The organism is Stutzerimonas stutzeri (assembly GCF_002890915.1).
In the GTDB taxonomy this organism is placed as follows: domain Bacteria; phylum Pseudomonadota; class Gammaproteobacteria; order Pseudomonadales; family Pseudomonadaceae; genus Stutzerimonas; species Stutzerimonas stutzeri_AF.
Genome location: NZ_POUT01000009.1, coordinates 54854 through 110889, shown reverse-complemented (window position 1 = coordinate 110889; position 56036 = coordinate 54854). Strand labels below are relative to the sequence as shown.

Sequence of the window (56036 nt, the reverse complement as noted above, 5' to 3'; positions counted from 1 at the left end):
CGATCAAGTAAAGGCCATGAAGATGACCACTCATCCACAACGCAGCATCTGGCACTGGCTGATCTCCCCGCTCGCGATCGGCTTCGGCCTGCTCACTCTTCGGGAGGGCGGCGCCGTTCTGTTTGTCGACGGCGCGGCGCGCCAAGCCGCCGGCCACTATGTGCCTTTCGTGCTCTGGTTCAATTTTCTGGCCGGGTTCGCCTACATCGTCGCCGGCGTCGGCTTGTGGATGCGCCGGCGCTGGGCCGCGTGGTTGGCGATTGTCATCACGGTGGCGACCGCACTCGTGTTCCTCGCTTTCGGAGTGCATGTGGCTCTGGGTGGCGCCTGGGAGCGACGCACGGTGGTCGCCATGACGCTGCGCACGTTGGTGTGGGCTGGCATAGCGGCCATCGCCTGGCGCCGGTCAGCGGCGAATGCGCCGGTCGCACGCGAGCACTGAGCACCTTTATCCAGCGGAAACCCATCGATGAAAACTCCAAACCTCCTCTTCAAGAAAACCCGTTGGGTCGTGATCGCCGTCGTCGTGCTCGCTCTTGGCGGCGCACTGGCGTTCTGGCTGTCGCGCGACCATGGACAACAAGATGCATTGCGCCTCTACGGCAACGTCGACATCCGCGAGGTGCAACTGGCCTTCCGTCAGCCCGGGCGCGTGATGCAAATGGCTTTCGATGAGGGCGATGCCGTCAGCGCGGGCGCGCGCCTGGCGGCGCTTGACGCGCAACCCTATCGGGAAGCACTTGCGGCAGCACAGGCCCAGGTGCAGGTGGCGCAGGCGGAACTGGCCAAGCTGCGCCGCGGCCTGCGACCGCAGGAAATCACCCAGGCGCGCGAAGCCCTCAGGCAGGCCCAGGCGCTCGCCACCGAGACCGAGCGCAATTTCCAGCGCCAGAGTGGCCTGCTGGCATCGGGCGCCAGCAGCCAGCGCACGGTCGATGCCGCCCGCACGGCGCGCGACCAGGCAACCGCTGGCGTCGAAGCGGCCAAGGCGGCCCTGTCGCAAGCATCCGAAGGTTTTCGCAAGGAAGACATCGCCGCGGCAGAAGCTCGCCTTGCGGCCGCACAGGCCGCCGCAGCGCAAGCCACGACAGCCTTGGCGGACACCGAGTTGATGGCGCCCAGTAGCGGCACCGTCATCGCACGAGTGCGGGAGCCCGGCAGCATGGTCGCAAGCCAGAGCGCGGTCTACAGCCTGAGCCTGGACAAGCCGGTTTACGTGCGCGCCTACGTGGGCGAGTCGGACTTGGGGCGCATCGCGCCCGGTACTGTGGTGCGCGTCAAAAGCGATTCATCAGAGAAGGTCTATCGCGGCCAGATCGGCTTCATCTCGCCGCGCGCCGAGTTCACCCCCAAGACGGTGGAGACGACGGATTTGCGCACGGATCTGGTCTACCGCCTGCGCATCGTCATCGACGAAGCCGACAGCGACAGTGCCTTGCGCCAGGGCATGCCGGTGACGATCGAGGTCGATGCGAAAGCCGGCACCAGTATCCCGGGGGGGCGTTGAGATGCAGGCAAGCCCTGCCATCGCCGCCGTGCCTGCGGGTGCGGGCGAAGACGCTGCCGTCGTCATCGAAGACGTGGACAAGCATTTCGGCGACGTAAAGGCGCTGCGGGGCTTGAGCGCGCGCATCCACTATGGGCGGCTGACGGGTCTGGTCGGCCCCGACGGCGCTGGCAAGACGACGCTGATGCGGATTCTGACCGGCCTCCTGGTGCCGAACGCCGGCCACGTCACCTTGGCAGGCTTTGACGTGGTCAAGGACAACGACGCCATTCATGTCGCCAGTGGCTACATGCCGCAACGCTTTGGCCTGTACGAAGACCTGTCGGTGATGGAGAACATGCGCCTGTATGCGCAGTTGCGCGGTATGGATGCGGACCGCAACGCCGATCTGTTTGCCGAGCTGCTGGACTTCACGCGGCTCGGACCCTTCACCAAGCGCCTGGCCGGCAAGCTCTCCGGCGGCATGAAGCAGAAGCTGGGCCTTGCCTGTGCGCTCATGGCGCGGCCGAAGGTGCTGCTGCTGGACGAGCCGGGCGTGGGTGTCGACCCGGTCAGCCGCCAGGACTTGTGGCGCATGGTGCAGGCGCTGACCGATGACGGCATGGCCGTGGTCTGGTCCACCGCCTATCTCGACGAAGCCGAGCGCTGCGAGAGCGTGCTGCTGCTGAACCAAGGGCAGCTCCTGTTCGATGGCCCGCCGCAGGAGCTGACCGCGCAGCTTGAAGGCCGCAGTTTCCGTCTGGAAGACGTCGGTGCCGAGCGCCGAGCGGTCCTGACCCAGGCACTCGACCTGCCCAGCGTGAGCGATGGCGTGATCCAGGGCGCCGGCGTGCGCGTGGTGTTGCGCGAGGGCGCCGAGGCGGAGCAGCTCCAGGCCCTGTCCGATCAGGCGCGAGTGGAGCTGGCGCAGGTGCCCGCGCGCTTCGAAGACGCCTTCATCGATCTGCTCGGTGGCGGCCCCGGCGGCACTTCGACGCTGGCCGAGCGTCTGCCGCCGGTTGAGCTGGGTTCCGACATTGCCGTGTCGTGCCGAAACCTCACCAAGCGCTTCGGCGAGTTCACCGCCACCGACAACGTCAGCTTCGAGGTGCAAAAGGGCGAAATCTTCGGTCTGCTCGGCCCCAACGGCGCGGGCAAGTCCACCACCTTCAAGATGTTGTGCGGCCTGTTGAAACCCACTGCTGGCGAAGCGCATGTGGTGGGCCATGATCTGCGCCGCGCCACCGGCGCAGCCAAGAGCCGGCTCGGCTACATGGCGCAGAAGTTTTCGCTCTACGGCCTGCTCTCGGTGCAGCAGAACCTGGAATTCTCGGCCGGCGTCTACGGACTGGAAGGCAACACCCGGCGCGAGCGCATTGCCGAGATGATCGAAACCTTCGATCTGGGCGACTGGCTGTCCGCCACGCCCGATTCCCTGCCGCTGGGCCACAAGCAGCGCCTGGCATTGGCTTGTTCGCTGATGCACCGGCCGCCCGTACTGTTCCTGGATGAACCCACTTCGGGCGTGGACCCGATCACCCGGCGTGAATTCTGGACCCACATCAACGGACTGGCCCGCAAGGGCGTGACCATCATGGTCACCACCCACTTCATGGACGAGGCCGAATACTGCGACCGCGTAGCCATGCTCTCGCGTGCGCAACTGATCGCGCTGGATACGCCCGACGCGCTCAAACGTTCGGCGGTCAGCCCCGAACGACCCGACCCGACGATGGAGGACGCCTTCATTCATCTGGTGGAGTCGTCAGACCGTGAGCTGGAGGCCGCCACATGAACGGCGCCACAATGCACAAAGACGGGAGTGGCCCCCTGCAGACCGACTTGCGCCGTTTTGATCTGCGGCGCTTGATCGCTCTGGTGACCAAGGAAAGCTACCAGGCGCTGCGCGACCCATCGACGCTGCTGATCGCGTTCGTGCTGCCGGTGGTGTTGCTGCTGCTGTTCGCCTATGCGGTGTCGCTGGATGCGAAGGATGTCCGTGTCGGCGTGGTCCTGGAGTCACCCGGCGCATCGGCACAGTCGCTGGCCGCAGCGTTTTCGGGCACCCGCTTCCTGGATACGCACTTCGCTCATGACCGACGCGAAGTGGCCGACCAACTGGTCTCAGGCGACCTGCGCGGCTACGTGGTGATCCCGCAAGATATCGAGCAGCGTCTGGCCCTCCGTGGCAGCGAGCCGCTGGTGCAGATCGTCACCGATGGCTCCTACCCCAATACCGCCAACTACGTCGAGAACTACGCCCGTGGCGTGGTCCAGTCCTGGCGTGCCGGACTGGACGTCGGAGCACCAGCGCAGTCCATCATGCTGGAGCCGCGCTACTGGTTCAACCCCGAGCTGGAAAGCCGACGCGCACTGATTCCCGGCGCCATCGCCATCGTCATGACCATCATCGGCACCATGCTGACTGCACTGGTGGTGGCGCGTGAATGGGAGCGCGGCACCATGGAGGCAGTGCTGTCCACGCCGGCCTCGGTGGCCGAAATCCTGATCGGCAAGCTGCTACCGTACTTCGTGCTCGGCATGCTGTCCACGCTGGGCGCAGCGGCGCTGGCGGTGTTCGTGTTCGGCGTCCCGATGCGCGGCTCTTTGCTGTCCCTGTTGCTCTTGTCGGCGGTGTTCATGGTGCCGGCGCTGGGTCAGGGTCTGCTGATTTCCTCATTGGCACGCAACCAGTTCCTGGCCGCGCAGATCGCGCTGTTCACGGGCTTCCTGCCAGCTTTCATGTTGTCGGGGTTTCTATATGAGATCGACGCTATGCCGGCACCGATCCGCGCCATCACCCGGCTGGTTCCGGCGCGTTACTTCGTCGATTCGCTGAAGACGGTGTTCCTGGCCGGCGACATCTGGGCCGTGTTCCTGCCCAACCTGGCGGCCATGGCGGCGATCGGGGTGCTGTTCTTCGTGATCGCCAAGCGCGCCACGCGCAAGAACCTGGAGTGACGCGATGTTGACTTCCGCATTCTCGTTCACCCGCCTGCGCGCCCAGTTCATCAAGGAAGTACTCAGCGTCCTGCGCGACCCGCGCAGCCGCATGGTGGTGTTCGTGCCGCCGATCCTGCAGTTGCTGGTGTTTGCCTTTGCCGCGACGCTGGAAGTGCGCAACGTCGATATCGCCGTCTACGATCAGGATGCGGGGCGGTGGTCGCACGAGTTGGTACAGCGCCTGGACAGCGCCCGCTTCATCACCCACGTCCGGCATGTCGACAGCCAGCAGCAGCTGCACGAGCTGATCGACCGTGGCGAGGTGATCGCCGCGCTCGCCATCCCGGTGGATTTTTCGCGCTCCATCGCCGCCGGCGAAAGTGGCCGCGCGCAGGTACTGGTCGATGGCCGGCGCAGCAACTCCGGGCAGATCACCGTGGCCTATCTGTCCACCATCGCCGCCGATGTCGGCGCCGAGGTCGTGCCCGACGCGCAAGCGCCAACGCCGGTCGTCGTGCGCCACTGGTTCAACCCGAATCTGGTCTACCGCTGGTTCATCGTGCCCGGCCTGACGGGCATCCTGGCGCTGTTCAGCTCGCTCTTGATCACCTCGTTGTCGATCGCGCGCGAGCGCGAGCTGGGCACCTTCGACCAGTTGCTGGTGTCGCCCACCTCGACGCCCGAGATCATCATCTCCAAGTCGCTGCCGGCACTCGCAATTGGCACCGGGCTGGGCCTGTTCATGATCAGCGCGGGCGTCTTCCTGTTCGGCATCCCGTTTACGGGCTCGTTTGCACTCCTGCTTGCCAGCCTGGTGCTGTTCATCGCCTCGGTGGTCGGCATCGGTCTGATGATTTCCGCGGTCAGCATGACGCAGCAGCAGGCCATCCTGGGAGCGTTCGCCATCGGCGTGCCGGCGGTGCTGATGTCCGGCTTTGCGACGCCTGTGGAAAACATGCCTGTCGTCCTGCAATGGCTGGCTCAGGCCATCCCACTGACCCATTTCCTCATCATCGTCGAAGGCAGCTTTCTCAAGGCCATGCCGCCCGGTGACATTCTCGCCAGCCTGTGGCCGCTGGCGGTCATCGCCCTCGCCACGCTGACCATGGCCACCGTATTCGTCCGAGGACGCCTGCAATGAAATCCAAGCCCCGCACTCCCTTTCTTCGCGCAACCGTCACCGGCCTGACCCCTGGGCGCGCGCGTCCGCTCGTGCTGGCCCTGTCCTGCGTGCTGCTGACTGCCTGCGCAAGCGTGGGCCCCGACTACCGCGAGCCGCCGCCGGTCGACGTCGGCAGCGGCTGGAGCTTGCCGTTGGCAAGCGAATCCCAGTCCGCAGACTTGAGCCAATGGTGGTCTGCACTGGACGATCCCATCCTCGATCGCCTGATGGCCACGGCGCTGGCACAGAACCTGGATCTGCGCCACGCTGCGGCACGCATCGATGAGGCACGCGCCCTGCGCGATCGTGTGGCCGGCGAGGCATTGCCCACCGCCGCCGCTGGCGCGAGCGTCAACCGGCGCCGTCAAAGCGAGAACGGACCCCTGCCCGTAGGTTCGATCCCCGGCCTTGACGCCACGCAGACCATCTACGACGCGGGCTTCGACGCGGCCTGGGAGGCCGACTTGTTCGGGGCCAAGCGGCGGGCGCTGGAAGGCGCCAGCGCCCGCCTGCAGGCGACCGAAGCCGAGGCGCAGGGCATACGCATGCGCATCGTGGCCGAGGTCGCGCGCACTTGGTTCACCGCCGTCGGCGCCCGCTACGAGTTGCACGCACAACAGGCCACACTGGATACGCTGCAGCAGACCTTGGAATTGGTGCGCCTGCGGCATGCGCTGGGCGACGCGTCGGCCGCCGACGTGGAGGCGGCGTACGCCCAATGGACAGCAGTCAACGCGCTCATCCCGGATATCCAGGCGCGTCAGCGCGCCGCGATACTCAGCCTGGGCGTGCTGCTGGGCGCGCCGCCGGAGCGGGAGCTGGCACTGCTGGATGGCCCCTTGACGCCGAGCACGCTGCGGGCGCTGCCGGTGGGCGAGCGCGCAGAGATGCTGCGCCGGCGCCCGGACGTGCTGGCTGCGGAACGTCACCTGGCAGCGAGTTCCGCCGACATCGGCGTGGCCACGGCCGAGTTGTTCCCCAAACTCTCCATCGGTGTCGGCGGCGGGTTCCAAGCGCTCAGTACGGGCGATTGGTTCGATGCATCCAGCTCGCGTTTTTCCATCCTGCCGCTGATTTCCTGGCGCCTGTTCGACGGTGGCCGTGTGCGAGCCGAAATTCGGGCACGCGAGGCGGCCGAGCGACAGGCCGCGCTGGCCTATGAGCAGGCCGTGCTGGCGGCGCTGGGCGATGCCGAGCGCGCGCTTGGCGACTACCACGGCGGGCTGGACACACTGGAGCGCCGCGGTATGGCACTGGATGCCGCGCGCACCAGCTACGGCCACGCCAAGGCGCGCTACGCGGCGGGCGACATTGCGCTGGTCGAACTGCTGGCTGCCCAGCGCAGTCTGCACGAGGCCGAAACCGCAGCCGCACGCGCGCATACCAACGCCGCCGTGCAACTGGTGGCGCTGTACAAGGCCCTTGGTGGTGGCTGGGACGTATCCACGACGGCATCGACCGCAACCCATCCGCTGCGGGGCGCTGCCGCCCCCGTCGCGTTTTCAAGCCGCTGATTCAACACAAGGAGACCGTCATGCAAATCAACGTTGGAAATCTCGACCGCATTGTGCGCATCGTCATCGGACTGATTTTGCTCAGTCTCCCATTGTGGCTGGACTCATCCTGGCGTTGGCTGGGACTCATTGGAATCATGCCACTCCTCACCGGCCTGGCAGGCCGCTGTCCTGGCTATCGCCTGCTTGGCCTCAGCACTTGCCCGATGCGAAAACCCGAGTGAACGCCCTATGAAACTCAGTTTTTTGGGCGCAGCCCGAGAAGTCACCGGATCGTGCTTTCTGGTCGAAGCGGCTAATGTCCGCTTCCTGGTCGATTGCGGCATGGTTCAAGGTGGGCGTATAGCAGCAGCACGCAACCACGAGCCGTTCGCGTTCGACCCGGCGTCCATTGACTTCGTCCTGCTGACCCACGCCCACATCGACCACAGCGGGCTATTGCCCAAACTCACGCGCGCCGGGTTCAAGGGGTCCATCTACGCCACGCCAGCGACGGTTGATCTGCTCGGGGTGATGCTGCCCGATAGCGCTCACATCCAGGAAATCGATGCCAAGCGGGTTGCCAAGCGGCTCAAAGAAAAGACCGTGCCGCTACCCCTGTATACCCTGCAGGATGCACACGAATGCCTGCAGCAAGTACGAGGTATCGAATACGACCGGGAGTTCGCACCCCGCGTCGGGGTGCGCGCCCGCTTTCGTGATGCCGGACACATCCTTGGTTCGGCCATCGTGGAAGTGTGGATTACCGAGTACGGTTACCCCACGAAGATCGTGTTCAGCGGCGATCTGGGTCAGCCGGGACGCCCCATCCTGCGCGACCCGACACCCATTGAGGAAGCCGACATCCTCGTCATCGAGTCCACCTACGGTGACCGCCGGCACAAGGATTTTTCGGCGACCGAAGCGGACATGATCGGCATCGTCGAGAAAACCCTGTTCGAGCGCGGCGGCAATGTCATCGTTCCGGCCTTTGCGGTCGGCCGAACCCAGGAGGTGCTCTACCACCTACATCGTCTCACCTGCGAAGGGCGTCTGCAGCGTCCAATGGTGTTTGTCGATTCGCCGATGGCCACCGAGGCCACACGCATCACGCGTGAACATCTCGAATTGTTCGACGAACAGGCGAAGCGGTTGGCCGGATGGCACGCGCGCGGCGAGAACCTCCCGTACCTGGATTTCACAGCGAGCGCTGAGGAGTCCATGGCGCTGAACCGGATTCGCTCCGGGGCCATCATTATTTCTGCCAGCGGCATGTGCGATGCGGGACGTATCCGGCACCACCTGCGCCACAACTTGCCACGCCGCGAATGCAGCATCTTGTTTCCCGGTTTCCAGGCGCAGGGGACGCTTGGCCGGCGCCTGATCGAGGGGGCCGAACGTGTACGCATCTTCGGCGAGGACATCCCAGTACGTGCGGCGATCCACAGCGTGGACGGCCTCTCGGCGCATGCCGACCAGAAGGCGCTGCTGGATTGGGCCCGTGCTTTCATTCAAGCACCGGCGCAAACCTTCGTGGTGCATGGGGAATCGTCGGCCGCGCAAACCTTCGCTGACCTCTTGCAGCAGCAACTCGGCTGGCAGGTCACGGTGCCCGAGTATGGCCATGCGCTGCGCTGGCCGGACTTTCTGGCGCACGAGTGATGAAGCCCGCAGAAGATCTCGATGAACGCCTGCGCGCCATCCGCGAGTCGCCAACGTACCGGCTTGCGTACGAAGACATCGAGCTGCTTGGCCAGGACGAACTGCGGCCGCTGCGACTACAGCTCGAACTGCTCAAGCCCGAGCGCATCCTGCACGAGCAAGGCATTCGCTCGACGGTAGTGGTCTTCGGCAGCGCACGCGTGAGCGATGCCGAGACGGCAGAAGCCCGTCTTGGCGTTCTGGAGCGTCAGGCGCTCGTCACTCCGGAGGATGTCGGGCTGCGGCAAGAGCTTGCGCGGGCCAATCGCCGGGTCGAACAGGCACGTCACTACGAGCAAGCGAGGCGTTTCTCGGGCCTTATTTCGGCGCGTTTCCAGCAGCAAAACCGCCGTGATTTCGTCGTCGTCACCGGGGGTGGGCCCGGCATCATGGAGGCCGCCAACCGCGGTGCTTTCGAGGTCGGCGCACGTTCGATTGGCCTCAACATCACGCTGCCCCACGAACAGGCACCCAACCCCTACATGTGCCCGGATTTGGCGTTCCGATTCCACTATTTCGCGCTGCGCAAGATGCACTTCTTGTTGCACGCCAAGGGCTTGGTGGCCTTCCCCGGTGGCTATGGAACGCTCGATGAGCTGTTCGAGGTGCTCACCTTGATCCAGACCAGAAAGATGCAGCGTGTTCCGGTGGTGCTGGTCGGCCGTGCATTCTGGCGTCGCGTAGTTGATTTCGATCTTCTGCTCGACGAAGGCTATGTCTCTTCATCCGATCTCGACTTGTTCACCTGCGTAGACGATGCGGAGGAAATCGTCAGTGCCCTCGAACGCTTTTACGTCAACAGGGCGGCAGGCGATGGGGCAACATGATTGGCATCGGCGGGTATCGCTGGAGCCTGCGCGGCACCAAGGTGCGGCAGCCGATGCAGTGCGTCATCTTGTTGATTGCGGGTGCATTGTTCAGCCCGATTTCTGCTTTTGGTTCCGAAGTCTCACTCTCTGCAAATCCTCCCTCCTGCTCGCCAGAGCAATCCCTGCGCTGGCGGGGCGGCACCCTGCGTCTGGAGAACGATTTGTTCACCGGCTCCGATCGCAACTACACCAACGGTGTCGCGCTAACAGCAGTCTCACGTGATCTGCAAGGCGGGCTCCGTCCGGAGTGCCTGCCTCAGCCGATTGGTTTGTACGCCCGCTTCATCGGCTGGGCTGATCCCGGGTTCTGGCGCGATTCCGGCGCCCAGACATCGTCGCAAAACCTCGTCGTGCGCTTTGGCCAGTCCATGTACACGCCCGAGAACAAGACGCGCACCGACGTGATTCCAGATGACCGACCGTACGCTGGTTTGCTCTACCTGGGTTTGGCGTGGAATCGCCGCATCCACCCACAAGCCGCCAGCTACGAAATGCTTGACGTGCGTGAGCTGACCCTGGGCGTGATCGGCCCCTGGTCGCTGGCCGAGCAATCTCAGGATCTGGTGCATCGGGCACGCGGCATTGAGCGATTTCGCGGCTGGGACAACCAGTTGCGCAACGAGCCGGCGTTTCAGATGGCCATGGAGCGCAAGTTCAAGCCGTACACGGAGGGTGCGGTCCGCCCTGGATGGGGCAGCGACGTGATCGGCAGCTATGCCCTGCGGGTCGGAAACATCGAAACCGCCGCCAGTACCGGCGTGGAGTTTCGCGCGGGCTGGAACATACCGAACGACTTCGGCAGCTATCCGATCCGCCCTGGCGCAGAGAACCGCCCGCCCTCTGGTGTTGCCGATCTGCGCACGACAACGCCGCAGTCGGTCCTGGCGCCCAAACCTGGGGCACATGTCTTCCTGAATCTGGAGGGTAAAGCCGTCGCCTGGGACTTCTCACTCGACGGAAACATGTTCCGGCATAGCCATCACGTCAGCCGGCGGCCTTGGATCGCGCAAGCAGCTCTCGGCATCAGTAGCCAATGGATCGTTGCTGGACGTGGCGTACGGCTCGCCGTGATGCGCGTTTGGAGAACCCGCGAGTTCGACCAGCAGGCGGGCCATCACGCATTCGGATCGATCGCGCTGAGTCTGGAATTTTGAGGACACCTGCAACCAATCGTTAGACCCAAAGCATTCGTCACAACATCAATGGAGAAATTCGTGAACCAGCCCTTGAAACCCAGATCGTTTTTCACCGTCCCGCTGTCCGTGCTCTTGGCAACCTTCGCCACGGCACTCGGTGCGCAGTCCGTAGAGGCGGCAAAGCCAATGGCGCTTCGTACCATAATGGAAAGACTCGGTCGCGACATGCAAGCCGTCACGGGCGCGATCTCCAAAGAAGACTGGCCGCTGGTCGCCGATCTAGCACCACGAATCGCCAAGCATGCCGAGCCGCCCATGTCGGAAAAGATGCGCATCCTTGCCTGGCTTGGGGCAGACGCTGGAAAGTTTCGGGGTCTTGATGGACAGGTCCATGACGCCGCGACCGCCATGGGCGAGGCTGCACAGCGGAATGACGGTCAAGCAGTCATCGCGGCTTTCTCCAAGACCCAGCAAAGCTGCCTAGCCTGCCACCAGAGTTACCGTCGCTCGTTCGTGGAAAAGTTCTATGGAAGCCGCTAGCAAGGGATGGCTACACCTGTTGACGGAAGACTAGCTTCTGTCCAATCAATATACCTCGACGCGTTTCAGGTTCCCAGGAAGCCACCCGTGCAGCGATCACGGGTTCCTGCTTCACCCGCGGCAGCACTCGTTGGATCTGACGTTCATGACTCCCGTATGCATGTGGGTCACCAGCACCAGCGGATAACGCAGCACCTCGTCCAGTGAGATACGTTTGTGCTTGAGCAGCGGATGCGATGCCGGCGCCGCGACCATGAGGGGGGGGCGCTCCAAAGCGCCTTAGCCACGATGTCGTCACCCACTTCACCAGACTGGGCCCTAGGTCATACAGATCGCCATGCAGCCCCTTGATTTGCTGCGACAGTGACACCTCGAACAGGCGCAACTCGACGTCGGGCTCCTCCTGCCAGCTTAACGCCAGCAAGGTCGGCAAGCGCGACGGGGTGATGCCATCGGACAGCGTAATGCGTTGCTGACCGTGAAAGCCGTTGGCCGCTCCCCTCACGCTGTCGCGGGCTTGCTGCAAGGCAGTGAAGAGGCGCGGCACATGTTACAGGAATTGCTTGTCCGCCCGCGTCAGCCGCTTGCTGCGACTGCTCCGGCCGCAGTGCTTCAGCAGCGCGGTTACAGGTGGCGATCTCGAATTCGCCGAACATGCCCATCGACAGTTCATCCGGCGCGATGCCCGCTGGCGCGAACTTCAGACGCTGCGCCGCCGCCCGTGTCGACAGACCAAATCGCGCGCCCTCGGGGAGTGACGTAAGACGCCGCGACTGTCTTCCTCGGGTCGCTGCGGCCACAGAAGATAGCCGAGGCGCGCTGGCGCGAGTGCTCTAGCTAGCCATCCGCCATGACCGCCGCCCGCGTTCAAGCAGCGTTGCAATAACTCCGGACACCATTGCCAGCGTGCTGTGAGCCGGCGACGGCAGCCGCTGCAAGACATGCCGGCCTCTTCTCCGCACGCATGCGGCTCCCTACGATCATAAGGACTGGTCACGTCACGAGGGACTGCGCATGAACTTACGTCATCTTCGCTGTTTCATTGCTGTAGCCGAGGAACTGCACTTCGGTCGAGCCGCTAGGCGGCTGCATATAGAACAATCTCCCCTATCACGCACGATCCGCAAGTTGGAGACAACTCTAGGCGTGACGTTGCTCAGTCGCACGCCGCGGGGCGCAACCCTGACTTGGGCAGGGCGAGTCTTCCTCGACGACGCCCGCCGCATCATGTTGAGCGTTGAGCAGGCAGTGGCCAGCGCGAAGGCTGCTGCCTCCGGTTCTCAGGGCATTTTGCGAATCGCGCTGTCGAGAGACATAGGACGGGCGAGGCTATCAGCACTGCTTGCACTGTGCCGCGAAGAGTCGCCGCAGGTAAACATCCGGCTCTCCGAAGTACCGCTGACCGAACTCGTGCAGGGGCTGAACGCAAATCTGTTTGACGCCGGCTTTGCAATGGTCAATGAAGTGGAGGACGGGATCATTGCTGAGCCGCTGTGGGCCGACCCCTTGGTAGTGATCCTGCCCGCACGGCACCCGCTTGTAGCCTTCAAGGAAGTGCCGTTGCAGGAAGTGGTGAGCTATCCGCTGGTACTTTGTGATCCACGGGCATGCCAAGGTTGCGGTCGGCAGAGCGAACGACTGTTCCGCTCTGTCGATGTCCAACCGATCGTGGCTGAGTATGCCGCTTCTCACGGGCTGATGCTGACGTTGGTGGCCGCAGGGTACGGGCTAAGTTTTTCCACTGCCGCGCACTTGGCAACTTGCCAGCCGGCGGATGTTGTTGTCCGCCCGTTGACCGGTCAGAGCGCATCGATAACCACCTATCTGTTACGAACCGAGGGTGGCATGACGGAGCCGTTGCAGCGGTTCATCGAACGCGCCGAACGTGTATGTCAGCAGGACGCAAGCACATCACGCGCGATCTGACGCAGATCTATCGAAAGGTGCGCGGCTAGTTTTCTCGGATTGCGCGATTCATCTTTGGTCTTGCGGCTGACCCGATCTGCATGGCTCATGCGCTGTACTGATTCCAGTTTCGACGCAATTGCTGCGCCCTTCCGTACTCCGGCACTCGCCTGCGGGCTCGCCGCCGCGGTCATTTCACTGACGCGGAACGCATGAGCTTTTGCTGGTTGCAAACCGGCTCATCCTGTTGACGCATTGGCACTTTACGCCGTTGGAATTCCTACGGAAAACTTCGGCCAGGTTTCGGGTAAAGCGCGGCACCCATGCTTGACTCCAGGGGAGCGCGACCACCAAGCCGCGTGCCGGTCCAAAGGCAAAGCGCCCGCATCATGGTTGAGGAGTTTCAAGCGTAGCAAGATGTAGTTCGCCCTTAGCCGGCCGTCAGCGCCGATGCAACGCTTCCTTCCACGATCCCGGCCGGTCCTGCGCTTCATCCGGATTTCTGGGCAATCGCCTCGCCCACTTGGGTGGTGCGCGTCTGCCAGAGTTCGATCCGACGATGGGACGCACGCGACATGGAGAAATCGAGTTGCCTTGCCTTTGGCGCCAGGATCTACTACCGCCCGATCGAGGCGGCCGTCCGTTGGGCGGGACTGTTGCGCTTTGAGCCGCGGATTCTGGAAACGCTCGGGCCACGTGCCATGCCTGAGCCGAACGACTTTCCGCGCTGGCCCTTGCTGCGCCTTTTCTCCGAGCGCATCTTCGACGCATTGGCACACGATGAACTTTCTTACGGCAAGGCAGGCATGGCGCAGGAACCTCAGCGCCCCGCACTCGACGATCCTGCGTTGATCGTGCGCCACGTCGACCTGAAGGCGTGGATGTCGCATTACTACCCCGGTGAGCGGCCTCCATTCCTGTTCGACGGCATCGAGCGCGAACTGCATCCTTCGATGAGCGTCGCCATGCTGAATGTGTTGCTGGCCGATCGCGAGGCCGCCAAGCTGCAGCTTGCCGAACTCGCACAACTACATGCGGCGCTGAAGGCACAGCACGAAGCGTTGGCGAAGGAGCATGCCAGTAGTATTCGTGAGGGCGATGCGAGTGAACCGGGCCTGCGCAGCGAATCGACTTACCTGAACATCATTGGCGGCCTGCTGACATTGCTGTTGGGCAAGTCCCCCGCGGGCTCTGCCTACTCGTCCTTCCGCAACATGGATGCGGTGATCAGTGCGCTACTGGCCCACCATGAAGGGCGGCCCGGCATCAGCGAGCGAACGCTGTGGAGCAAGCTGGCACAGGCGCGTCGCCACCTGGAGGCATCGCGCTGAGCCTGTAACAGCAGACTGCAATTGCAGTTGCGTGTTCTGCAGTTGCAGTGAATCTCGCAGCAGCAGCGTATGGAATGCGAGGCACTTTCTGAACAACGCCACCGAGCGTCAAGGAGTGCCTCTCATGTCTTCGCAGACCATCGCGCCGGCCTTGCCGCCCGAGCACCGCATCCTGCGCCGCGCCGAGGTCGAAGCCAAGACCGGCTTCAAGCGCGCGCACATCTACAGCCTCATGAAGGAAGGCAAGTTCCCCAAGGCGCTGCGCCTGGGCGTGCGCGCGGTGGGCTGGGACTCGGTGGAGATCGAACAGTGGATCGCCGATCGCCTCAAAGAACGCGCCTGACGCTTCTTCTCGGTTCATGCGATTCGACGAGGAGAAGCCCATGCAGGTGGTGTCCATCATTTCGACCAAGGGCGGCGTGGGCAAGACCACGGCGGCGGCCAACCTGGGCGGCTTCATCGCCGATGCCGGGCTGCGCGTGCTGCTGCTGGACCTGGACGTGCAGCCCACGCTGTCGAGCTACTTCACGCTGGACGTTCGCGCGCCCGGCGGCATCTACCAGATGCTGGCCTTCAACGAGCGGCGCATCGAGCAACTGGTGTCGCGCACCGTGATCGCGGGCCTGGACCTGGTGCTCTCCAACGACGACCGCGGCGAACTGAACACGCTGCTGCTGCACGCTCCGGATGGGCGCCTGCGACTGCGCCATCTGCTTCCCGTCTTCCACACGCACTACGACTTGCTACTGATCGACACCCAGGGCGCGCGCAGCGTGCTGCTGGAGATGGCGGTGTTGGCGTCCGACCTGGCGCTGTCGCCGGTGACGCCGGAAATCCTCGCGGCGCGCGAGCTGCGGCGCGGCACGCTGCAACTGATCGAGGACATCGCGCCGTATCGGCACCTGGGCATCGAGCCGCCGCCGCTGCGTCTGCTCATCAACCGTGTGCATCCTGTGTCGTCGAATGCGCGGCTGGTCCAGCAGGCGCTGCGACAGGTGTTCCAGGAACAGGCCGGCGTGCAGGTGCTGGGCACCGACGTACCGGCCATCGAAGCCTATCCGCGCGCTGCGACACGAGGATTGCCGGTGCACCGGGTGGAGTACCGGCAGCCGGCTGGGCGCACGGCGCCCGCGGCATTGGAGACCATGCGCACGCTGGCCGGCGAGCTGTTCCCCGTGTGGCGGGAGCGCTTCGCGCTGGTCACCGGTCGGGCCGATGCGGGAGGGGCCGGCCATGGCGAGCGCGCATGAACTGGCGCGCGGCCGCGAACGGCTGCGCGCGCTGATCGAGTTCGCGCTGGGCGAAGGCTGGCGCGTGGTTCGCACGTCCGGCGGGCACCTGAAATTCACGAAGCAAGGCTGCGCGTCGATCTACACCAGCTCGACGGCGAGCGACCACCGTGCCGACCGCAATGCCCGCGCACAGCTTCGCCGCGCCGACCGGCAAGCGCAGGAGAATGGCCGTGGCTGAGCTGACGCCGCAGGACATGGCTGCCAAGCTGCTGGCCACCGGCTTCGAGCGCAGCGGCCCTTCGGCCGCGACCTTGAGCGACCCCATCGCCGACACGCCGATGGTGGTGACGCTGGACCAGTTGCGGCCCTACGACCACGACCCACGCGTGACGCGCAACCCGGCCTATGCGGAGATCAAGGCGTCCATCCGCGAACGTGGGCTGGACGCGCCCCCCGCGATCACGCGCAGGCCGGGCGAGGCGCACTACATCATTCGCAACGGCGGCAACACGCGGCTGGCGATCCTGCGCGAGTTGTGGAGCGAGACCAAGGAGGAACGCTTCTTCCGCATTGCGTGCCTGTTCCGCCCGTGGCCGGCGCGCGGCGAAATCGTGGCGCTGACCGGGCATCTGGCCGAGAACGAGCTGCGCGGCGGCCTGACCTTCATCGAGCGGGCCTTGGGCATCGAGAAGGCGCGCGAGTTCTACGAGCAGGAAAGCGGCCAGGCGCTGTCGCAAAGCGAACTCGCGCGGCGACTGACGGCCGACGGCTATCCGGTGCCGCAGTCACACATCAGCCGCATGAACGATGCGGTGCGCTATCTGCTGCCGGCGATCCCGACGCTGTTGTACGGCGGATTGGGCCGGCATCAGGTGGACCGGCTCGCAGTGCTGCGCAAGGCGTGCGAGCGCACCTGGGAGCGGCGTGCGCTGGGCCGGCCGCTGACCGTGGACTTCGCTTCGCTGTTTCAGGATGTGCTGTCGCAGTTCGACACGCAGCCGGAGGGCTTCTCGCCCCAGCGCGTGCAGGACGAACTGGTGGGTCAGATGGCCGATCTGCTGGAAGCGGACTACGACACGCTGGCATTGGAGGTCGATGACAGCGAAAGCCGTCAGCGAGCATTGACCAGCGAGCCGGCCGCGCCGAACCCGGCAACGCCTGTCGCACCTGCGGCGCCAGCCATCACGCCGCAACTGTCGCCCGCGGCGCCAACGCCACGGGACCCCTCGCCCGTCGCGCCACCGGCAGAGACACCCTCGGCACCACCTGCCGCTGCACCAAACGCCCGGGACGGGCAGCGCGACGAGCGCCTGCAGGGGCACATCGTGACGCCGGCCCCAACCACCGAGCGCCTGCAGTCCATCCAGCGGATGGTCGCGGATCAGCTCGGCGACAAGCTACCCGACTTCGAGGCAGATGCGCTGCGTGCGATCCCGGTGCAGGTTGGCGGGCTCTTTCCCATCTCGGATGTCTGGTACATCGAGCCGGGCCTGGACGTGCCGGATCGCCTGCGCGTGCATATCGCGCAGTTCGCTCGCGAGATCGCGGGGGAAGCGGCGGTGGGCGACCACATCGAAGCCAGCGATGGCGGCATCGGCTTCGTCTGCGTGACGCCGGCCGTGGGCCAGGCGAAGGCGCTCCCGGCGTTCTCGCGTGCGATGCTGACCCTGCTGCACGCGCTGAGCACCGCGCCGGCACCCGCGACCGGGCTGGACAGCGCGCGGCTGGCCGATGACCTTGGGCCGCTGCTGCATGGTCACGGCGGCTTGGTCACGCGCCTGAGCGATGCCGGGCTGGTAAAGCTGTTCCGTCTGCTGCGCCTGGCGCGCCGGCTGCTGGATCTGGAAGCCGGCGCAGCGAGCCAGGATTCCTGAGCGCAGGAGGCTCCCGTATGTCGGCACCGCACCCGCTCAACCAGGCCGTGATCGCCCAGGCCCTGCATGACCTGCGCAACGGCCAGTTGCGCCGCTGCAAGGCCATGGGCTTCGGTGAGGAGGAGCTGGATGCGCTGAAGCACCCAGAACTCGTGAGCATGCTGGTGAATGCCACGGTGTCGTGGTGTTCGGTGTCGGTGAACCGGGAAGTGTTGAAGCGGCTGCTGAGCCAGGTGCACGACGTGGAGCGGGAGATCGCCACGGTGGACCGCATGCTGCGCCTGGGGGCGAGCACGGAGATGGTCAGCAAGTTCTACGGCCTCACGCATCAGGAAGTGGCGCTGCGCCGCGACATCCTCGGGCTGCCCAAGCGTAAGGGTCGGCATCCGGTGCTCGACGAGGCGCAGGACGTGGCCCTGTGGGAACGCTGGAAGGCCGGCATCACGGAGCGGCACATCGCACTGATCGACGACATGGCGATGCTGGCGCTGACCATGGACCTGGCCGAGGCCATGACCCTGCCCATGTCGGTGATCTGGTCGGCGATACGGAACTGGGTCGACCAGGGGCTGGTGTAGGTCATGACGACGGGCGACGCTCCACGGCGTGATGGCCCGGTTGCGCTGTCGGCGTTGTTCGACGAGGCGCTGCGGCACCTTGAGCCGAAGGAACCGGCGCCGAGCCAGGACGGCTTTCTCTACAGCGGCAACCGGCACGAGAGCGTGCCGCGCGCGTTGTTCCTCGACCGGCGCCTGACGCCGCTGGAGCGCAATGCCTGGCAGGTGTTCCGCCTGCAGCTCAACGACGACGGCGTGACCGCCTTTCCCACCTACGACCAGCTCCGCCCATATCTGGCGTCCATGCCCTGTGCGGCGCAAGCCTCGCACGAGACCGTGGCGCGCGCCTTGACGCTGCTGCGGCTGACGCGCTGGCTCAGCCTGGTGCGGCGGCGGCGCGATCCCAAGACCGGCCGTATCCAAGGCAACCTCTACGTGCTGCACGACGAACCGCTGTCACCCTTCGAGGCGATGCAGCTCGACCCGGACTACCTGGGCCTGGTGAGCCAGGCGCTCACGCACGCGGCGAAGGCGGTGCAGGTCGTGGGCATGAACACGCTGCGGGAGATCGCCGAAGACCCGCTGCTCAGCGGGCGCACGCTGCCGACCCGTCTGCAAGTGCTGGCGCAGCGCATGGCGCGGCATGGCTGGACGACGCCAGGTTATCCACAGGAGGGTGCGGACCACGAATCCGAAGAAGGCCAGGAAGCCCTTCTTCGGAATGCTGCGCGCCCGTCTTCGGAATCCGAAGCAGGACCGAAACCCGCGCCGGACGGCTCTCTTCGGATTCCGAAGGAGGACCGTACAGTACGTAATGATCGTATAAATGAAGTACGTACAGTACCGCGCGCGAGGGCCTTGCAGAACCTGCGGCTGCCCGAGCGTTTCCTGCGCTTGAAGGACGAGCAGCAGGCCGGCGCGCTGGTGGCGCTGCAGCAGGTGGACGAGGCGCAGAGGCAGGCCGTTCTCGACGAGTGGGCGGCACGCTGCCACAACAGCGCGGTACGCAACCCGGCCGGCTACCTGTTTGGCATCATCCAGAAGGCGATCCGCGGGGAGTTCAAGGCCTGGGCCGGAGAAAGTGCATCGACGCCGCCAGCGCCCCCGTCACCTGCGCCCTCGTCACCGCCAGCATCCCGTGCGGCTGACCCCGAGGTCGCACGAGCCTACCTGGCTCAGCTCCGAGAAGCCTTGCGTGATCGCTGATGTTGACTATCCCCAGGGGATAGCTGGAACAGACATCTTTCCGCCGCGCTCGATTGTCGCCCGCCGAATGACAGGCGAAACTGTCGCCTGTGAATCAGACGAGGACAGCCACACACGAGCCCGGCCGACGATGGACATGACGACTTCCCCCGCCACAAACGCACTGCAACCACTACAGCAAGACGTTCAGCGCTTGCTGGGCAGATGCCTGTTGCGCCTTCAACAATACGAGCGCCTCATGAAAGCCATCGTGGCCCACCACGAGATTTCAGGCCCGGCGCATTCGCTGGAGGCCATTCGCACAGCGCGGATCGAAGATGCCGCGACCAAGACCCTGGGCACGTTGGTCGGACAACTGTTTGGTTCGTATGTGGTCACCGATGGAAATGGCGGCGAGGAACGCGACGATGATCTTCCCGGCGACGTGATTTCCTTTCGCACGCGCGTGCAACTGAGCCTGTCTGCGCAGGACTACGCCAAAACCCAGGCCGACCTCAAAGACCTGGTATCGCTGCGCAACACCCTGGTGCACCACTTCATCGACCAGCACGATCTATGGACCGTGGACGGGTGCCGCGCTGCACAGGACGAACTCGGTTCCGCCTACACGCGCATCGATCAACACTTCGAGCAGCTGCGCGGCTGGGCCGAGCACATGGATCAGGCGCGGCGCCTGGCAGCGGAGTTCGTCCAGTCGGATGTGTTCCACGACCTGGTGGTCAATGGCATCGCGCCGGACGGCACGGTGGACTGGCCGGCCGCCGGCATCGTTCGCGTGCTGCGCGAGGCCGCCGCGCAGTTGGCCGTCGAGGGCTGGACACCCATTGCCGCCGCTGGCCGCTGGATCGCGGACCAGCATCCCGAGCAGCTTCCAGCCAAGTACGGCTGCAGCAGTTGGCGGCAGGTGGTGCACGAGTGCCGCCTGTTCGAGCTTCGCTACCGTGAGGTGGAGGGGCAACGGGCCGCCTGGTACAGACCTCGCGAGGCATAGCCCCGCAACGCGGTCTCACCTCCGCGCGAGCCGCGAACAACTCCGCCGAGCTATCCCCCAGGGGATAGCCGGCACACACAGCCTTCCGTGCGGAACAAACCGGGCGCGCATGGGCTGCGGTTTGTTGACTGACAGCCTTCCGGCCGATGCCGATGCTGGCGACTCGCCCCTTCACCGCGAGTCGCTCCCATGGCCAACGAACGCACAGAACCCCTGCAACTGAATCTCGGATCGCTGCGCAGCGCGATGTCGCTGACGCTGCACACGCACCACGCTTCGCGCATCTGGCACGGCCGTGCGCCGACCGAGGGGCGCCCCGGCATCATCGGTCTCAACGGCTTCATCGGCGCCATGAACAAGATGAAGCGCGGCGCCGAGCAGGACGACCCGTACTCGGACTGGTGGATGTTGCGGATCGAGGACAAGCTCGCCGACACCAAGACCCGTCTGCAGACCCTGCGCGAACAGGTGGATCAGGCCTTGGCCGACGTGCCAGCGGCGCTGTCCCTGGGCGAGAACATGAACGTGCAGCCGGTGAAGCTGCCGCTGTTCGTGAACGCCCAGCTCGGTTTCATGGCGGTGTATCTGCTGGCCGACTACGACGACCTGGCACGCAAGCTCATCCTGGCGCACCACACGGCGCTGATCGACCGCAGCACCTTGGAGCGCTGGCTCAATGATGGTGCGCACGCGCTGCGCAGCCTGTTCTCGCTGGCCCAGCAGTACCGCTACTCGGGCACGACGCGCGACGACTTCGCGGCGAAGAACGCGGCGGCGCGAGCGGCGCTGGAGAAGTTCGGCGAGTTGCCGCAGGACGTGCTGGAAGGCACGCGCCGCTCGCGCTTCGCGCCACCCATCGCGCGGCGGTCGAACAAGCCCGGCACGCCGCCTGCTGCGCCTGCCATCGTGCCCGATGCGCCGGCTCCCACGGGTGGCGCAGCCGATGGTGCCGCGGGCGATGAGGGTGCTGGCGCATGACAGCATCGCCCCCTATCAGCCACTCCACGCGCTTCGTGGCGCTGGAACAGGCGGACTTCCAGCGGCTGGAACACGCAGGCTACCTAAAAGGCCTTTTACAGCCTTTTAAGGGTAAGGGGAGTCTGGAGACCTGGGCCAGCCAGTGCGCAGCGCTGCGCGACGAGGTGATTGGCCTGGCGCAGCGGCGCGTGCTGCCCCAGGCGCGCGCCTATCCATTCAGCCTGCTCGACGTGCAACTGGCCCAGCAGGCCACTGGCGCAGGGACGACCTTCCTGCGCTGGCGCAACCTCGACCGTTCCTCCATGGGCGTGGCGTTGTGGGAGGCCCTGCTGGCCAACCCCGCGACGCCGGCCTCGCTGATCGACGAGCTGTACGCGATCGAACTGCAGCGCATCGTGCTGAACATGCAGATCAGCCTGACCCACAGCATCGCCCGCCAAGCCCTGGAATGCGCCAGCAAGGCCGCGCAGGCCGAAGCGGCTTACCTGCGGCGCGTCCACGGGCATACCGCGTCCGTTCCACCCACCACCAAGGAGTCTCCATGAGCACGCACTTCGTCGGCGAGGGCAACATCGGTTCTGCGCCGGACTACCGCGAATTTCCGAACGGCAACGACGAGCCACGCCGGCTGCTTCGCCTGAACGTCTACTTCGACAACCCGATCCCGAAGAAGGACGGCGAGTACGAAGATCGCGGTGGCTTCTGGGCGCCCGTGGAGCTGTGGCACCGCGACGCCGAGCACTGGAAGACGCTATACCAGAAAGGCATGCGGGTGCTGGTCGAGGGCCGCACCGTGCGCGACGAATGGGAGGACGCCGACGAGAACGAGCGCGTGACGTTCAAGGTCGAGGCGCGGCGCGTGGGCATCCTGCCGTACCGCATCGAGTCGGTGGCGCTCAGCACCAAGCCGGCCGGCGGACAGTAATTCGCCCATCGCCGTTCCCCCGAGGGCGACTGTAGCAACCGTCATACGCCCGCGATGCACCAGCGAGCTATCCCCAGGGGATAGCTCCAAGGTCGTCCACGGAGTTCCAGCCGCCCTCCCGAAACGACGCTCTTGCTGTGCCAGCTCCTACGATCTATGCACACCGCTGCGGCAACAAACCGCCTGCCGATCACAAAGCGGTGTCTGCATCAATCGACTTCCTTGCTGCCGGCATCTCCTGGCCCCGCCAAGCTGACGCCCATCCGATGAACCGCACATTTCCAAGGAGGCTTCATGCGCGTTTTCCTGTGCGAGAAGCCGTCCCAGGGCAAGGACATCGCCCGTGTGCTGGGTGCCGGTCAACGCGGCAACGGCTGCTACAGCGGCGCGGGTGTCGTCGTGACCTGGTGCATCGGTCATCTGGTGGAGGCGGTTCCGCCCGAAGGCTACGGCGAGCAATACAAGCGCTGGGCCATCGAGCAACTGCCCATTCTTCCTGAGCGTTGGCGTGTCGAGCCCAAGGCGGCGACCGCAGCGCAATTCAAGGTCGTGCAGCAGCTCGTCGCCAAGGCGGGCGAGCTGGTGATAGCGACCGACGCCGACCGTGAGGGCGAGATGATCGCCCGCGAGATCATCGACCTGTGCGGCTACCGCGGGCCGATTCAGCGCCTGTGGCTGTCGGCGCTCAACGATGCGTCGATCCGCAAAGCGCTGGGTGCGCTCAAGCCGTCCGCCGAGACGCTGCCGCTGTATTTCTCCGCACTCGCCCGATCGCGCGCCGACTGGCTGATCGGGATGAACTTGAGCCGCTTGTTCACACTGCTGGGGCGCCAGGCCGGCTATACGGGCGTGCTGTCGGTGGGGCGCGTGCAGACGCCGACGCTGAAGTTGGTCGTGGACCGTGATCGCGAGATCGCGCGATTCGTCTGCGTACCGTTCTGGGCCATCGAGGTTGCGCTTTCGCATGCAGGCCAGTCCTTCGTCGCAAGCTGGACGCCGCCGCAAGGCAGCACCGACGATGCGGGCCGCTGCCTGCAACAGCCGGTGGCGCAGCAGGCCGCCGAGCGCCTGCGCACGGCCAGCTCCGCCCAGGTGCTGTCGGTAGAAACCGAGCGGGTGCGCGAAGGGCCGCCGCTGCCGTTCGACCTGGGCACGCTGCAGGAGGTGTGCTCCAAGCAGTTGGACCTCGACGTGCAGGAGACGCTGGAGATTGCCCAGGCGCTGTACGAGACGCACAAGGCGACAACGTATCCGCGCTCGGATTCGGGCTACCTGCCCGAGAGCATGCTGGCCGAGGTACCGACCGTACTCGACAGCATGGTCAAGACCGACCCCAGCCTGCGGCCGCTGATCGAGCGCCTGGATCGCCAACAGCGCTCGCGTGCATGGAACGACGGCAAGGTGTCGGCTCACCACGGCGTCATCCCGACGCTGGAGCCCGCCAACCTGTCGGCCATGAACGAGAAGGAACTGGCCGTCTACCGGCTGATCCGCGCCCATTACCTCGCGCAGTTCCTCCCGCACCATGAGTTCGACCGGACGGTGGCGCAGTTCTCGTGCGGCAGTCAGTCGCTGGCGGCCGTGGGCAAGCAGATCGCCGTCATCGGCTGGCGTGAGGTGCTGGCGACGCCGGGGCCGGACGATGCCGATGGCGAGGATGCGCAGCGCAGCCAGGTGCTGCCCGCCCTGCATGCGGGCCTGTCCTGCCCGGTCGGAAAGGTGGATCTCAAGGCGCTGAAGACGCTGCCGCCCAAACCCTACACGCAGGGCGAGCTGATCAAGGCCATGAAGACCGTCGCCAAGTTCGTGACCGACCCGCGCCTGAAACAGAAGCTGCGAGATACCACCGGCATCGGCACCGAGGCGACACGCGCCAACATCATCAACGGTCTGATCGGTCGCGGCTACCTGGTCAAGAAAGGCCGCGCCGTCCGCGCTTCCGACGCGGCATTCACGCTCATCGACGCGGTGCCCCCGGCCATCGCCGACCCCGGCACTACGGCGGTGTGGGAGCACGCGCTCGACATGATCGAGGCCGGCCAGATGGCGTTGGACACCTTCATCGAGAAGCAGGCCGCGTGGGTCGGCCAGCTCGTGCAGCAGTACCGCGGCGCAACGCTCTCGCTCAAGCTGCCGCCGGCGCCGGCCTGCCCGCAGTGCGGCGCACCGATGCAGCAGCGCACGGGCAAGAGCGGCGCGTTCTGGTCCTGCTCGCGCTACCCGGACTGCAAGGGTACGTTGCCGATCGAGTCCCCGACGGGCCGGCGCAGCGCACCGCGCAAGCGGCGCGCTGCCTCCAAGGCGTCCTGATCCTCGCTTTCCCCCTGCCGCGCCGGCCACTTCACTGACGGCGAGGCAAACGTCCCGCACCGCGCGGGACTCCAAAGCGCGCGTCTCCTTCTGCAACGGTGTGCGCGCCCCGTCTGCCCGCCATCGGGCGACGGGGCGAGAAGGTCATTGCTCCACGAATCGCGCCCGCCGCCATTCCCTTGATCGGTGTGCCTTGCCTCGGTCACGAGGGGCTTCCTGACGCCTTGCCGCCGCGCGAGCCGTGAGGAGGCCCCTTGGGCCGAGGGTATTCCGTGCCGGTGCCCGCCGGCGGAACAACGGGCTCCCTTTGTGTGTGGATGCACGCCAGAGGTTTCCGGCCCCAGCCACGAAACGGGCCGGGTGCGATTGCTGACGCAGCGAACGGCTTTGACGACGGCCCGCGCTGACGCAGCCCACAGGTGGTTTTCCTTCCTCTCCAGCCGAAGGCCCGCGTGGCCTTCGGCGCCCTGGTCCTTGCCTTGTCCCGTTACGCTGGCCTGCCCTAAAGCGGGCCGTCCGCGATTCGGTTTTCCCTGCGACGGCAGCCATGCTTCGCGCCCATCCTCACGCCATGCGTTGCTGACAGTCGTCAGCGGCATGCCCAGGCAGTCTCGGTCTTCAAGACTGCGACGCGGTTCGCCGCGTCGACCGATCCAGTCCGCTTCGCATCGCCCACCGCGGACGCTCGCCGGCCTGGCGACGATGCACTTTTCTCAACCACCCGAGGGGAACTCCATCCTCTACGGGATGCGTGCTCCTCGACCCACCAAGGAGCACGGCATGTCTGAACCTTCTGCATCTTCCTCTGCAACCGCAGTGCGCAGTGGTGCGCTGGCGCTGGCCTGGACCGGCAAGCGTTTGCCGCTACAGGTGCTGCCCAGCGCGGCCGGCCACTACATCGGCACGCAAGACGACGAGGGCCCGGTATCGCGGGAGTCCGTCGAGTATTTCCCGACCCACCTCGCAGCACAGCGCGCCCTGGATACCCATGCCTGGACACAGCGCGCTCACCCCTGATTCCCACCCTTCAAGGAGTTCTCTCATGAATCTGTCTTTACCCGAAGACGTGCTCGATCAGATGGCGCTGGAACAGGCGCACTTCGACGCTGCACCGCAGGCCTTCTTCGAGGCCTGGAAGCGCGGCGCGCAGATCGCCGGCCACGAGTGGTTCGGCGACGGCACACGCGAAGGTCTGCAGCGTGCCACCACCAAGTGGGACCTGCGGCCCAACATGCTGATGCTCAACGACGCCCTGGGCGTACTGAGCAGCGGTCAACGCATGTTCCTGTCCGCGATGGTGAGCTTCTACAACTCCCGCGAGGGCGGCGCGATGCTCAAGCGTTGCGGCTTCGAGGGGCTGTCCGACTTCGGCGGCCTCGATCTGGAACGGCGCCAGGTCATCGCCGACCTCACGCTGCACTACAACGGCTGGTGAGCCGCGCCTGGCAACCCACCGTCCTTTCATCCCACCCCACGAGGGACGTGCGTCCCCGTTCGGGGCCATGTCCCTCCTTCCTTTCGCAGGAGCGGCCATGTCCCGAATCACCAGCTTCCACTGACCTGCACCGCCCGCCACCAGGGCGGCCCGACGCCGCGGCCGGCTGACCGGCTGCCACTTCATCCACTCGCTGGGGTTCAATCCCCGGCAGGGGATTGCCTCGGCCATCCTCTGCTGGAGGAATCCCATGTCTCATTCCAAAAACCCCTTCGTCCGCGGCTACGATGGCCTGTCCGTGCAGCGGCTGCTGGCGATTTCCTACGACGACTGCCCGCTGAGCTATCTGCCGCTGCACGTCTCGCAGTCGCATCTGCCGGACAGCCAGGTCGAGCGCCATGCCTGCGTCTTCTGCGACGACTTCGCGCTGATCACCGAGGGCCAGAACGTGCCGCCCGAGCTGGACGCGCAGTGCCCCAGCCACGGCATCGCCCGAAACCTCGTCTACGCCGTCATGGCCGAAGAAGCCGGCCAGCCGCTGCACGTCGGCGATACCTTCTCCGAGGAAGCCGCGCGCGAGGTGGTACGCCGCCTGCGCTTCGAGACTGGGTTCTACAGCCGTGCCTGGGAAATCAGTTCGGCGCACATCACCGAGGAGGACGGCCGCTATCTGGCCAACCTGGCCGACATCGCCACGCCGAGCGGTTTTCTGTTCGTCGCCTTCCGCATCCCGTACAGCCCCGCGGTCGGCGTGAAGCTGATCGCCACGCCCTGGACGGACGAGAACCTGCAACGGGTCGAAGGCATCACCGCCGAGCGGTTGCAGCGAGAGCATCGCCGGAAAGGCATGCCGGAGTCCCTCGTGGAGGTGCTCCACCTGGCCGCGCTCGCCGACGTGCGCCTGCTGATCTTCGATGCCGACGCGCCAGTGCTGGACGGGCTGACGCTCTACGACGACGAGTAACTCGCAACCCATTCGAGCCCCCACGTCGGGGCTCTTCTTTTTCGCGGAACGCGGTGCCGGCGCATTGCCGATTCCCGGCGGACGGCCGCCGCCATGTGCCGCACGCTGGCCGCATGTTCGCTGGCGTTGCCGGCAGCATGCCCAGGCAGTCGAGACCTTCAAGACTGCGGCGCGGTTCGCCGTGCTGGTTGCTTCGTTCTCCGGGCGCACCCGCGTCCATCCACCTCACCCTCAAGGGACCGACCTCCCTTGCGGGCGGGAGTCCCTTGGTTGCCACAAGGAGTCTCCCCATGGATACCCAAGCCATCCGTGCACAGATGCCGACGCTCGTTGTCGGTCATGTGCCTTCCAACGTCCGTTCGTTCAAGTTCAACATCTTCGACGGCCAGCCCAAGGTTTCGACGCTGGGCTTTCACATCGATCCGAAGCCTTTCGAGGGCAAGGTCATCGCCACCACCGACGAGGCCATCGTCGTCAAGACGGGACGGGCCGAGTTCGCGGTGCTTGATCGCACGCTCGTGACCGAAGTGCCCGACGAGGGCGCCAAGGTGCAGGTCGAACCCTATGTCAGACGCCGCTTCGACGGTCAGCGGGCGGACACGCCCGAGGAGCAGACCGAGTTCACCGCCGACGGCCAGCCCTACACGGTGAAGCGGTTCGTGCTCGGGTCCGCACCGGCGAAGCTGCCGATCCCCGAGCCGCGCTGCCCCGAGCTGCAGGAACTGATCGACCAACTGGAGCAGTTGCCCGCTCCCGACGGCTTCCGGCGCATCACCCACATGCTGGTGGACGCCGGTGCTCGGGACATCACCTGGGTCGATCCGCTGCCCGCCGACATCATCCGCACGCCACCGGCCATCGGCTTCACCGTCGCCACGATGAAGTTCCAGGGTCACGTCACCGTGCTGTATGAGCGTGGCCTCGACCTCTACGCGGTGGAGCTGCGCCGCGACGGCGAGCTGATTGAACGGGTCGATGAGGTGTTCTTCGACACCCTCGGCGAGACGCTGGAACGGCTGATCGACGACGGGAGCTGGCGCCGCATCCGAGTGCAGTGCCTGTTGTCGGGTCGCAAGGCTGTCCGGCACTGATCTCCCAGCAGCTTCCCGCCTTCGCGGCGGGAAGCCTCTCTTCCTGCATCCCTGGAGATCACACCCATGACTGTTCGATTCAAAGGCACGGAGCTGCGGCCCGTGCTCGCCGAAGCGGTGGCGAATCAATGCCGCGTCATCCTGGTCAAGGATCAGGGCGTGTACTTCCTGGCCGAGCGCGGCGAGCGCCGACCCGATGGTCGCCAGAAGACCATCGCCTATGCCGCCGGCTGCAACCCGGATGTCGATGCGTTCGATGACTGGTGGGAGCTGGCGCGCGCCGAGTTCGGCGGCGATGACTTTGGCGAGTTCTTCGATCCGCAGGAGGGCGTGTTTGCGCGCATCCTGCACAGCGAGGACGACCTCGACGTGTCCGCCACCACGACACACCTGTCGCTGCAGGCGGTTCCTCCGCCCAGCGGCAACTGACCGCCCATCCCTGGCCCCCGCTCCGGGGGCTTCTTTCTTCCCGGCAATGCGGACAGCCGCGAGTGCCGATTGCCGCTCGCATGCGCGCCGTCCTGGCGCCACGCTTCCGGCCATGTTCCGCTGACGTCCGTCAGCGACATGCCCAGGCAGCCACGATCTTCAAGGCTGCGATGCGGTTCCGACCGCGTTGATCACTCCAGTTCGCACCGGCATCCATGCGCGAACGGCCATCGGTTTTCGATGGCGATGCCACCAAGCTGTTCCATCAACCCACGCGGGGGTTCCACACCTTCCCCGCCTTGGGTCGGGTGTGTCTCCGCCTCTTTGTTCCCAGGAGATTCACCATGACCACTTCCAACGAAAAGTCCTACTTCGATCTGCACATCACCGGCCTCGGGTACCTCAATCGCATCCGCGAAGTGAAGCCCAAGAAAGGCGATGCGTTCCTGGCCTGCGGCATCGCGGCTCTGAACGGTCCCAGCGATGACGTCTCGTATGTGCGTTTCGACACGCGCGTATCGGGTTCGGAAGCGCAGCACCTGGTGCGCCGCTGCATTCAGGCGGTCGACGCCGAGAAGAAGGTGATGATCGGCTTCCGCCTGGGTGACCTGTGGACCGACACCTTCACCTACTCCAAGGGCAAGCGTGCCGGCGAGCAGGGTGTGAGCCTCAAGGCCCGCCTGCTGTTCGTCAGTTGGATCAAGGTCGACGGCAAGCTCGTCTACAAGGCCGAACCCAAGCCGACCGAGACCGACGAGCGCGACCCGGAAGTCCCTGTGACGTCCGACGCGTCCGCTGCGCAGCAAGCCTCGGCACCGGAGCCTTCCAAGCCCGTCGCCGATGCTGCCGACGACGCAGCCGATGCCCCCGCATTGGCCGTTGCCGAGTCGTTCTGATCCGCAAGGCCCCATCCCCGGGGCCTTGTCTTCTCTTCGTCCTAGGAGACCTTCATGATCACCATTCCCGGCCAACTGGCCATCAAGACCATCCACGGAAGGAACGGCGACTTCAACGTCGGCCGCCTGGCGACCTCGATCGGCGAGTTCGTCGTGAAGAACGCCGAACTCGATCAGTACCGCGAGGGCAAGTACGACGGTGATTTCGTCATCGTCGAGATTCGCCCCTCCACGTACAACGCCAACGGCCGCATGGTCATCGAGATCCGCGCCCATCTGGGCGGGATGACGCTGTCCAACATCGACGCCCTGAGCCGCGACGAAGCCCGCCGGCTGAGTCCGCAGGAAGTCGATCCGATCGACGAGGAAGCGCAGGCGCCCGCGCCGGCATCGCCCCCGGCCAAGCCGAAGGCGAAGCCACGCAGTCCGCGCGATCCCCTGGTCGATACCACGCCGTTCGGCAGCGAACCGGCTCCCGTGTCCGCTGCGGCCTCGGCCGAGGCAGACGACGCGGCGCTGTTCGGTGCCTTGTGGCCCCTGGGCGAGACCGTGAAGCTCGATGCGACCGTGGATCGTCGTGTGCTGCGTCAGCAGCGCGACCGTCTCGACAAGCTGGGCTACGAGTTCGCTCCGTTGTCCCAGGACTGGCACCTCAAAGCTGCCTGATCCATCGCCGCCTTGCGCGGCATTCCGCCACCCGCCGGGGGTCTCCCCCGACGGGGAGGGCTCCGGCCTTTTCTTCAAGGAGACCCTCATGGGCTGGACCTTCGTTCGTCAGACGCGCGATCAGTTGATCCGCGAGCTGCTCGCTCCGCAGGCGTCCGAACGCGCTTGCTGCGAAGTCATCGACCACACGCTGGACGGCGACGTTCTGTGGACCGTGGTTCGCGTCACCGCCAGGCAGGCGGGCGTCATGGGCCTCGCGGCCGGTGAGTCCGTCTGCTACATCGGCTGCCATCTGCTGGAAAGCTCGGGCGGCGATTGGGGCTACAAGTCCCTCGATGAGTCCGTGCATCCGTACTACTACTCGTGTCCGCTGCGCTATCTCGACATGGCGCCGGTGCAAAGCTCCGAGTGGCGCGAGCGGGTTCACCGCTTCCACGCGGGACGCGCCGTCTAGCGGCACGAATCTTCCTTCACCCAACCGGGGCGAGCATGGCCCCGCGGGCTGTGGTTGCTCCTTCATTTTCAAGAGGACATCACCATGCCTGCACCTTCTTCCGCGAAACCGCTGTACCGCATCGACGAATGCCCCGACCTCATGGCCGACGGTTGCGTCGGTGACGAGCAGGGCAATCTCGTCTTTCTGTCGATCTGGGCGCGCGACACCGCCGTTCAGGAGTTCCTCGCCCGCCTGACCCTCGGCCGGGATGAACAGGGACTGGATCAGTTCCACGTCATCACCGAGCAGGGCGCTTCCATCCCGGTCTTCGTCGGCAACGTCGAGAACCTGGAAAAGCGCATCACCCGCGCCTATCGGCGAACGCTGTTCGGTTCGCTGACGAATGTGTGGCTGTTCGATCGTCGCTGCGTGAAGCCAGACAAGGCCAACGCCGGCGCGCTGGCGCTTCTGCCCAGGGATTCCGCTCACCGGCTCGACCGGCTGTGGACGCTGGTGCAGGACACCTGCCCGCTGCCACTGCTCGACCACTGGCGCGACACCGTGCTGGAGCTGTTGCAGACACGACGGATGCTGACCGGTCTTCCCTTGGCCCTCGGGCCGCTGGAAGGCCATCGGCTGGCCCTCGATGTCCCGGCGCTGACGAAGGCGTTGGGCGACCTGATCCGCAACGGCACCCTCGGCGCCACGCAGTACGAACTGGCCGCGAACGCACCGCTTCGGCGTGTGGCGTGAACCATCCCCACGGGCATGCGCGCCGCGCGTGCCCGCCTTCCCTCATCCATCACCAGGAGAAATCCATGGCACTCATGTTTCCGCGCCTGGCGCGCAATTTCATTCGTAACGGCTACTTCCCCACCGACGAACCGACGCTGGAGCGGGCCTTGTCCGCACTGGCGCCGTCTCCCGGCGCCATGTCCATCCTTGATCCCTGCGCCGGCGAAGGCGTGGCGATCGCCGAAGCCGCCCACGCCCTCGGGCGCGAGCAGGTTCAGGCCTTCGCCGTCGAGTACGACGCCGAGCGTGCCCGCCACGCACGGCAATTGGTCGATCGCTGCATCCACGGCGACCTGATGGACACGCTGATCTCGCGCCAGTCCTTCGGGCTGCTGTGGCTGAACCCGCCGTATGGCGACCTGAGCAAGGACGTGAACGGCAACATCGGCTATCAGGGCCAGGGCCGTGCGCGGCTGGAAAAGCTGTTCTATCAGCGTGCGCTGCCGCTGCTGCAGTACGGCGGCGTGTTGATCTTCATCGTGCCGTCCTACGTGCTCGACGCCGAGCTGGTCGGATGGCTGACGCGCCACTTCGCCGACCTGCGTATCTACCGTGCGGTGGAGATGCAGTTCAAGCAGGTGGTGATCTTCGGTCGCAGGATTCGTCAACGCGACCAGGCATCGGAGTCGGTCAAAGCCGTGCGCGGTCTGCTGCTGCAGATCGGACAGGGCGACGCCGAAGCCGAAGAGTTGCCGCTCGAATGGCCGTTCCTGCCGTACACCGTCCCTGCCAGCCCGGCAGAGCCGGAGCACTTCTATCGCGTGACGATGGAGCCCGAGCAGTTCGCCGATGAAGTCGGCCGGCTGCAAGGACTCTGGCCGGCGCTCGATACGCACCTGGGCGCCGCGCAGCAATCGCTGCGTCCGCCCGCGCGGGCCTTGTCGCACTGGCATCTCGCCCTGGCCCTGGCCGCAGGCGCGATCTCCGGCGTAGTGACGTCCAAGAGCGGGCGCGTGCTCGTCGTCAAAGGTGATACCCACAAGGAAAAGACCCTCCAGACGGAATACTCCGAGCGCGACGACGGCTCCGTGGCCGAGACGCGCATCCTCACCGACAAGTTCGTGCCGGTCATTCGTGCATGGGACTTGACGCTGGGCTCGCCCACGTGGGGCGAAGTGCTGACCATCCGCTGATCGCTGTTCCCTGACGGTTCGCCGTCGCTTTCATCCACCCACCGGGGTCACGTTGCCCCCGATGGGGTGCCGTGGCCCCTTCTTCCAGAAGGAGAAACCACCATGGCACTCGCAATCCTCAACCTCGCATCACAAGCACGCTTTTCGCCCGGGCAAGTGGTCATGACCGCCGGCGTCGACGAGCTGGTCCGACAGGGCCGGCTCAATCCCAGCGCGTACCTGCGCCGCCATCTTCATGGCGACTGGGGCGACCTGGACGACAGCGATCAACGGCAGAACGATGCCGCGCTGAAGTCCGGCGAGGATCGTCTGTTCTCGTCCTACCAGGTCACGCGCGACCTGAAGCTCTGGATCATCACCGAATGGGATCGCAGCGTCACCACGCTGCTGTTGCCCAGCGAATACTGATCCACATCCAGCGGCCTCGCGCCGCTTCTTTCTTCCCACCCAGGGGCATGTCACCGCCCCGTGGGGGAGGTGCATGCCCCATTGCTCTGGAGCATCACCATGTCCCTCGATCTCGAAACCGTTCCCGAAACCGCTGTGCAGCGCGACCTCCTCGAAGCGGCCGCTTCACCCCTCACGCTCAGCCTGCAGGACTTCGTGTCCGAGTTCGGCGACGAGTTGCTCGACTCGCTCAACCGCGCCAATCCTCCGGTCTACACCGGCCAAGTGCGGGTGCATCGGCAACTGATCCTCGCCGCGCTGAAGCGCAAGCTGTTCCCGGCGCAAGCCGATGTGGTCCACGCCGTCACCGAGCTGTTGGTCGACCGCGGCGAACGTGCCGCGATCGTCAATGGCGAGATGGGCTGCGGCAAGACGACGGTGGGTATTGCCACCGCAGCCGTGCTCAACGCCGAAGGCTACCGCCGTACTCTGGTGCTCTCGCCACCCCACCTGGTCTACAAGTGGCGGCGCGAGATTCAGGAGACGGTGGCCGGTGCCAAGGTCTGGGTGCTCAACGGCCCGGACACGCTGGTCAAGCTGCTGAAACTGCGCGAGCAGTTGGGCGTGCCGGCCCAGGGCCAGGAGTTCTTCGTCCTGGGCCGCGTGCGGATGCGGATGGGGTTCCACTGGAAACCTGTCTTCGTTCGGCGGCGCACGCCTCACGGCGACGTGGGGGCCTGCCCGGATTGCGGGCATGTCATCACCGACCTCGACGGCGAGCCGATCAACCCGATCGAACTCGAAGCCGAGGAGTCCCGCCGCAAGTGCTGCCACTGCCGTGCGCCCCTGTGGTCGTTGATCCGTCCGAGAGGCCTGTCCGCCAGCGACCAGTCCTCGACCGTGCTCAAGGCACTGAAGCGTATTCCAACCATCGGGGAAGTCACCGCGCAGAAGCTGATGCAAAAGTTCGGTGACGCCTTCCTCGCGTCGATGCTCGGGGACAACATCCACGAGTTCATCAACCTGATGGATGGCAACGGCGAGCTGGTCTTCTCGGACCGGCAAGCCCATCGGATGGAACGCGCGATGGCCAACATGGAGTTCGGCTTCGGCGAGGGCGGCTACCAGCCGTCCGAGTTCATCAAGAGGCAGCTTCCCCAAGGCACGTTCGACCTGCTCATCGCCGACGAGGCACACGAGTACAAGAACGGCGGCTCCGCACAGGGCCTGGCCATGGGGGTGTTGGCGGCCAAGGCGCGCAAGACGCTGCTGCTCACCGGCACACTGATGGGCGGCTACGGCGACGACCTGTTCCACCTGCTGTTCCGAGCCCTGCCGGGGCGGATGATCGAAGACGGCTACCGGCCGACGAAGAGCGGCAGCATGACGTCGGCCGCGATGGCGTTCATGCGCGATCACGGTGTCTTGAAGGACATCTACTCCGAGAGCACCGGCACGGCGCACAAGACGGCCAAAGGCACCAAGGTATCGGTGCGCACGGTCAAGGCGCCGGGTTTCGGTCCCAAGGGCGTGCTGCGTTGCGTCCTGCCGTTCACGGTCTTCCTCAAGTTGAAGGACATCGGTGGCAACGTGCTGCCGCCCTACGACGAGGAGTTCCGCGAAGTCGCGATGGACACGGCGCAAGCCGCGGCCTACCGCGATCTGGCGGGTCGCCTGACCCAGGAGCTGAAGCAGGCCCTGGCGAAGCGCGACACGACGCTGCTCGGTGTGGTCCTCAACGTGCTGCTGGCCTGGCCGGACTGCTGCTTCCGGTCGGAGACGGTGGTGCATCCGCGCACGCGCAGCACCTTGGCGTTCGTGCCGGCTCAGTTCAACGAGCTGGAGGTGATGCCTAAGGAACGCGAGCTGATCGAGATCTGCAAGCGGGAGAAGGCAGAGGGTCGCAAGACCCTGGTCTATTCGGTCTACACCGGCACGCGCGACACCACGTCGCGCTTGAGGGTGCTGCTGGAGCAGGAAGGCTTCAAGGTGGCGGTACTGCGCGCGAGCGTGGATGCTTCCCGCCGCGAGGACTGGATCGCCGAGCAGTTGGACCGCGGCATCGACGTGCTCATCACCAATCCCGAGCTGGTGAAAACCGGCCTGGACCTGCTGGAGTTCCCGACCATCGTGTTCCTCCAGTCCGGCTACAACGTGTATTCGCTGCAGCAGGCCGCCCGGCGCTCATGGCGCATCGGCCAGAAGCAGCCGGTGCGCGTGGTCTACCTCGGCTACGCCAATTCCTCGCAGATGACCTGCCTGGGGTTGATGGCCAGGAAGATCATGGTGTCGCAGAGCACCTCGGGCGACGTACCCGAGTCGGGCTTGGATGTTCTGAACCAGGATGGCGATTCCGTCGAGGTCGCCCTGGCCCGGCAGCTTGTCACGGTCTGATCCATGTGCTCATGCCGGCGGCCCCTCGGGGTCGCCGGCTTCCTTCCACGGCCCTTCGGGGCCGTTTTTCTTGGGCGTATGACAGTCCATGGCGCCGCCCTCCATGTATTCGGGCGGGCGTCAGTGCGTTTTGTTTGCTGCCCGCAGGCCAAGCGGCGGCGATGGTGAGCGCTCCGTGTTCCAGGGAAGCGCCCTCCATGCAACCATCCATCCGCGCTGTTCACCGCCTGGCCCTCGCCGCTGGCTTGCTGGCCGGCAGCCTGTTCGCCGTCGGCTGCGCCACGACCGCCGCGCCGTCTGCGCCAGCGGTGCCGGCCGCATCGCCAACCGCCGTCGCGCCGGAGCCAGGTTTCGTTCCGGTGGCCCGCTACGGCCGCTACACCCTGGTCGAGCTGGTGCCGGAACCTGCGCAGCGTGATCTCTTGCAGCAGGCGGTGGAGGTCTCTATTCCGCCCATGCTCGATGCCAGCGTGGGCGATGCCATGCGCCATGTGTTGCTGCGCTCCGGCTATCGGCTCTGCGATGCGGCCGAGGCCGCCACGCTCTACGCGCTGCCGCTGCCTGCCGCACACCTGCGCCTGGGTCCGCTGATGCTGCGCGATGCCTTGCTGACCCTTGCCGGCCCCGCCTGGGAGCTGTCGGTCGATGACTTGACCCGCCAGGTCTGCTTCAGCCGGCACGGTGCTCCCACCTTCCTTTCCGCCAACCCGCCCGGCACCACCACGCCCGTGCCGGACGCCGACCGGCCCGAGGAGATGCAGCCATGACCTTTCCCCAAGCGCCATCCGAGCGCAATTCCCGCACGCGCTGGCTCAAGATCGCCGCGGCCTTCTGGCTGCTGCTCATCAGTGCCGTGGCACTCATCAACAGCGTCGGCCTGTCGCGGCTCGCCGAACAGACCCAGGGCAGCGCGCAGGATGCGCAGGTCAAGGCGCTGGGCCTGCGCGTGGCCGATCTGGAGCAACAGGCCGATGCGGACAAGCGCCGGCCGGCGCCGATCAGCCAGGCCGAATTCGCCAACGCGCGGCAGGTGCTGGACGAACGGATGACGCGCCTTGAAGAGGCCGAGGAGACGAGGGCCTCGGCCATCGACCTGCAGACGCTGCAGGCGCGCGTGAACGGAATCGAAACCCGCCTGGAGAAGGCCCGGCAGGTGGCATCCGCCGCTCGCCCGCGCGTTCCGGTTGCGACGAAGCCCAAGGTGCCGGAGCCGCCGTTCCGGGTGCTCGGCGTGGAGCTGCGGGGAGGCGAGCGCTTTCTGTCGATCACCTCCATCGCCGCGGCCTCACTCGCGGGCGCCCGGCTGCTGCGCGAGGGCGATGCCGAGGGCGGCTGGCAACTGCAGTCCATCGAGGCGCAGGCGGGCGTATTCCAGGTGAATGGCCAGACGCAGCGCGTTGCGGTGCCGTAGGAGGTCGCCATGATCCTGCGGTCGTTGCTCGCTGCCGTTGTCCTGTTCGCCGCTTTCGGTGCATCCGCCCAACCGGCCCCGGTGACGAACTCGCGCATGGTGCCCGCCCAGGTGCAGCCGGGCGCTGATGCCGCGCTCGACGAGAGGCTGGCGCGGGAGTGGGGGCTTCGCTCCGAGGAGTGGGCACGTTACCGCCAACTGATGCAGGGGCCGCTCGGTGTCTATTCGCCCCAGCTCGATCCGCTCACCGCGCTGGGCATCGAGGCCCGCAGCGAGGAGGAGCGCAGGCGCTACGCCGAACTGCAGGTGCAGGCCGAGGCCCGGCGCGTCGGCAAGACGCTGGCCTACCAGCGGGCCTACGACGCGGCGTGGCAGCGCCTGTTTCCCGGCCAGCCGCGCGTGAGCCTGCCCGGCGCCAAGGCGCAGGGTGCCGGCAACACCGGCTCCGGGCGCCTGGCGGTCTTCGTCAAGGCCGACTGCGCACCGTGCGCGCAGCGCGTGCAGCAGTTGCAGGCGGCCGGCACGGCCTTCGACCTCTACATGGTCGGCAGCCGCCAGGACGACGCGCGCATCCGGCAGTGGGCCACCCAGGCGGGCATCGACCCGGCCAGGGTGCGCGCCCGCACCATCACGCTCAACCACGATGCGGGGCGCTGGCTGTCGCTCGGCCTGCCCGGCGATCTGCCGGCCGTGGTGCGCGAGGTGAACGGCCAATGGCAGCGGCAATAGGTACTCCGGGCCGGGAGCGTCGGCCGTCCCGCGTCGCCATCCGCTGCGCCAGTGCCGCGCTGCTTCTTGCCACCGGCGGCTGGGCGTTGGCCGCCCTGGGGCGGGAAGTGCCGCCGCCGGCCTATCAACTGGCGGCGCATCGTGCAGACGTGCCGGCGGCGGTGCTGTATGCGGTGGCCTTGCAGGAGAGTGGCGCCATGCTGCGCGGGCGCCTGATCCCCTGGCCGTGGACGCTCAACGTCGCCGGCTCGCCACAGCGCTATGCCACCCGCGCCGAGGCCTGCGCAGGGCTGCACCGTGCGCTCGCCCACACGCCGGCCAATCGCCTCGACGCCGGCCTCGGCCAAGTCAATCTCGGCTACCACACGCATCGCTACACGCAGCCCTGCGAGCTGCTGGACCCATACCGCAACCTCGCCATCGCTGCGGAAATCCTGCGCGAACAGCACACGCCGGGCGAGGACTGGCTGCTTGCCATCGGCCGCTACCACCGGCCCGCCGGCGGGGCACCCGCGGCGCGCTACCGGCGCAGTGTGCATCGGCACCTGACCCGCGTGCTCGACTCCGGCGTTCCCGTTCCAACCCTTCAGGCCACCACACCATGAACCACATCGTCCTTATCGCCGCCATCGGGCTGCTGCCCACGACCACCGTCTTCGCCCAGACCGTCTCCGCGCCGCTGATCGTCGTCGAAGACCGCGGCGGCGACTCCGCGCTGCCGTACTACCAGTCGCTGAATCCTCAGCCGGACCAGGCCACGCCGCCGGCCCCGATGCCAGCCCCGCGCGTGGGTAACGCGGCCGACGCCGAAGCCGCCATGCTGCCGGTGCGCTCGACGCAACTGTCGCCGGGCGACGTGCAGCGCCGCGTCATCCGGGCGCCGGGCCTGACGGCGCTGTTCCTGATCGGCGACGACGAGCGGTCGCGCGCCTGGCTGCGGCAGCGGCAGGCGACGCTGCGAGAGCTGCAGGCCGTGGGCCTGGTGGTCAACGTGGAGTCGATGGCCGCGCTGACGGCGCTGCGCAGGCTGGCTCCCGGCCTGACCCTCTCGCCGGCCTCCGGCGACGACCTGGCTCAGCGCCTGGGCCTGCGCCACTACCCGGTGCTCATCACGTCCACCGGCGTCGAGCAGTAGGTGCGCAAATGGCCCAACCGCATGCGGTCGAGGTTCTGCTGCGGCCAGCGGTGGAGCTTCATACCGTGGCGGTCTGCACCGGCGCCGCGATTCTGTGTCTGGTGGCACCGTGGTCGCTCGCGCTGAACCCGCTGCTCGGCCTGGGCTCGGCGCTGGCCTTCCTGACCTTCGGCGCGATTCGCCTGCGCGATGCCTGGGCAATCCTGCGCTATCGCCGCAACATCCGCCGCCTGCCGCGCTACGTGATGACGAGCCGCGACGTGCCGGTGAGTCAGCAACGGCTGTTCGTCGGCCGGGGCTTTCGCTGGGAGCAGCGACACACGCACCGACTGATGCAGACCTACCGGCCGGAGTTCCGCCGCTATGTCGAGCCGACGGCGATCTACCGGGCCGCCCGGCGGCTGGAGGAACGGCTGGAGTTCGTACCATTTCCAGTCTCGACGCTGGCGCGCGCGCTGGCCTGGGACAGCCCGCTCAACCCGGCGCGACCGCTGCCGCCGGTCGGCGGACTGCCGCGCCTGCATGGCATCGAGCCGCACGAGGTCGACGTCACCCTGCCGCTGGGCGAGCGCGTCGGCCACACCCTGGTGCTGGGCACCACGCGCGTGGGCAAGACGCGGCTGGCCGAGCTGTTCATCACCCAGGACATCCGCCGCAAGGTCCGCGGCGAGCACGAGGTGGTGATCGTCTTCGACCCCAAGGGCGATGCGGACCTGTTGAAGCGCATGTACGTCGAGGCCAAGCGCGCCGGGCGTGAAGGCGAGTTCTACGTCTTCCATCTGGGCTGGCCGGACATCTCGGCGCGCTACAACGCTGTCGGCCGGTTCGGGCGGATCTCCGAGGTGGCCACGCGCATCGCCGGACAGCTCTCGGGTGAAGGCAACAGCGCCGCGTTCCGCGAATTCGCCTGGCGCTTCGTCAACATCATCGCGCGCGCCCTGGTCGAGCTGGGGCAGCGGCCGGACTACCTGCTGATCCAGCGCCACGTCATCAACATCGACGCGCTGTTCATCGAGTACGCCCAGCACTACTTCGCCAAGAACGAGCCGAAGGCCTGGGAGGTCATCGTCCAGCTCGAAGCCAAGCTGAACGACAAGAACATCCCGCGCAACATGATCGGGCGCGAGAAGCGCGTGGTGGCCCTCGAACAGTACCTGTCCCAGGTGCGCATCTACGACCCGGTGCTCGACGGCCTGCGCAGCGCCGTGCGCTACGACCGGACGTACTTCGACAAGATCGTGGCTTCGCTGCTGCCGCTGCTGGAGAAGCTCACCACCGGCAAGATCGCGCAACTGCTTGCGCCGAACTATTCGGACCTGTCCGACCCGCGGCCGATCTTCGACTGGATGCAGGTCATCCGCAAACGCGCGGTGGTCTACGTGGGGCTGGATGCGCTGTCCGACGCCGAAGTCGCGGCGGCGGTGGGCAACTCGATGTTCAGCGACCTGGTCTCGGTCGCCGGCCACATCTACAAGTTCGGCATCGATGACGGGCTGCCCGGCGCCGCGGCGGGCACCAAGATCCCGATCAACGTCCACGCCGACGAATTCAATGAACTCATGGGCGACGAGTTCATTCCGATGGTCAACAAGGGCGGCGGTGCCGGCGTGCAGGTGACGGCCTACACGCAGACCTTGAGCGACATCGAGGCCCGCATCGGCAATCGTGCCAAGGCCGGCCAGGTGGTCGGCAACTTCAACAACCTGTTCATGCTGCGCGTGCGCGAGACCGCCACCGCCGAACTGCTGACGCGACAACTGCCCAAGGTCGAGGTGTATGCCACGGCACTGATGAGCGGCGCCACCGACAGCTCCGACCCGCACGGCAATACCGCGTTCACGTCCAACACCCAGGACCGCATCAGCAGCAACAGCGTGCCATTGATCGAGCCCGCGCATGTCGTGGCGCTACCGAAGGGGCAGTGCTTCGCGCTGATCGAGGGCGGCAACCTCTGGAAAGTCCGCATGCCGCTGCCGGCACCCGACCCCGACGAAGCCATGCCGAAGGATCTGCAGGAGCTGGCCGGCTATATGCGGCAGCACTACGTCGAGACAGGAGACTGGTGGGCGAACCAAGGCATCCCCGGCCTGCAGGACAAGGCGCTGCCCGACGACCTGCTGGACGACTTCAAGCAGATGGCCGCCGCTGAAGAGGCCGAAGCATGAGCGATCCGGCCGTCGCGGCCCAGCGCCAGCAGCAACGACAGCAAGGCCTGATCGCCGGCCTGGTCACGCTGCCGTTCCGCTTCTTCGGCGTGCTGTGCGGCGCGCTGCTGCTGTGCATCCTGATCGAGTGCGTCGGCATGCACTTCTTCTGGCCCGATCAGGGCTGGCGCCACGCGCAGGGCATGCTGCACTACGAGCTGGATCAGCTCTCCACGCATTTCACGCGCAGCGCGCTGGTGCAGGAGCCGGGGCGCACCGCGCACCGGCTGGTCGAGCAGGGCTACGACTGGCTGTTCGTGAAGAGCGGCCTGCTGGACTGGATACGCGATGCGTCGGCGCAGGCCAGCGCCGGCAGCCATCGCCCGACCAAGGATTTCCGCTACTACATCGGCCTGGTCTACGTGAACGTGGAGAGCTACCTGATCGCGGCGGCCTACACGACGCTGGTCTTCCTCGTGCGGCTGCTGGTGCTGTGCCTGACCCTGCCGCTGTTCCTGATGGCCGCCTTCGTCGGACTGGTGGACGGCCTGGTGCGCCGGGACATCCGCCGCTTCGGCGCGGGACGCGAATCGGGGTTCATCTATCACCGCGCCAGGGCCAGCCTGATTCCGCTGGCCGTACTGCCTTGGGTGACTTACCTGGCACTGCCGGTCAGCGTGAACCCGCTGCTGATCCTGCTGCCCAGCGCCGCACTGCTCGGCGTGGCGGTGTGCATTGCGGCGGCGACGTTCAAGAAGTATCTGTAAGAACGCGCAAATGGCGCGTAAAGAGTCACCTCCTTGCGGTCGTGGCCCTGATCGCTTTTCAGCGGCGCCGGCTTCGCCCCGGCCATGGCAGTTCTCCCGTCAATTCTGCCAAGCCTCCATCGTCTTCGACACGTGCGCCGAAGCGGTTCACCTCAACCTCCGGCAAATCGTCGCTGTCGAACCATAGCAAGGAGATGGTGGTATCGGTGCGCTGGTAATGTCTTGAAAGTTCCCAAAGGTCAAGGCCCTTTTCCCAGTTGTCGAACCAGACGTCCTGTGAAACTTCCCCCGTCTCAGTAGCGCTATTCCCTGAAGAGCGGAGTCGGTGAGCCACGGAGCCTGCTGGAATGACCGACCTGGGAGGTATCCAGGCCCCAGCTTGCCGCAAGGCCGTTGAGCGTGCGGCATACCGCACCGCACCGCGCTCCATGGTGACGAATGCGCACGGCATGTCACTAAGACTGGCAAACCTTGACGCCGCTGCAGGGAATGATGTGCCGAACAAGTCGGCCATGTGTTGGATGAGATCCAGGGAGGGCTCTTCCTTGGGAACAGCGGAGAGCCATTGCTGATAGGGCATCAGCAGTTCAGCGGCAAACGTGTCGCAGGCGATCTCGTTCGGATGTCGCTTTGCATAGGACCATGACGGCACCTCGTCGTGACTTGATTCCAAGCCGAGTACGATATGAGCTATTTCGTGGCAGACAGTGAAGCGCTGGCGCTCTTCGGTTTCCAGCGAATTCACCGTGATGATGTGCTTCCCGTTCGGCTTGGTAACGGTATAGCCGGACTCCCCATCGCTAAGCTCATCCTTCTTGACCTTGGCGTTAGCCGCGGTCACATACGGGGACAGGTCTTCTCGGATGTTCGAAACATCGACTCTCGCGACAAACGCGCGCGCTCTCTGCCTGACATCCGCCTCGTCCATGTTCAGTCGTCCTCGTCGTCGTCGTCGAAGGCCTTCTTGATTCGGGCGATGAGCGTCGCGGGATCAGGCCTTGCATTTCCCCGATGCCTGACTCCAGCCGCGGCCGAAAAAACATCGATGCTGATCGAGGGATCTTGTAGCACGAATTCAACAAGGCTTGGATCAGCATCTGCGTGGTCAACCAGCCACATCACGAGTGCGGCATCTCTTTCCCCCGGCTTGAGAACCTTCAACAGCTTCTCAACCAAGTCTTGGGATGGGTTTGTCTTCTCGCCTGTTTCGAGACGGTGGACATAAGCATGATCAACTGACGATAGCTGGCCGATCTCACGCAGGGAAAGGGTTCTGCGTTCGCGTAGCGTCTTGAGGGCGACGCCTAGGCCTGTTTGCGGCATGAGTTCTGATCCTTGCGGTTGCGGGAATAAGGGCCAAGCCCTCTGTTGCCCCTCCACATCCGGTTGATGTTCAAAGGCGTACACCGCACGCCCAGTTGCACCGGCGCACGTGCTCTGATACATTGTTGTCCAGCCAGACAACAGATGTAGGTTTTACGCCTGCTCCAGGTTGGATTGGCTCGGCCTTCCTGTTGTCTGCGTGAGCAACGAATTGTGCTACAGCGGGCGGCCGTTGACAACCTAGCCGAGCGGCTGGGACTTCGATAGTTCCACTGTAGGAGAGTCATCATGGCAGGCAAGAATCAGCATGTTGTTCCTCATCAGGACGGTTGGGCCGTGAAGGGAGCCGGCAATCAGCGGGCGACCTCCGTGCACGACACGCAGCAACAGGCCATTGACGCAGCGAGGGATATCGCACGCAACCAGCAATCCGAACTCGTCATCCATCGTCCGGATGGCCGTATCCGTGACAAGGACAGCCACGGCAACGACTCCTTCCCGCCGAAGGGCTGAAGTGCCATGACGGGCATCCCTACCTACCATGTGCTCGCCCTGTCAGGGGGCGGTTATCGCGGCCTGTACACCGCCACGGTTCTCGCCGAACTCGAAACCGTGCTGGGCCGTCCGATCGCTTCGCACTTTGATCTGATTTGCGGCACATCGGCAGGAGGGATGCTGGCTTTGGGGCTGGCTGCGGAAATTCCGGCCTACGAACTCAAGGCACTGTTTGAAGAACAGGGCAGCCGCATCTTTGGCTGCCGCAGCCTGCCGCGGCGGCTTCTGGGATTCTGGCTGACAGCAAAGCATGACTCAGCGGGATTGAAAGAGGTACTGACCGAGCGCTTCCAAGGGACCACGATAGGTGACCTGAAGCATCGTGTTCTTGTGCCGGCAGTCAACTACTCGACGGGACGCGGGCAGTTCTTCAAGACACCGCACCATCCGTCCTTTGAGCTGGATCACCGCATGAAGGTCGTTGATGTGGCGTTGGCGACAGCCGCCGCGCCCGTCTACTTTCCTCTGGCGCGCAACGACCGCGGTGTCTTCGCGGATGGGGGGCTGGTGGGAAACGCCCCGGGCCTGTTCGGGTTGCACGAAGTCAAGACGTTCCTGGCACCGAAACAGGATGCGCTGGTTCGGGTCCTCGCCATCGGCACGATGACCATCGGTGCGACCGTTCGCGGCGGCGCCAGCCTCGACCGCGGATTCGGCAAGTGGCGCGGAGGACTCTTCGATCTCGTGATCTCCGCCCAGGAGTCGTCGGTGGACTACATGCTGCGGCAGGCGTTGGGCAACAACTACTTCCAGATCGACGACAAGGCGACGCCGGATCAAAGCAAGGACGTGAAGGCGCTGGATCGGGTTTCCATTGGCGCCACGAATACGCTCAAGGATCGCGGCAACCACGCGGCGCAGCGTGCGCTCGGCGATCCTCTTTTCCAACCATTTCGAGCGCACCAGGCCGGCGCTCCCATCTTCTATCACGGCCCCAACAAGAATGTTCCGGAGGCCGCATGCTGAACTTGAGCCCACTCTTCTTCACCACCCTTGATGACGAATCCTGCATGCACGACGAGCTGGATCTGACGCCTGGGCAGCGCGCCTGGATCGCCAGCGCACGCACTGACGTCAGGGACTGCCTGCGCACAGGCATCCCCCGCGTGCTTAGGGCAAACGGATACACGGAAGACGTGCCACAGCCGCGCTTCTTCACGCAAGGGTCGTGGGCATACAAGACGCTGAACTCCCCGGCACAACACCCTCAGCAGGCGGATGTCGATGATGGCTGCTATCTGCCAATGAGTTTCGTCTCGCAGACGAAGCGTCCCAGCACTGCGGCGACGGTGTTCTTTGCCGCTGCGGAAGAAGCATTGAAGCCGCTGGTCGAGGAAAGGCGGTGGAAGCTTGTCACCGACAAGCCGACATGCATCCGCATCGTCATTGCTGCGTATGCCCACATTGATATTCCTCTGTACGCCATTCCCGACGAGGAATTTGTCACGCTCGCAAAGGCTTCGATGGAGCGATATGGCTACGACTCGCTGACGGAAGCGGTGAACATGGCAGAGCGCGATGCCTGGACCGCGCTGCCGGCTGACAAGGTTCTCCTGGCCCATCGTGAATGCAACTGGATGTCCTCTGACCCGAGGCCCGTGAAGGAATGGTTCCTGGGCGAAGTGGAGGCCAAGGGGGAGCAGTTCCGCCGCGTGGTTCGTTACTTGAAGGCGTTCCGCGATTGGAAGTGGTCCAGCGGAGGACCTGCCTCGATCCTGTTGATGGCCGCCGCGGCCCCGCTCTTTGAGAAACGCGATAGGCGCGACGACCTTGCTCTGCTGGATGTCGTCGCGGCACTGCCAGCCCGGTTGCGGGGGGGAGTGAACAACCCCGTGGAAGAGTCCGAATCGCTCACGGAGCGACTTGGCCAAGCGGGTGTCGAAGATGCGGCCAAAGCATTCGAAGAGTTTGAGAAGGTGCTTCGCGGAGCAACCGGCGCCGGCAGTCCTTCACAGGCCTGCATCTGGATGCGAGGCGAATTCGGCCCGCGTTTTCCGAACGAGCCGGATCGGGTCAAGGTGGTGTCCGTTGCCGCCACCATTGCCGCGACTCCCGCTACTGCTGGTCCTAGCGAACTCATCGGACGAACGAAAGCTGGATGAGCAGCGCCGCAGCGGTCGCAGACGTGATCGAGGCCTTCAAGCAGCGAGGCTTCGCGTTTGTTGGCAAGACGGATGACGGCTGGTTCAAGCTGCACGGGCGGTTGACCCCGCCCCATGCGGACAAGGGTTGTCCGTGCGAAGTCCAGCTCGACCCCACGTTCTTCGACTTGCCTCGCATCCGGCTGCTGGAAATCCCTCCTGAGCTGCCCGCAGCGGTTCCTCATCTTGGCGCAGATGGCGGGCTTTGCTATCTCGCCAAGGGCACCGTCGTTCTGGACATCTACGATCCTGTCGGACAGTCGCTGGCGTGCCTGCAACGCGCGGCCGTCGTGTTCGGGCAGATCATACAGGGGGAGATGATCGAAGACCTCGCGGAAGAGTTCTTCGCCTATTGGCACGGCTGGCATTGTTTCGTGGACATGCAAGGCGAGGATCTAGGGCGACAGAACTGCATAGTCGCGCATGCCAATGGGTGCCCCTTGTGGTTCATCACCGACAACGAAGATCGAACAACTGAGAAGCTGAAGTCGCTCGGCTACCAGGTCACCGATAGAACGGTGCTGACTTACCGGGTAAAGACCGGTGCTCAACCGCGCCCTCTGACTAGCAATTGGCCTCCTGAAACAGTCGGGGATATCCTGGCGTGGCAGAGCACTCTTGATCCCCGGTGCCGGCGCAAGATTCACGAGCGTATCAAGGAGGGGGAGAGGAAGAAGGCCAACGGAGTTCTGATCGTCATCGAGTCTCCGCTGATGACCTATGGCTTTGCGGTTCTCTACGACCGCCAAAGTCCTGTCCAAAAGAGCAAGCTCGCAGATCGCAGGGATTCGAGCTATGGGTTGAAGGTGATGCCCATTTCGGTGGTCAGAATCGACGATCGGTATCTTGCCCAGCGGAACATGCCGAACTCAAAGACGCTTGCAGGGAAGAACATCGCCGTCGTTGGATGCGGCACGATTGGCGGCTATCTGTCGGACATGCTTGTCAAGGCTGGGGCGGGGACATGCGGCGGAAAACTCACGTTGGTGGATTTCGATTGCCTTCTCCCGCAGAACATCGGGCGCCATCGCCTCGGGTTCCCGGACCTGCTCTCGAACAAGGCCGAGGCTATGGCGAAGGAACTCAAGCGCTTGGCGCCAGGCGCCGAGATTCGCGCGCTGCCCGTGGATGTCAGGCATGCCCAACTGGGCGAGCTGGACCTGCTCATAGATGCCACCGGGGAAGAATCCCTCGGGCATTGGCTGTGCGGCCACTATCCGCCTCCGACGCCCATGCTTTCGGTCTGGATCGAGGGGCCGGGAACGGCGGTCCGCACGCTTCTGAGGACGAACGCGTCTGGTGCGTGCTATCGATGTCTTTGGCACAGCAACAGGAGAGGCGAGCTCCGTTCTACCATTGATCCTCTTCCTGCCATTCTGGCGGGGCATGGATGCGAGGGCTTGTACGTGCCATTCCCCGCTTCGGTGTCGGTGCACGCTGCCAGCCTGGGCGCTGAGATGACCCTTGATTGGGTCAACGGTGTCTATACCCCCGCGTTACGAACCAGGTTGATCGACCGCGCCCAGCAGCTTGCTACGCCCGACTGCGATCCGCTGCGGGATCGGGAATGCCCCTTATGCAGTTCATGAGTTCTTGGGCGTCCGACGACAACAGAACGCTGCTGCATTTCTCGAAGTCCACGCTGGAGACCTTCCGCCAGCATGTTCAGGCCAGTGATTCTGACTGTGAAGCTGGCGGGCTGCTGCTCGGTTCTGTCCATGGAACTCACATGCTCATTGAGCAGGCAACGGTTCCTACGGCATGGGACAAACGGTTTCGCTACCTGTTCGAGAGAATGCCATTCGGCCACGAAGCCATTGCACTGGCTCGATGGACGGCGAGCCAAGGAACCATCCGCTATTTGGGCGAATGGCACACCCATCCGGAAGACAACCCCAACCCGTCTGGCCTCGATAGATCGGAATGGAACCATCTGTCGGCCAAGCGTCGGGATAAGCGACCAACGCTCGCTGTCATTGTTGGCCGAAATGCCCTGTATATTGAGTTGGTGCCAAGCTCAGGCCAAGGATCAATATTCTCCCCTGTGGAATAGTGGCACAACAAACCAATGCCGTCCCAGTGTGCCGCCTTCGTCGGGCCGGTGAACGGAATAGCGCGCCGGGACAACCTTCGGCGCTCAGGACTCGCTCACAACCACGCCTTCGAGACGCCCCTTGTCGAGAATATCCAACAACACCACACTCTGCTTTTCTGTCGGGAGCTTGGAGGGAATTTGCATGGCAACCCTGAGCACGCCGTCTTCCTTTGGCGTGAGCAGATCCTTCTCAAGCAGCAACTGATGGATGCGAGCCCATTCCGCAGCGGGAACAGCCAACACTTTTCGCTGCGCCTCGATGCCGTTGTCGATCCTCTGCGTCTGCTTCGCTGTCTTCACGATCGCTGCCTGATCATCCTGCGGAACAAGTCGATCGTAGAACTCGGACGGGAGGAGATTTGCAATGGCGTCGGCACGAGCCTGTATCCTCGTCCAGCACGCCTCCTTCTTGCACCACTCGGAAATGTTGGAAATGCCTTGCGGCGGTCTGATGATGTCGTCGTTCACGACTCCCGACACGACAGCGATGGCACTTTCGAGCACTGGGTCGACCATCTGTGCGTTCCAGATGCCCAGAAAGTCGATGCTCTCCTTCCTGCGTTTCGTGATGTCACCGAGTACCGCCAGCGTGTAGGCCACGATGTTTGCTCGGTACCCGCCGTTGTACCAAGGCTGTGCAGAAACGATGCGCTCCGTGGCGCGGAAGATCAGACCACGTGCGACAGCCCTCTTGAAATAGAACTCGTTGAACGCGTCGGATGATTTCTCCCACTCGCTGCCGATTCGGGCGGCGTAGCGCGCAAAGTTCTTCTGGGAGCCAAGATTCACCCACCTGGGGTGGTCATCCCAGACATTCTCGAACTTCGCAAGGTCCGTCTTCGTGAACATCTGTGGCTTGGGATGCTCCGCCTTGAAGCGACGCTGCTCCGCAGGTGTGAGCTTCGACTGTGCATCGGCATACTGGCCGCGTGCGCGCTCATAGAACCACCGCGTCTCGCGCGGGGCGCCCTTCTGCGCCGGCGCCCAGATCCGCCGGGAAAACCCTTCCATCCGCACATGGAACGGGTGGTTCGAGAAGAAGTCGGCGGCATTCACCCGATTCTGGGTGTTCGCGTACTCCGATATCCTTGGAACGACCGTTTCGCTCTGTTGGCTGTCGATGACGGACAGCTTCAACTGGACGAATATCTGGGAAAGATCTGCCTTGTCCCGCTTCCGTGTATGGAACAGCGATGCTGTGGTCTGGCCCCCATTGACGATCTGAAGGTCGACAACCCTTGTGATCGCCAGACCGAAATCCGTCGTCGCGGTCTCGACACTCTGCGCAGTGGCCGTGATCCCGTTGTTGTAGGCAAAGAACATTCCCGGCTCGTTCAGGATCGTTGCCCTTATTCCCTGGTTCACATTGCCGCGGGCCTGCAGGAATGTTCGGACGTTCTGCTCAAGCAAACGAGCTCCGAATCTCTCGTACAGGGTCGCCAGTACGTCGGCAGGCATGACCATGAGATAGGATTGATAGGCATCGGTCCCCAGGTGTGCAGGAAGGCAGGCGATACCCTTGCCGAACATCTGCTCGAAGTCGAGGTCGAGTGGCTCCTTGTGGCTGCGGGAGCTTCGCTGACGATGAAGTCGTGAGATGTCCCAGATGTGGTGAGCAGCCGGAACACCTGCCACTTCCGTATCGGGAAGGGCCTGAATCTTCTCGCTGAGCGTGCGCTCGGAGAAGAGAACCAGGTTGACCTGCCGAATGGCGTCCTTGCGATCCGCAATCTGCCTGGCAAGGCCGTACTCCGGCGATGTGACCTCCAGTTCGCCGGCCAGGCCCTTGTTGGCACTGGCCTCGAAGAAGTTGGCAACACGCTTGAATGCCGCGGCCACTTCCGTTCTGGTGAGCGATGCCAGCTCGTTTCGGGAGTCGAAGTCCGCGATGAAGAGGTCCAGAACTCCTTCGTCATTGAACCAGTAGCCGTCCACGCGCATACCACGCTGCGCCCGGAAATGGCAGAGTTCGAAACCTTCCGTGAAGCCTGTCTCGACTAGGTCGTTCGCGATGGCCTCCATGAATTCGGAGAGCTGGAAGCTGCCATTGGCTTCGGCGCCCGCCAACAGTTCCTGTCGGAAGTCGTGGAAGAAGTCTTCGTCGGTCTGCTCCATCAATCCTCCCCGAAGATGGCTGCTTCGTCACACTCGTAGGGAGCAATCGTTTCCAGCCTGATGTCGTAGGCCACGTTGGCAATCCCTGGCGGCAGTTGCGACCGCATCAGACGCGGAAATCCGTCACCAACACGATAGCTGCGCACGTCGCTGACGACAAAGCGAGGCTCATCGTAGTCAGGGAGCGGCGCATAGCCGTGCGCAACCAGCTTCCGGTCAAAGGCCTCGACGGCGTCCGCCTCGCCGAGCCGTGCCTGGACTGCAGTGACGATCTCGTTGAGCGATCGAGCTCCTGCCGCGTCGGCCAGACTGCTCAGCCGGTACATGCGCAGGAACAGCGCATCGTTCAGGGATTCGAGCTGGTCTTCCGATGAAATGCGGACGCTGCTCCGCTCTGCGCCAGAGAGCGATTTGACCTCGACGGCTGTGTTGCCAAAGATGAAATCCTGATGTGATCGTTCCGGACCGAGCCAGGCTTCGACGGCGTCACTGCTCGACATCTGCCGATCGATCAGTTCCGTCAGAAAGACGATCTCGGCAAAGAGACCGCGCACTTCCTCGATGGACAGACGTTGACTTCGGCCTGAAAGGAAGGTCTTCCAACGGCGGATATGCGCCAAAGAGACTGCAAGAGAACTCGCCGAGTCGGTGGCGTGCTCCAGCGAGGATGCAAGGGTGCGGCACAGTCCTTCGAAAAGATCGCGGTCGACCTGCCTTTCAAGCGCGAGGATCAGGCGTTGCTGCCCCTGATCTCCGGCACGAAGATCGACATCAATGCCGTTCACCGTGACCGCGTTGTTCCGGTACTGGGCTGCGTGGTCGCCCTGAAGCTCCACGATGAACAGGCAGGCGCCACCGGCATCGCGTCCCCAGAAACAGGGCACGGCCGTTCCCACCGCAACCTGGCGGACATTGAAGTCCGCTCCCGGAACGGCGATGTCATCCCACGGCGAGGACTCAGGCATCGTAGTCCTCCTCCTCGTCAGGATCGTCGGCGTAACCCTGCATCTGCTGGAGCCAGACCTTGTTCACGACGACATTGATGGTCGTCGAATAGTCCCCGTAGGGAAAACTGACGCCGAAGGCGGCGATCGGTCCCGTCACGGCCTCGCCCTTGGGCTCCAGGCTGTGAATCATGAGGAGCGGCTTGTTCCGGACCATACGGTAATGCGTGTCGGATACCGCTCCTGAGCCATCTTCGCCGCCAGCCAGCGTCCTGGCCTCATTGCGTTGTGCGTCGCTGAGCCCGAGCTTCTCGTCGCCACGCGAGGCAACCCTGTCCTTGTTCAGGCGCCACGAAGTGCCGTTCGGCTGATCCTTCCCGACGACGCGCACCTGATTCCTCAGGGTGAACGGGTTTTCACCGCCTGAGCCACCCGAAGGGGAAATCAGCAGAACATCGGCCAGCGGGCGCTTCGTCGCAATCCGTTCGAGATAGCTCACCACGTCCGACTTCTGTCCGGCAAAGGTCGAATGGCATTCGAACCGGGTGAGGAAGTCGTCGATCACCTCGACGGGCACGTCCCTGAAGATGACGCCCTTTTCGGTGGACTCCTCCGGTCGCCCGCCGAATCCTTTTCGCCAGTGATCGGCGATCAGCACAAGGTTCCTGGCATTCACGCCAGGGTCGGTGGAGACAATGTAGCTCTCCCGCAATCGCCCACTGAAACTCTGCTCGACCGTGACCTCCTGGCCGGATCGCATCTTGTTCGCCGCCGTGATCAGCAGGCTGTCCGGATGCGAGCGGACGTACAGGCCAAAATCCTTCGGGCTAAGGCGATCGCGCCGCATGCGCTTGACCTGCTGTACAAGCTCTTCGGCGGCATCGGCGATGTGGGAGTACCAGTTGATCGAATCGCGCGAGAGATGGACGCGGCAGAGGTCCTCGAAGCCCGGCCGGTAACCGAACCAGCGGCCCATCTGCATGAGGGTGTCGTACATCTTCGTGTTGCGGTACATGTAGCTGACGGTCAACCCCTCGATGGTCAGGCCTCGGGAGAGGCTCAGACCACCGACCGCGACCGCGGTCAACCCGACTCCTTCCTTCGCATAGCGGGCGTAGTCGAGCACCTCGTCACTCTTGCTGTTGATGACATAGAGGTGGAGGTGCTCGAAGACGCCGCTGAGGGCAGCCTTCACCTCCGCCCAGGTAAACCCAGCATCGGCGTACTCAGCATCGAAGGCGTGCTTCAGGCCCTGCATGTACGCGTTTCTTGCGGAAACCTCTTCCGGCATCGCGTAGTTGGCGAGAACCGCTTCCCTGATCTTCTTCTCCCTGAGACTCAGGAAGTCACGCACGGCCTTCTGAACGGGCACGAAGCGCGACACATTGACCATCATGGAGCAATGCTTGCCGGTCTGCCCACGCAGGTTCCGGATGGCGCGGGCGACGATGAATTCGTCGAGTGCGCGATAGAGGCTGGGGGGCAACTCGGGGACAGGATCGTCACGCTTGTGGGCGTACGGGATGAGATTCTCGCAATCGTCGATCGACCTCACGATCGATTGACTGGTCGCCTCGTCGAGGAACACTTTCTCGGCACCGAAGTACGTCGTTGGCGCGTCCAGGCAATAGATGAAGTCGCGCGGGAACAGCTCCTCACGCACATCATCGCCATAGGCGTCGGGGTTGATGAAGATGTTGGCGAACGGTGTCGCCGTATAGCCGACATAGCACGATTTCGCGAACAGCCCGAGGATGCGCCGGATCATCGCATTCGTTCGGGTGGGATCCAGATCCTCCTTGTTCGTGTTGATCGACGCGTTGTCGGCCTCGTCGTCAATCAGCAGCATCGGCACGTCGGAAATCCGGCCATCGCCCTCGGCGTTCAGCTCCTTCAGCCACTTGTGAAGAGCCGTGAGCGTCGTGACGTTCTTCTTGATGACCAGAATGATCGGCTTGCTGAAGTCGTTGATCTTCCAGCCGCTCTTTTCCGCCGTGTTCTTGTTGAAGTCCTCGTTGATGTTGGTGAGGGTGGCCGGATGCGGATAGCCCGGCGCGAGGCCGACACCGATGTTGCGACGATCCTCGGGATCGCTGGACCGGCCGATGAAGGCCTCATCGATGCGCTGCTGCGTCTGCTTGCGCAGATTGTTGTGAATGCCGGCGACGACGATGATGAACTTGTAGCCGGCGTCGGCGGCGCGTGCTATCAGGCCGGTGTAGTTGGCCGTCTTGCCCGACTGCACATGACCGATGACAAGGCCGCGACGGTTCCAGGTTGTGCCCTCGCTCAACGGATCCTGCAGGTGGCCGAGAATGCGGGTCGTCACATCGCTCAGCGACTGGACCATCTGCGGTGGCCAACCTTCTTTGAGAAGAAAGTTTCCATAGGATTCCGCATACGTCCAGGCGACGTCCTCACGCTTGTGGACCCACTGATCGTCATGCTTCGCAGTGACATCCACCAGCGAAACACCGGCCCCCATGCGCGTGTCGACCGAGATCATCGCCTCGGTGACGATATTGCGGAGATCACCCGTATAGCCGAAGATCGCGGCGATCTGTCTCGCCTTCTCCTCCACCTGCTCGCGCGTCGGCGTCTCGGCCATGTTGGCAAGGCCTGAGATGAGCGCGTTGGCAATGTTTCGTTCTTCCGTGATGACTGTGAGGCTCATGCAAAGGTCTCGCTGATGAATTTTTCGGCCAGTTCGATCTGGCCATCGAAAAGGTGCGTCGAGCGCACGATCTGGAGAAAGGCATTCGGATCGCCCGGCCCGTCGCCGTAGAGCAACTTCCTGAGACTCTTCAGGCGCTCCAGAGTCTGGCTTTCATCCACCGCCCTCTGGTTGATCTCGCGTGGATGGGTCGAGTAATCCGAATAGATCATCTCCACCGGTAGGGAGGCGGCAATCGAATCCAGCAGGACACGAAGCAGATCCACATCCTCGGACGAAAGTCTTGTGCCCAGGGATGCGATGAGCGGGTGCTGCTCGTTGATTGCGAAACGGATGCCGCCGTGATCGGCGTAGCGCTCCCAGAACGGGGCTTGGCTCTCCTGAAAGAGCTTCTGCCCGCGCCCCCTATGCACCGTCACGCTGCGGGCAGTGATCCTGTTGAGGATCTGACGCAGCCGCTCCCGCACCCCATGCGGCGGGCGGGCACGCGATTTCTTGATGTCGATGGTCCAGGCTTCGTCCAGACTGTTGGGAAAGTCGATCTGTACCCGCGCCAACTTGGTGGCCTCACCCTTCGGCACGAGTCTGAACCAGTCGCCCCAGGCCATCAGGCGGCCATTTCGATAGACGTAGCCCCCCTGATTGGAGATGAAGTCACTGCGATCCTGGTAGTAGTCGTACTCGGACGCGGACAGACGACTGTGGTGTGGAAGCACGTAAGGCTGCAGGCGCACCTCGGCCTCGCCGATGCGGACGATCTCCTCCGGAAGCACCTGGGTGGCAGGATTCTTCCTGCAGAAGGGATCGAATGCCGTAATCGGACGACCATTGACGGTGAGAGAAATCCTGGCATGTCCCTTGATCTCACCCGAGAGAAACCGGTGGAAGACAAGTGACAGATGTCTGCCTACTGCCTCAAGCTTCTCATTGACGATCTCGTCTCGACGATCCCCGGCCTCGTCCTCCATCAATCGGTCGAGCTCTCGCCAGATAACGGCCGTGCCCCGGGCGCCGAGCCGTTCGACATAAGGCAACCCATGGATGTCCGCATCGTCCAGGATGGAAAGAATCCAGTCGTCGGCAGCATCGATGCGATCCAGATTCCATTCGGCTCCGCAGACAGTTCCATCGCGTGTGCTCACAACGGTCAGCGAGCGACATTGGGAAAACGAGGCTGTCTTCAAGCCAAGGCCGAAGCGCCCAAGATCCTTCGGCGACCGATGCTGCCTGGGGTTGCCGGTCCCATGACGCATCGCATCGAGCAGCTCGTCTTCCGTCATCCCCCTGCCGTTGTCGAGGATGACCATCACAGGAGGCTCACCGGACACATCGCAGATGATGTCGATGGTGTCCGCGCCAGCGGAAATGCTGTTGTCGATCAGATCGGCAATCGCAGTTTCGAGCGAGTACCCAAGGTCCCGCATCGATTCGGAAAGGCAGGCCGCGCTCGGCGGATGGCTGCGATCACGAGCCATCGGCTTCCCCTTGCGTCTTCCTGTGAGTCAAGCGCATGGTAGGCTCCAGATTTCTGCTTCGATCGTCGCCTTCATCCGTTCGCATTGCCAGACAGACGCGCGGAGCTGCCATTTCTGCAGACATTCAGGTGGAAGATATTCACGACCATGCGCGTTCCGACCACTCCGCAGCGCAGCCGCATGATGTCGAGTATTCGCGGAAAGAACACCCGGCCGGAACGGATACTTCGCTCCCTTCTTTTCGCCAGGGGTTTTCGATATCGACTTCATGTGCGGGGGCTGCCCGGCTCCCCCGACCTTGTGTTCCCGAAGCGCAGAGCAGTGGTGTTCGTCCATGGCTGCTTCTGGCACCGACATGAAGGCTGCCGCTACACAACCACTCCCAGGACCAATGAAGATTTCTGGCGGCAGAAATTCCAGGGAAATGTCGCTCGCGACAGGCGCCATGCGGAGATGCTCCATGCCCTCGGCTGGCGCGTGGCGGTCGTCTGGGAGTGCGCCTTGAAGCACTCGGTCGAGAAGACTGCGCAAGCGGTTGAGGAGTGGCTGCATGGCGATGAGGATGTCCTGGTGATTGGTCAGAGCATTGACTAGCCCGCTTCGGCAAGCACAGGAAGCTGTTCTGGCAGGTTTCGCGGCACGCTTCCCGCCGGCCTCTTCTGTACGGCATCACCAGCCTGCCTCCGCCTCCTCCTGCTCATCTCGTTCAGAAGGCTACGAACGATCTTGGCCAGTTTGTAGGCAAGCAACGGAGGCACCGCATTGCCGACCTGGGTGTACTGCTCCGTTCGGTTGCCAGCGAAGACGTAGTTGTCGGGAAACGTCTGGAGCCGCGCCGCTTCCCTGACCGTGAGACTTCTGCATTGGGAGGGGTCGTAGTGGATGTAGTAGTGCCCGTCCTTGGCAATGTGAGCCACCACCGTGGTGGACGGTTCGTTCCTGCACTGCACGCGGAACCGATCCTTGAACGGGATCGCTTCGGATTCCCGATCGACATGCACATTGATGTGATCGGGAAGCAGCTTGGGAGGAAACACATCCAGCCGTGGGCAATATCCCCATAAATGAGCGAAGCTGGCTGAGAAAAGATAGCGAGCAAGATCGGATGCCATGTGCGCGCGCGCTTCATGCTGACAGACACCACCCAGGCTTCGGTCGTGAAGCCATTGCTGAAGCTCGGTCGGCTTCTTCGGCCTTCTGTAGCCTCGTGAAATGAAGGCGCCACCGGTCGTGGTGCTGGTTGCCGCAGCGGCAAAGGCACGC

General features: G+C 64.5%; 56 protein-coding genes and 1 pseudogene (1 of these 57 cut by a window edge). 49 read left to right on the top strand and 8 right to left on the bottom strand.

Translation table 11 applies throughout. The annotated features are described in order from the left end of the window. Window positions 1-16 precede the first annotated feature (16 nt). The 11 genes from CXK94_RS16240 to CXK94_RS16190 are packed head-to-tail and all read left to right on the top strand — an operon-like array spanning window position 17 to window position 11330. Window positions 17-442, top strand: coding sequence for a hypothetical protein (locus CXK94_RS16240; RefSeq protein ID WP_102895105.1), 426 nt, complete (start codon window positions 17-19; stop codon window positions 440-442). Between the two features lie 27 nt (window positions 443-469). Beyond that, a complete protein-coding gene (hlyD, locus tag CXK94_RS16235) occupies window positions 470-1507 on the top strand; it encodes a secretion protein HlyD (protein WP_102895104.1) in 1038 nt (345 codons plus the stop codon). A gap of 1 nt (window position 1508) precedes the next feature. Further along, window positions 1509-3281, top strand: a complete 1773-nt coding sequence (locus tag CXK94_RS16230; RefSeq protein WP_102895103.1) for an ATP-binding cassette domain-containing protein — start codon at window positions 1509-1511, stop codon at window positions 3279-3281. Continuing rightward, a complete protein-coding gene (locus tag CXK94_RS16225; RefSeq protein WP_102895102.1) occupies window positions 3278-4447 on the top strand; it encodes an ABC transporter permease in 1170 nt (389 codons plus the stop codon). The genes CXK94_RS16230 and CXK94_RS16225 overlap by 4 nt, the downstream gene beginning before the upstream one ends. 4 nt (window positions 4448-4451) lie before the next feature. Continuing rightward, the gene (locus CXK94_RS16220) at window positions 4452-5570 is read left to right on the top strand and encodes an ABC transporter permease (protein ID WP_010792190.1); all 1119 of its coding nucleotides are present in this window, start codon (window positions 4452-4454) and stop codon (window positions 5568-5570) included. Continuing rightward, window positions 5567-7105 (top strand): efflux transporter outer membrane subunit, encoded by a 1539-nt coding sequence (locus CXK94_RS16215; protein ID WP_023124374.1) that lies wholly within the window; start codon window positions 5567-5569, stop codon window positions 7103-7105. The genes CXK94_RS16220 and CXK94_RS16215 overlap by 4 nt, the downstream gene beginning before the upstream one ends. Before the next feature lie 20 nt (window positions 7106-7125). After that, complete coding sequence (locus CXK94_RS16210) at window positions 7126-7329, top strand: YgaP family membrane protein (RefSeq protein WP_010792188.1); 204 nt, start codon at window positions 7126-7128, stop codon at window positions 7327-7329. A gap of 7 nt (window positions 7330-7336) precedes the next feature. Beyond that, window positions 7337-8746 (top strand): MBL fold metallo-hydrolase RNA specificity domain-containing protein, encoded by a 1410-nt coding sequence (locus CXK94_RS16205; protein ID WP_102895101.1) that lies wholly within the window; start codon window positions 7337-7339, stop codon window positions 8744-8746. After that, the gene (locus tag CXK94_RS16200; RefSeq protein WP_013721839.1) at window positions 8746-9612 is read left to right on the top strand and encodes a TIGR00730 family Rossman fold protein; all 867 of its coding nucleotides are present in this window, start codon (window positions 8746-8748) and stop codon (window positions 9610-9612) included. Before CXK94_RS16205 ends, CXK94_RS16200 begins: the two co-directional genes overlap by 1 nt. Then, on the top strand, window positions 9609-10808 hold the full coding sequence (locus CXK94_RS16195) for a lipid A deacylase LpxR family protein (RefSeq protein WP_013721840.1): 1200 nt from the start codon (window positions 9609-9611) through the stop codon (window positions 10806-10808). The genes CXK94_RS16200 and CXK94_RS16195 overlap by 4 nt, the downstream gene beginning before the upstream one ends. A 48-nt stretch (window positions 10809-10856) precedes the next feature. After that, complete coding sequence (locus tag CXK94_RS16190) at window positions 10857-11330, top strand: cytochrome c (RefSeq protein ID WP_102895100.1); 474 nt, start codon at window positions 10857-10859, stop codon at window positions 11328-11330. Between the two features lie 76 nt (window positions 11331-11406). On the opposite strand, the pseudogene CXK94_RS22690 reads toward CXK94_RS16190, so the two are convergent. Continuing rightward, window positions 11407-11931 (bottom strand): annotated as a pseudogene (locus tag CXK94_RS22690) (LysR substrate-binding domain-containing protein); the annotation flags it as partial. A gap of 413 nt (window positions 11932-12344) precedes the next feature. On the opposite strand from CXK94_RS22690, the gene CXK94_RS16175 reads away from it, so the two are divergent. From CXK94_RS16175 to CXK94_RS16015, 32 genes are all read left to right on the top strand, one after another. Continuing rightward, entirely contained in the window at window positions 12345-13256 is a 912-nt protein-coding gene (locus CXK94_RS16175) for a LysR family transcriptional regulator (protein ID WP_102895099.1), read from the top strand. A gap of 554 nt (window positions 13257-13810) precedes the next feature. Next, window positions 13811-14566 carry a receptor protein-tyrosine kinase gene (locus CXK94_RS16170; RefSeq protein ID WP_102895098.1) on the top strand — a complete coding sequence of 252 codons (756 nt, stop codon included), beginning with the start codon at window positions 13811-13813 and terminating at the stop codon, window positions 14564-14566. 124 nt (window positions 14567-14690) lie between these two features. Further along, window positions 14691-14909, top strand: coding sequence for an AlpA family transcriptional regulator (locus CXK94_RS16165; protein WP_004255100.1), 219 nt, complete (start codon window positions 14691-14693; stop codon window positions 14907-14909). A 40-nt stretch (window positions 14910-14949) separates the two neighbouring features. After that, window positions 14950-15816, top strand: a complete 867-nt coding sequence (locus tag CXK94_RS16160) for a ParA family protein (RefSeq protein WP_102895196.1) — start codon at window positions 14950-14952, stop codon at window positions 15814-15816. Continuing rightward, on the top strand, window positions 15800-16036 hold the full coding sequence (locus tag CXK94_RS16155; protein WP_012584779.1) for a hypothetical protein: 237 nt from the start codon (window positions 15800-15802) through the stop codon (window positions 16034-16036). The genes CXK94_RS16160 and CXK94_RS16155 overlap by 17 nt, the downstream gene beginning before the upstream one ends. Further along, window positions 16029-17672 carry a ParB family protein gene (locus CXK94_RS16150; protein ID WP_102895197.1) on the top strand — a complete coding sequence of 548 codons (1644 nt, stop codon included), beginning with the start codon at window positions 16029-16031 and terminating at the stop codon, window positions 17670-17672. The genes CXK94_RS16155 and CXK94_RS16150 overlap by 8 nt, the downstream gene beginning before the upstream one ends. A gap of 17 nt (window positions 17673-17689) precedes the next feature. After that, window positions 17690-18250, top strand: coding sequence for a DUF2857 domain-containing protein (locus tag CXK94_RS16145; protein ID WP_102895097.1), 561 nt, complete (start codon window positions 17690-17692; stop codon window positions 18248-18250). Between the two features lie 3 nt (window positions 18251-18253). Beyond that, window positions 18254-19435, top strand: a complete 1182-nt coding sequence (locus tag CXK94_RS16140; protein WP_102895096.1) for an STY4528 family pathogenicity island replication protein — start codon at window positions 18254-18256, stop codon at window positions 19433-19435. Window positions 19436-19673: 238 nt separating this feature from the next. Then, window positions 19674-20426, top strand: a complete 753-nt coding sequence (locus tag CXK94_RS16135; protein ID WP_180984439.1) for an OST-HTH/LOTUS domain-containing protein — start codon at window positions 19674-19676, stop codon at window positions 20424-20426. Window positions 20427-20615: 189 nt separating this feature from the next. After that, window positions 20616-21404, top strand: coding sequence for a PFL_4669 family integrating conjugative element protein (locus CXK94_RS16130; protein ID WP_053461223.1), 789 nt, complete (start codon window positions 20616-20618; stop codon window positions 21402-21404). Next, a complete protein-coding gene (locus CXK94_RS16125; RefSeq protein WP_102895094.1) occupies window positions 21401-21949 on the top strand; it encodes a DUF3158 family protein in 549 nt (182 codons plus the stop codon). The genes CXK94_RS16130 and CXK94_RS16125 overlap by 4 nt, the downstream gene beginning before the upstream one ends. After that, complete coding sequence (locus CXK94_RS16120; protein ID WP_003141056.1) at window positions 21946-22329, top strand: single-stranded DNA-binding protein; 384 nt, start codon at window positions 21946-21948, stop codon at window positions 22327-22329. The genes CXK94_RS16125 and CXK94_RS16120 overlap by 4 nt, the downstream gene beginning before the upstream one ends. Window positions 22330-22623: 294 nt before the next feature. Then, the gene (locus CXK94_RS16115; protein ID WP_102895093.1) at window positions 22624-24639 is read left to right on the top strand and encodes a DNA topoisomerase III; all 2016 of its coding nucleotides are present in this window, start codon (window positions 22624-22626) and stop codon (window positions 24637-24639) included. A 780-nt stretch (window positions 24640-25419) separates the two neighbouring features. After that, on the top strand, window positions 25420-25656 hold the full coding sequence (locus CXK94_RS16105) for a hypothetical protein (RefSeq protein ID WP_102895091.1): 237 nt from the start codon (window positions 25420-25422) through the stop codon (window positions 25654-25656). A gap of 25 nt (window positions 25657-25681) precedes the next feature. Then, window positions 25682-26074, top strand: a complete 393-nt coding sequence (locus tag CXK94_RS16100; RefSeq protein WP_003141051.1) for a hypothetical protein — start codon at window positions 25682-25684, stop codon at window positions 26072-26074. Window positions 26075-26324: 250 nt separating this feature from the next. Beyond that, on the top strand, window positions 26325-27038 hold the full coding sequence (locus CXK94_RS16095) for an ABC transporter substrate-binding protein (protein WP_102895090.1): 714 nt from the start codon (window positions 26325-26327) through the stop codon (window positions 27036-27038). Between the two features lie 290 nt (window positions 27039-27328). Continuing rightward, on the top strand, window positions 27329-28129 hold the full coding sequence (locus CXK94_RS16090; protein ID WP_013721851.1) for a hypothetical protein: 801 nt from the start codon (window positions 27329-27331) through the stop codon (window positions 28127-28129). Window positions 28130-28195: 66 nt separating this feature from the next. After that, window positions 28196-28558, top strand: a complete 363-nt coding sequence (locus CXK94_RS16085) for a DUF3085 domain-containing protein (RefSeq protein WP_003294147.1) — start codon at window positions 28196-28198, stop codon at window positions 28556-28558. Window positions 28559-28902: 344 nt separating this feature from the next. Beyond that, complete coding sequence (locus CXK94_RS16080) at window positions 28903-29454, top strand: STY4534 family ICE replication protein (RefSeq protein ID WP_102895089.1); 552 nt, start codon at window positions 28903-28905, stop codon at window positions 29452-29454. Between the two features lie 54 nt (window positions 29455-29508). Continuing rightward, on the top strand, window positions 29509-30120 hold the full coding sequence (locus CXK94_RS16075) for a DUF3275 family protein (protein ID WP_004255049.1): 612 nt from the start codon (window positions 29509-29511) through the stop codon (window positions 30118-30120). Between the two features lie 88 nt (window positions 30121-30208). Next, on the top strand, window positions 30209-30574 hold the full coding sequence (locus tag CXK94_RS16070; protein WP_013982123.1) for a hypothetical protein: 366 nt from the start codon (window positions 30209-30211) through the stop codon (window positions 30572-30574). Window positions 30575-30658: 84 nt separating this feature from the next. Further along, window positions 30659-31309, top strand: a complete 651-nt coding sequence (locus tag CXK94_RS16065; protein ID WP_031755000.1) for a hypothetical protein — start codon at window positions 30659-30661, stop codon at window positions 31307-31309. Between the two features lie 65 nt (window positions 31310-31374). After that, entirely contained in the window at window positions 31375-32484 is a 1110-nt protein-coding gene (locus CXK94_RS16060; protein WP_102895088.1) for a DUF6094 domain-containing protein, read from the top strand. A 102-nt stretch (window positions 32485-32586) separates the two neighbouring features. After that, window positions 32587-32892: a hypothetical protein gene (locus CXK94_RS16055; RefSeq protein ID WP_019486119.1), complete on the top strand. Its 306-nt coding sequence runs from the start codon at window positions 32587-32589 to the stop codon at window positions 32890-32892. Between the two features lie 99 nt (window positions 32893-32991). After that, window positions 32992-35265, top strand: coding sequence for a helicase-related protein (locus tag CXK94_RS16050; RefSeq protein ID WP_180984438.1), 2274 nt, complete (start codon window positions 32992-32994; stop codon window positions 35263-35265). Window positions 35266-35462: 197 nt separating this feature from the next. Beyond that, complete coding sequence (locus CXK94_RS16045) at window positions 35463-36032, top strand: PilL N-terminal domain-containing protein (RefSeq protein WP_180984437.1); 570 nt, start codon at window positions 35463-35465, stop codon at window positions 36030-36032. Continuing rightward, window positions 36029-36676, top strand: a complete 648-nt coding sequence (locus CXK94_RS16040; RefSeq protein WP_102895085.1) for a hypothetical protein — start codon at window positions 36029-36031, stop codon at window positions 36674-36676. Before CXK94_RS16045 ends, CXK94_RS16040 begins: the two co-directional genes overlap by 4 nt. A 9-nt stretch (window positions 36677-36685) precedes the next feature. Continuing rightward, window positions 36686-37405, top strand: a complete 720-nt coding sequence (locus tag CXK94_RS16035; RefSeq protein WP_102895084.1) for a TIGR03759 family integrating conjugative element protein — start codon at window positions 36686-36688, stop codon at window positions 37403-37405. Further along, window positions 37390-38010, top strand: a complete 621-nt coding sequence (locus tag CXK94_RS16030; RefSeq protein ID WP_102895083.1) for a lytic transglycosylase — start codon at window positions 37390-37392, stop codon at window positions 38008-38010. The genes CXK94_RS16035 and CXK94_RS16030 overlap by 16 nt, the downstream gene beginning before the upstream one ends. After that, complete coding sequence (locus tag CXK94_RS16025) at window positions 38007-38540, top strand: integrating conjugative element protein (RefSeq protein WP_031688133.1); 534 nt, start codon at window positions 38007-38009, stop codon at window positions 38538-38540. Before CXK94_RS16030 ends, CXK94_RS16025 begins: the two co-directional genes overlap by 4 nt. An 8-nt stretch (window positions 38541-38548) precedes the next feature. Continuing rightward, window positions 38549-40705: a type IV conjugative transfer system coupling protein TraD gene (traD, locus tag CXK94_RS16020; RefSeq protein WP_102895082.1), complete on the top strand. Its 2157-nt coding sequence runs from the start codon at window positions 38549-38551 to the stop codon at window positions 40703-40705. After that, window positions 40702-41451, top strand: a complete 750-nt coding sequence (locus tag CXK94_RS16015) for a TIGR03747 family integrating conjugative element membrane protein (RefSeq protein ID WP_015038879.1) — start codon at window positions 40702-40704, stop codon at window positions 41449-41451. The genes traD and CXK94_RS16015 overlap by 4 nt, the downstream gene beginning before the upstream one ends. A 58-nt stretch (window positions 41452-41509) precedes the next feature. On the opposite strand, the gene CXK94_RS16010 is transcribed toward CXK94_RS16015, so the two are convergent. Continuing rightward, window positions 41510-42379 (bottom strand): ImmA/IrrE family metallo-endopeptidase, encoded by an 870-nt coding sequence (locus CXK94_RS16010; RefSeq protein ID WP_058176026.1) that lies wholly within the window; start codon window positions 42377-42379, stop codon window positions 41510-41512. A 2-nt stretch (window positions 42380-42381) separates the two neighbouring features. After that, complete coding sequence (locus CXK94_RS16005; RefSeq protein WP_058176025.1) at window positions 42382-42774, bottom strand: helix-turn-helix domain-containing protein; 393 nt, start codon at window positions 42772-42774, stop codon at window positions 42382-42384. A 288-nt stretch (window positions 42775-43062) separates the two neighbouring features. Here CXK94_RS16005 and CXK94_RS16000 point away from each other — a divergent pair, with 288 nt between their 5' ends. The 5 genes from CXK94_RS16000 to CXK94_RS15980 are packed head-to-tail and all read left to right on the top strand — an operon-like array spanning window position 43063 to window position 47523. Beyond that, window positions 43063-43287: a DUF2188 domain-containing protein gene (locus CXK94_RS16000; protein WP_023093135.1), complete on the top strand. Its 225-nt coding sequence runs from the start codon at window positions 43063-43065 to the stop codon at window positions 43285-43287. Window positions 43288-43293: 6 nt separating this feature from the next. Continuing rightward, a complete protein-coding gene (locus CXK94_RS15995) occupies window positions 43294-44295 on the top strand; it encodes a CBASS cGAMP-activated phospholipase (RefSeq protein ID WP_017462924.1) in 1002 nt (333 codons plus the stop codon). Continuing rightward, window positions 44289-45431: a CBASS cGAMP synthase gene (locus CXK94_RS15990; RefSeq protein WP_023094209.1), complete on the top strand. Its 1143-nt coding sequence runs from the start codon at window positions 44289-44291 to the stop codon at window positions 45429-45431. Before CXK94_RS15995 ends, CXK94_RS15990 begins: the two co-directional genes overlap by 7 nt. Continuing rightward, the gene (locus tag CXK94_RS15985) at window positions 45428-47059 is read left to right on the top strand and encodes a ThiF family adenylyltransferase (RefSeq protein ID WP_058176022.1); all 1632 of its coding nucleotides are present in this window, start codon (window positions 45428-45430) and stop codon (window positions 47057-47059) included. Before CXK94_RS15990 ends, CXK94_RS15985 begins: the two co-directional genes overlap by 4 nt. Beyond that, entirely contained in the window at window positions 47047-47523 is a 477-nt protein-coding gene (locus CXK94_RS15980) for a Mov34/MPN/PAD-1 family protein (protein WP_071534641.1), read from the top strand. The genes CXK94_RS15985 and CXK94_RS15980 overlap by 13 nt, the downstream gene beginning before the upstream one ends. Before the next feature lie 84 nt (window positions 47524-47607). Here CXK94_RS15980 and CXK94_RS15975 read toward each other — a convergent pair whose 3' ends face one another. From CXK94_RS15975 to CXK94_RS15960, 4 genes are read right to left on the bottom strand one after another with little or no spacing between them, the layout of a single operon-like run. After that, window positions 47608-49680, bottom strand: a complete 2073-nt coding sequence (locus tag CXK94_RS15975; protein ID WP_034037677.1) for an AIPR family protein — start codon at window positions 49678-49680, stop codon at window positions 47608-47610. After that, entirely contained in the window at window positions 49680-50645 is a 966-nt protein-coding gene (locus tag CXK94_RS15970) for a PD-(D/E)XK motif protein (protein ID WP_102895081.1), read from the bottom strand. The genes CXK94_RS15975 and CXK94_RS15970 overlap by 1 nt, the downstream gene beginning before the upstream one ends. After that, window positions 50638-53298, bottom strand: coding sequence for a Z1 domain-containing protein (locus CXK94_RS15965; RefSeq protein WP_058176020.1), 2661 nt, complete (start codon window positions 53296-53298; stop codon window positions 50638-50640). Before CXK94_RS15965 ends, CXK94_RS15970 begins: the two co-directional genes overlap by 8 nt. Beyond that, complete coding sequence (locus CXK94_RS15960) at window positions 53295-54773, bottom strand: ATP-binding protein (protein WP_102895080.1); 1479 nt, start codon at window positions 54771-54773, stop codon at window positions 53295-53297. The genes CXK94_RS15965 and CXK94_RS15960 overlap by 4 nt, the downstream gene beginning before the upstream one ends. Before the next feature lie 147 nt (window positions 54774-54920). Here CXK94_RS15960 and CXK94_RS15955 point away from each other — a divergent pair, with 147 nt between their 5' ends. Beyond that, window positions 54921-55367, top strand: coding sequence for a very short patch repair endonuclease (locus CXK94_RS15955; protein WP_256046054.1), 447 nt, complete (start codon window positions 54921-54923; stop codon window positions 55365-55367). Here CXK94_RS15955 and CXK94_RS15950 read toward each other — a convergent pair. Then, window positions 55364-56036 carry the end of a DNA cytosine methyltransferase gene (locus CXK94_RS15950; RefSeq protein WP_102895079.1) on the bottom strand. It continues 947 nt past the right edge of the window, so 673 of the gene's 1620 nt are visible here — the last part of the coding sequence; its start codon lies beyond the right edge, outside the window; it ends in the stop codon at window positions 55364-55366. The two genes, CXK94_RS15955 and CXK94_RS15950, sit on opposite strands and share 4 nt — an antisense overlap.

Bases quoted from the DNA above. Each gene is read 5' to 3' on its own strand.
- CXK94_RS16085 (WP_003294147.1), top strand. From the start codon at position 28,196: ATGACTGTTCGATTCAAAGGCACGGAGCTGCGGCCCGTGCTCGCCGAA.
- CXK94_RS16200 (WP_013721839.1), top strand. From the start codon at position 8,746: ATGAAGCCCGCAGAAGATCTCGATGAACGCCTGCGCGCCATCCGCGAG.
- CXK94_RS16015 (WP_015038879.1), top strand. From the start codon at position 40,702: ATGAGCGATCCGGCCGTCGCGGCCCAGCGCCAGCAGCAACGACAGCAA.
- CXK94_RS15975 (WP_034037677.1), bottom strand. From the start codon at position 49,680: ATGGAGCAGACCGACGAAGACTTCTTCCACGACTTCCGACAGGAACTG.
- CXK94_RS15980 (WP_071534641.1), top strand. From the start codon at position 47,047: ATGCAGTTCATGAGTTCTTGGGCGTCCGACGACAACAGAACGCTGCTG.
- CXK94_RS16040 (WP_102895085.1), top strand. From the start codon at position 36,029: ATGACCTTTCCCCAAGCGCCATCCGAGCGCAATTCCCGCACGCGCTGG.
- CXK94_RS16165 (WP_004255100.1), top strand. From the start codon at position 14,691: ATGTCTTCGCAGACCATCGCGCCGGCCTTGCCGCCCGAGCACCGCATC.
- CXK94_RS16205 (WP_102895101.1), top strand. From the start codon at position 7,337: ATGAAACTCAGTTTTTTGGGCGCAGCCCGAGAAGTCACCGGATCGTGC.
- CXK94_RS16190 (WP_102895100.1), top strand. From the start codon at position 10,857: ATGGAGAAATTCGTGAACCAGCCCTTGAAACCCAGATCGTTTTTCACC.
- CXK94_RS15970 (WP_102895081.1), bottom strand. From the start codon at position 50,645: ATGCCTGAGTCCTCGCCGTGGGATGACATCGCCGTTCCGGGAGCGGAC.
- CXK94_RS16135 (WP_180984439.1), top strand. From the start codon at position 19,674: ATGAAAGCCATCGTGGCCCACCACGAGATTTCAGGCCCGGCGCATTCG.
- CXK94_RS16090 (WP_013721851.1), top strand. From the start codon at position 27,329: ATGGATACCCAAGCCATCCGTGCACAGATGCCGACGCTCGTTGTCGGT.
- CXK94_RS16080 (WP_102895089.1), top strand. From the start codon at position 28,903: ATGACCACTTCCAACGAAAAGTCCTACTTCGATCTGCACATCACCGGC.
- hlyD (WP_102895104.1), top strand. From the start codon at position 470: ATGAAAACTCCAAACCTCCTCTTCAAGAAAACCCGTTGGGTCGTGATC.
- CXK94_RS16115 (WP_102895093.1), top strand. From the start codon at position 22,624: ATGCGCGTTTTCCTGTGCGAGAAGCCGTCCCAGGGCAAGGACATCGCC.
- CXK94_RS16030 (WP_102895083.1), top strand. From the start codon at position 37,390: ATGGCAGCGGCAATAGGTACTCCGGGCCGGGAGCGTCGGCCGTCCCGC.
- CXK94_RS16060 (WP_102895088.1), top strand. From the start codon at position 31,375: ATGGCACTCATGTTTCCGCGCCTGGCGCGCAATTTCATTCGTAACGGC.
- CXK94_RS16070 (WP_013982123.1), top strand. From the start codon at position 30,209: ATGGGCTGGACCTTCGTTCGTCAGACGCGCGATCAGTTGATCCGCGAG.
- CXK94_RS15955 (WP_256046054.1), top strand. From the start codon at position 54,921: ATGCGCGTTCCGACCACTCCGCAGCGCAGCCGCATGATGTCGAGTATT.
- CXK94_RS16000 (WP_023093135.1), top strand. From the start codon at position 43,063: ATGGCAGGCAAGAATCAGCATGTTGTTCCTCATCAGGACGGTTGGGCC.
- CXK94_RS16130 (WP_053461223.1), top strand. From the start codon at position 20,616: ATGGCCAACGAACGCACAGAACCCCTGCAACTGAATCTCGGATCGCTG.
- CXK94_RS16050 (WP_180984438.1), top strand. From the start codon at position 32,992: ATGTCCCTCGATCTCGAAACCGTTCCCGAAACCGCTGTGCAGCGCGAC.
- CXK94_RS16055 (WP_019486119.1), top strand. From the start codon at position 32,587: ATGGCACTCGCAATCCTCAACCTCGCATCACAAGCACGCTTTTCGCCC.
- CXK94_RS16170 (WP_102895098.1), top strand. From the start codon at position 13,811: ATGGAGAAATCGAGTTGCCTTGCCTTTGGCGCCAGGATCTACTACCGC.
- CXK94_RS16215 (WP_023124374.1), top strand. From the start codon at position 5,567: ATGAAATCCAAGCCCCGCACTCCCTTTCTTCGCGCAACCGTCACCGGC.
- CXK94_RS16125 (WP_102895094.1), top strand. From the start codon at position 21,401: ATGACAGCATCGCCCCCTATCAGCCACTCCACGCGCTTCGTGGCGCTG.
- CXK94_RS16175 (WP_102895099.1), top strand. From the start codon at position 12,345: ATGAACTTACGTCATCTTCGCTGTTTCATTGCTGTAGCCGAGGAACTG.
- CXK94_RS15985 (WP_058176022.1), top strand. From the start codon at position 45,428: ATGAGCAGCGCCGCAGCGGTCGCAGACGTGATCGAGGCCTTCAAGCAG.
- CXK94_RS16210 (WP_010792188.1), top strand. From the start codon at position 7,126: ATGCAAATCAACGTTGGAAATCTCGACCGCATTGTGCGCATCGTCATC.
- CXK94_RS15995 (WP_017462924.1), top strand. From the start codon at position 43,294: ATGACGGGCATCCCTACCTACCATGTGCTCGCCCTGTCAGGGGGCGGT.
- CXK94_RS16155 (WP_012584779.1), top strand. From the start codon at position 15,800: ATGGCGAGCGCGCATGAACTGGCGCGCGGCCGCGAACGGCTGCGCGCG.
- CXK94_RS16105 (WP_102895091.1), top strand. From the start codon at position 25,420: ATGTCTGAACCTTCTGCATCTTCCTCTGCAACCGCAGTGCGCAGTGGT.
- CXK94_RS16145 (WP_102895097.1), top strand. From the start codon at position 17,690: ATGTCGGCACCGCACCCGCTCAACCAGGCCGTGATCGCCCAGGCCCTG.
- CXK94_RS16025 (WP_031688133.1), top strand. From the start codon at position 38,007: ATGAACCACATCGTCCTTATCGCCGCCATCGGGCTGCTGCCCACGACC.
- CXK94_RS16220 (WP_010792190.1), top strand. From the start codon at position 4,452: ATGTTGACTTCCGCATTCTCGTTCACCCGCCTGCGCGCCCAGTTCATC.
- CXK94_RS16120 (WP_003141056.1), top strand. From the start codon at position 21,946: ATGAGCACGCACTTCGTCGGCGAGGGCAACATCGGTTCTGCGCCGGAC.
- CXK94_RS15960 (WP_102895080.1), bottom strand. From the start codon at position 54,773: ATGGCTCGTGATCGCAGCCATCCGCCGAGCGCGGCCTGCCTTTCCGAA.
- CXK94_RS16160 (WP_102895196.1), top strand. From the start codon at position 14,950: ATGCAGGTGGTGTCCATCATTTCGACCAAGGGCGGCGTGGGCAAGACC.
- CXK94_RS16035 (WP_102895084.1), top strand. From the start codon at position 36,686: ATGATCCTGCGGTCGTTGCTCGCTGCCGTTGTCCTGTTCGCCGCTTTC.
- CXK94_RS16225 (WP_102895102.1), top strand. From the start codon at position 3,278: ATGAACGGCGCCACAATGCACAAAGACGGGAGTGGCCCCCTGCAGACC.
- CXK94_RS16010 (WP_058176026.1), bottom strand. From the start codon at position 42,379: ATGGACGAGGCGGATGTCAGGCAGAGAGCGCGCGCGTTTGTCGCGAGA.
- CXK94_RS16005 (WP_058176025.1), bottom strand. From the start codon at position 42,774: ATGCCGCAAACAGGCCTAGGCGTCGCCCTCAAGACGCTACGCGAACGC.
- CXK94_RS16230 (WP_102895103.1), top strand. From the start codon at position 1,509: ATGCAGGCAAGCCCTGCCATCGCCGCCGTGCCTGCGGGTGCGGGCGAA.
- traD (WP_102895082.1), top strand. From the start codon at position 38,549: ATGGCCCAACCGCATGCGGTCGAGGTTCTGCTGCGGCCAGCGGTGGAG.
- CXK94_RS16140 (WP_102895096.1), top strand. From the start codon at position 18,254: ATGACGACGGGCGACGCTCCACGGCGTGATGGCCCGGTTGCGCTGTCG.
- CXK94_RS16100 (WP_003141051.1), top strand. From the start codon at position 25,682: ATGAATCTGTCTTTACCCGAAGACGTGCTCGATCAGATGGCGCTGGAA.
- CXK94_RS16195 (WP_013721840.1), top strand. From the start codon at position 9,609: ATGATTGGCATCGGCGGGTATCGCTGGAGCCTGCGCGGCACCAAGGTG.
- CXK94_RS16240 (WP_102895105.1), top strand. From the start codon at position 17: ATGAAGATGACCACTCATCCACAACGCAGCATCTGGCACTGGCTGATC.
- CXK94_RS16065 (WP_031755000.1), top strand. From the start codon at position 30,659: ATGCCTGCACCTTCTTCCGCGAAACCGCTGTACCGCATCGACGAATGC.
- CXK94_RS16095 (WP_102895090.1), top strand. From the start codon at position 26,325: ATGTCTCATTCCAAAAACCCCTTCGTCCGCGGCTACGATGGCCTGTCC.
- CXK94_RS16075 (WP_004255049.1), top strand. From the start codon at position 29,509: ATGATCACCATTCCCGGCCAACTGGCCATCAAGACCATCCACGGAAGG.
- CXK94_RS16045 (WP_180984437.1), top strand. From the start codon at position 35,463: ATGCAACCATCCATCCGCGCTGTTCACCGCCTGGCCCTCGCCGCTGGC.
- CXK94_RS15990 (WP_023094209.1), top strand. From the start codon at position 44,289: ATGCTGAACTTGAGCCCACTCTTCTTCACCACCCTTGATGACGAATCC.
- CXK94_RS15965 (WP_058176020.1), bottom strand. From the start codon at position 53,298: ATGAGCCTCACAGTCATCACGGAAGAACGAAACATTGCCAACGCGCTC.